The 56,954-nt window shown below is 62.1% G+C and carries 56 protein-coding genes (2 of these 56 running past the window's edge); 35 read left to right on the top strand and 21 right to left on the bottom strand.

Going from position 1 to position 56,954, the window contains the following annotated elements:
* Positions 1-811, top strand: partial view of an AEC family transporter gene (locus tag HP556_RS21600; RefSeq protein ID WP_120292075.1) — the 3' portion only. 116 nt of this gene lie to the left of the window's left edge; only the last 811 of its 927 coding nucleotides appear in the window; the start codon falls outside the window, past its left edge; it ends in the stop codon at positions 809-811.
* Here HP556_RS21600 and HP556_RS21595 read toward each other — a convergent pair whose 3' ends face one another.
* From HP556_RS21595 to HP556_RS21585, 3 genes are all read right to left on the bottom strand, one after another.
* Positions 812-1,606, bottom strand: coding sequence for a CPBP family intramembrane glutamic endopeptidase (locus HP556_RS21595; RefSeq protein WP_338117600.1), 795 nt, complete (start codon positions 1,604-1,606; stop codon positions 812-814).
* Positions 1,603-3,249: an isovaleryl-CoA dehydrogenase gene (locus HP556_RS21590; RefSeq protein WP_175368476.1), complete on the bottom strand. Its 1,647-nt coding sequence runs from the start codon at positions 3,247-3,249 to the stop codon at positions 1,603-1,605. The genes HP556_RS21595 and HP556_RS21590 overlap by 4 nt, the downstream gene beginning before the upstream one ends.
* Positions 3,250-3,316: 67 nt before the next feature.
* Positions 3,317-4,060, bottom strand: a complete 744-nt coding sequence (locus HP556_RS21585) for a M15 family metallopeptidase (RefSeq protein WP_175368525.1) — start codon at positions 4,058-4,060, stop codon at positions 3,317-3,319.
* 272 nt (positions 4,061-4,332) lie between these two features.
* On the opposite strand from HP556_RS21585, the gene HP556_RS21580 reads away from it, so the two are divergent.
* The 6 genes from HP556_RS21580 to HP556_RS21555 all read left to right on the top strand — a co-directional run bounded on the left by HP556_RS21580 (position 4,333) and on the right by HP556_RS21555 (position 10,220).
* Positions 4,333-4,950: a TetR/AcrR family transcriptional regulator gene (locus tag HP556_RS21580; RefSeq protein ID WP_175368475.1), complete on the top strand. Its 618-nt coding sequence runs from the start codon at positions 4,333-4,335 to the stop codon at positions 4,948-4,950.
* Positions 4,951-5,049: 99 nt separating this feature from the next.
* On the top strand, positions 5,050-6,189 hold the full coding sequence (locus HP556_RS21575) for an MFS transporter (RefSeq protein WP_246297856.1): 1,140 nt from the start codon (positions 5,050-5,052) through the stop codon (positions 6,187-6,189).
* 226 nt (positions 6,190-6,415) lie between these two features.
* Complete coding sequence (locus tag HP556_RS21570) at positions 6,416-7,369, top strand: aspartate carbamoyltransferase catalytic subunit (protein WP_089263769.1); 954 nt, start codon at positions 6,416-6,418, stop codon at positions 7,367-7,369.
* Positions 7,370-7,374: 5 nt separating this feature from the next.
* Positions 7,375-8,676 (top strand): dihydroorotase, encoded by a 1,302-nt coding sequence (locus tag HP556_RS21565; protein ID WP_175368524.1) that lies wholly within the window; start codon positions 7,375-7,377, stop codon positions 8,674-8,676.
* Positions 8,677-8,762: 86 nt separating this feature from the next.
* Positions 8,763-9,350, top strand: coding sequence for a glycerol-3-phosphate 1-O-acyltransferase PlsY (gene plsY / locus HP556_RS21560; RefSeq protein WP_175368473.1), 588 nt, complete (start codon positions 8,763-8,765; stop codon positions 9,348-9,350).
* Positions 9,351-9,440: 90 nt separating this feature from the next.
* On the top strand, positions 9,441-10,220 hold the full coding sequence (locus tag HP556_RS21555; RefSeq protein ID WP_338117599.1) for an alpha/beta fold hydrolase: 780 nt from the start codon (positions 9,441-9,443) through the stop codon (positions 10,218-10,220).
* Positions 10,221-10,261: 41 nt separating this feature from the next.
* On the opposite strand, the gene HP556_RS21550 is transcribed toward HP556_RS21555, so the two are convergent.
* Positions 10,262-10,726, bottom strand: a complete 465-nt coding sequence (locus HP556_RS21550; protein WP_246297845.1) for a hypothetical protein — start codon at positions 10,724-10,726, stop codon at positions 10,262-10,264.
* A 108-nt stretch (positions 10,727-10,834) separates the two neighbouring features.
* Between HP556_RS21550 and dprA the strand changes: the two genes are divergently transcribed.
* A complete protein-coding gene (gene dprA, locus HP556_RS21545) occupies positions 10,835-11,953 on the top strand; it encodes a DNA-processing protein DprA (protein ID WP_175368471.1) in 1,119 nt (372 codons plus the stop codon).
* Positions 11,954-11,957: 4 nt separating this feature from the next.
* Here the strand turns inward: dprA and HP556_RS21540 are convergent, their stop codons facing one another.
* Positions 11,958-12,338: a winged helix-turn-helix transcriptional regulator gene (locus HP556_RS21540; protein WP_338117598.1), complete on the bottom strand. Its 381-nt coding sequence runs from the start codon at positions 12,336-12,338 to the stop codon at positions 11,958-11,960.
* 97 nt (positions 12,339-12,435) lie between these two features.
* Here HP556_RS21540 and HP556_RS21535 point away from each other — a divergent pair, with 97 nt between their 5' ends.
* A complete protein-coding gene (locus HP556_RS21535) occupies positions 12,436-13,044 on the top strand; it encodes an FMN-dependent NADH-azoreductase (RefSeq protein ID WP_175368469.1) in 609 nt (202 codons plus the stop codon).
* 172 nt (positions 13,045-13,216) lie between these two features.
* On the opposite strand, the gene HP556_RS21530 is transcribed toward HP556_RS21535, so the two are convergent.
* Positions 13,217-13,990, bottom strand: coding sequence for a glucose 1-dehydrogenase (locus HP556_RS21530; protein ID WP_120292057.1), 774 nt, complete (start codon positions 13,988-13,990; stop codon positions 13,217-13,219).
* Positions 13,991-14,116: 126 nt separating this feature from the next.
* Between HP556_RS21530 and HP556_RS21525 the strand changes: the two genes are divergently transcribed.
* Positions 14,117-14,566: a winged helix-turn-helix transcriptional regulator gene (locus HP556_RS21525; protein ID WP_093761332.1), complete on the top strand. Its 450-nt coding sequence runs from the start codon at positions 14,117-14,119 to the stop codon at positions 14,564-14,566.
* Here the strand turns inward: HP556_RS21525 and HP556_RS21520 are convergent.
* On the bottom strand, positions 14,555-14,761 hold the full coding sequence (locus HP556_RS21520; protein ID WP_244528458.1) for a hypothetical protein: 207 nt from the start codon (positions 14,759-14,761) through the stop codon (positions 14,555-14,557). The genes HP556_RS21525 and HP556_RS21520 overlap by 12 nt on opposite strands.
* Before the next feature lie 232 nt (positions 14,762-14,993).
* Here HP556_RS21520 and topA point away from each other — a divergent pair, with 232 nt between their 5' ends.
* The 5 genes from topA to HP556_RS21495 all read left to right on the top strand — a co-directional run bounded on the left by topA (position 14,994) and on the right by HP556_RS21495 (position 21,706).
* Positions 14,994-17,738 carry a type I DNA topoisomerase gene (gene topA, locus HP556_RS21515; RefSeq protein WP_089263759.1) on the top strand — a complete coding sequence of 915 codons (2,745 nt, stop codon included), beginning with the start codon at positions 14,994-14,996 and terminating at the stop codon, positions 17,736-17,738.
* An 11-nt stretch (positions 17,739-17,749) separates the two neighbouring features.
* A complete protein-coding gene (gene rnr / locus HP556_RS21510; protein ID WP_175368468.1) occupies positions 17,750-20,143 on the top strand; it encodes a ribonuclease R in 2,394 nt (797 codons plus the stop codon).
* Positions 20,144-20,147: 4 nt separating this feature from the next.
* Positions 20,148-20,570 (top strand): DUF983 domain-containing protein, encoded by a 423-nt coding sequence (locus tag HP556_RS21505; protein WP_089263757.1) that lies wholly within the window; start codon positions 20,148-20,150, stop codon positions 20,568-20,570.
* A 54-nt stretch (positions 20,571-20,624) separates the two neighbouring features.
* Positions 20,625-21,362, top strand: a complete 738-nt coding sequence (locus HP556_RS21500) for an NUDIX hydrolase (protein ID WP_089263756.1) — start codon at positions 20,625-20,627, stop codon at positions 21,360-21,362.
* 116 nt (positions 21,363-21,478) lie between these two features.
* Positions 21,479-21,706, top strand: a complete 228-nt coding sequence (locus tag HP556_RS21495; protein WP_089263755.1) for a hypothetical protein — start codon at positions 21,479-21,481, stop codon at positions 21,704-21,706.
* A 51-nt stretch (positions 21,707-21,757) separates the two neighbouring features.
* On the opposite strand, the gene HP556_RS21490 is transcribed toward HP556_RS21495, so the two are convergent.
* Positions 21,758-22,495, bottom strand: coding sequence for an SDR family oxidoreductase (locus tag HP556_RS21490; RefSeq protein ID WP_089264610.1), 738 nt, complete (start codon positions 22,493-22,495; stop codon positions 21,758-21,760).
* Between the two features lie 117 nt (positions 22,496-22,612).
* On the opposite strand from HP556_RS21490, the gene HP556_RS21485 reads away from it, so the two are divergent.
* The 4 genes from HP556_RS21485 to HP556_RS21470 all read left to right on the top strand — a co-directional run bounded on the left by HP556_RS21485 (position 22,613) and on the right by HP556_RS21470 (position 26,412).
* Entirely contained in the window at positions 22,613-23,527 is a 915-nt protein-coding gene (locus HP556_RS21485; RefSeq protein WP_175368467.1) for a LysR family transcriptional regulator, read from the top strand.
* 211 nt (positions 23,528-23,738) lie between these two features.
* The gene (locus tag HP556_RS21480; protein WP_175368466.1) at positions 23,739-25,064 is read left to right on the top strand and encodes an LLM class flavin-dependent oxidoreductase; all 1,326 of its coding nucleotides are present in this window, start codon (positions 23,739-23,741) and stop codon (positions 25,062-25,064) included.
* Between the two features lie 126 nt (positions 25,065-25,190).
* A complete protein-coding gene (gene rpmG, locus HP556_RS21475; protein ID WP_175368465.1) occupies positions 25,191-25,358 on the top strand; it encodes a 50S ribosomal protein L33 in 168 nt (55 codons plus the stop codon).
* Between the two features lie 280 nt (positions 25,359-25,638).
* A complete protein-coding gene (locus tag HP556_RS21470) occupies positions 25,639-26,412 on the top strand; it encodes an MBT domain-containing protein (RefSeq protein ID WP_175368464.1) in 774 nt (257 codons plus the stop codon).
* Between the two features lie 7 nt (positions 26,413-26,419).
* Here HP556_RS21470 and HP556_RS21465 read toward each other — a convergent pair whose 3' ends face one another.
* Complete coding sequence (locus tag HP556_RS21465) at positions 26,420-27,793, bottom strand: PleD family two-component system response regulator (protein WP_089263751.1); 1,374 nt, start codon at positions 27,791-27,793, stop codon at positions 26,420-26,422.
* Positions 27,794-27,803: 10 nt separating this feature from the next.
* Complete coding sequence (locus tag HP556_RS21460) at positions 27,804-28,169, bottom strand: response regulator (RefSeq protein WP_068732379.1); 366 nt, start codon at positions 28,167-28,169, stop codon at positions 27,804-27,806.
* Between the two features lie 222 nt (positions 28,170-28,391).
* On the opposite strand from HP556_RS21460, the gene HP556_RS21455 reads away from it, so the two are divergent.
* The 6 genes from HP556_RS21455 to HP556_RS21430 all read left to right on the top strand — a co-directional run bounded on the left by HP556_RS21455 (position 28,392) and on the right by HP556_RS21430 (position 35,459).
* Complete coding sequence (locus HP556_RS21455) at positions 28,392-28,685, top strand: DUF3572 domain-containing protein (RefSeq protein ID WP_089263750.1); 294 nt, start codon at positions 28,392-28,394, stop codon at positions 28,683-28,685.
* A complete protein-coding gene (locus HP556_RS21450; protein ID WP_175368463.1) occupies positions 28,682-29,977 on the top strand; it encodes a DNA polymerase IV in 1,296 nt (431 codons plus the stop codon). The genes HP556_RS21455 and HP556_RS21450 overlap by 4 nt, the downstream gene beginning before the upstream one ends.
* A 71-nt stretch (positions 29,978-30,048) precedes the next feature.
* Positions 30,049-30,402, top strand: a complete 354-nt coding sequence (locus tag HP556_RS21445) for a hypothetical protein (RefSeq protein ID WP_175368462.1) — start codon at positions 30,049-30,051, stop codon at positions 30,400-30,402.
* 94 nt (positions 30,403-30,496) lie between these two features.
* Positions 30,497-30,904, top strand: a complete 408-nt coding sequence (locus tag HP556_RS21440; protein ID WP_175368461.1) for a FixH family protein — start codon at positions 30,497-30,499, stop codon at positions 30,902-30,904.
* Positions 30,901-32,307: an efflux RND transporter periplasmic adaptor subunit gene (locus HP556_RS21435; protein ID WP_175368460.1), complete on the top strand. Its 1,407-nt coding sequence runs from the start codon at positions 30,901-30,903 to the stop codon at positions 32,305-32,307. Before HP556_RS21440 ends, HP556_RS21435 begins: the two co-directional genes overlap by 4 nt.
* Positions 32,304-35,459 carry an efflux RND transporter permease subunit gene (locus tag HP556_RS21430; protein WP_175368459.1) on the top strand — a complete coding sequence of 1,052 codons (3,156 nt, stop codon included), beginning with the start codon at positions 32,304-32,306 and terminating at the stop codon, positions 35,457-35,459. Before HP556_RS21435 ends, HP556_RS21430 begins: the two co-directional genes overlap by 4 nt.
* A 28-nt stretch (positions 35,460-35,487) precedes the next feature.
* On the opposite strand, the gene HP556_RS21425 is transcribed toward HP556_RS21430, so the two are convergent.
* Complete coding sequence (locus HP556_RS21425) at positions 35,488-36,534, bottom strand: 2,5-dihydroxypyridine 5,6-dioxygenase NicX family protein (protein ID WP_175368458.1); 1,047 nt, start codon at positions 36,532-36,534, stop codon at positions 35,488-35,490.
* A 140-nt stretch (positions 36,535-36,674) separates the two neighbouring features.
* Between HP556_RS21425 and HP556_RS21420 the strand changes: the two genes are divergently transcribed.
* Positions 36,675-37,676: a flavin reductase gene (locus HP556_RS21420; protein WP_175368457.1), complete on the top strand. Its 1,002-nt coding sequence runs from the start codon at positions 36,675-36,677 to the stop codon at positions 37,674-37,676.
* A gap of 201 nt (positions 37,677-37,877) precedes the next feature.
* Here the strand turns inward: HP556_RS21420 and HP556_RS21415 are convergent, their stop codons facing one another.
* Positions 37,878-38,864 carry an ABC transporter substrate-binding protein gene (locus HP556_RS21415; protein WP_175368456.1) on the bottom strand — a complete coding sequence of 329 codons (987 nt, stop codon included), beginning with the start codon at positions 38,862-38,864 and terminating at the stop codon, positions 37,878-37,880.
* Between the two features lie 174 nt (positions 38,865-39,038).
* On the opposite strand from HP556_RS21415, the gene HP556_RS21410 reads away from it, so the two are divergent.
* On the top strand, positions 39,039-40,418 hold the full coding sequence (locus HP556_RS21410; RefSeq protein ID WP_068732361.1) for a malonyl-CoA decarboxylase: 1,380 nt from the start codon (positions 39,039-39,041) through the stop codon (positions 40,416-40,418).
* Between the two features lie 192 nt (positions 40,419-40,610).
* On the opposite strand, the gene HP556_RS21405 is transcribed toward HP556_RS21410, so the two are convergent.
* Positions 40,611-41,486: a cell envelope integrity EipB family protein gene (locus HP556_RS21405; RefSeq protein WP_175368455.1), complete on the bottom strand. Its 876-nt coding sequence runs from the start codon at positions 41,484-41,486 to the stop codon at positions 40,611-40,613.
* A 251-nt stretch (positions 41,487-41,737) separates the two neighbouring features.
* On the opposite strand from HP556_RS21405, the gene HP556_RS21400 reads away from it, so the two are divergent.
* From HP556_RS21400 to HP556_RS21385, 4 genes are all read left to right on the top strand, one after another.
* The gene (locus HP556_RS21400) at positions 41,738-42,205 is read left to right on the top strand and encodes a RidA family protein (RefSeq protein WP_120292021.1); all 468 of its coding nucleotides are present in this window, start codon (positions 41,738-41,740) and stop codon (positions 42,203-42,205) included.
* Positions 42,206-42,232: 27 nt separating this feature from the next.
* Positions 42,233-42,979 (top strand): glycerophosphodiester phosphodiesterase, encoded by a 747-nt coding sequence (locus HP556_RS21395; protein ID WP_175368454.1) that lies wholly within the window; start codon positions 42,233-42,235, stop codon positions 42,977-42,979.
* Positions 42,980-43,176: 197 nt separating this feature from the next.
* Positions 43,177-44,412, top strand: a complete 1,236-nt coding sequence (locus HP556_RS21390) for a GNAT family N-acetyltransferase (RefSeq protein WP_175368453.1) — start codon at positions 43,177-43,179, stop codon at positions 44,410-44,412.
* A gap of 71 nt (positions 44,413-44,483) precedes the next feature.
* On the top strand, positions 44,484-44,912 hold the full coding sequence (locus HP556_RS21385; RefSeq protein WP_089263737.1) for an HIT family protein: 429 nt from the start codon (positions 44,484-44,486) through the stop codon (positions 44,910-44,912).
* 227 nt (positions 44,913-45,139) lie between these two features.
* On the opposite strand, the gene tsaA is transcribed toward HP556_RS21385, so the two are convergent.
* The 5 genes from tsaA to HP556_RS21360 form a co-directional block, all read right to left on the bottom strand.
* A complete protein-coding gene (gene tsaA / locus HP556_RS21380; protein ID WP_175368452.1) occupies positions 45,140-45,631 on the bottom strand; it encodes a tRNA (N6-threonylcarbamoyladenosine(37)-N6)-methyltransferase TrmO in 492 nt (163 codons plus the stop codon).
* A 26-nt stretch (positions 45,632-45,657) separates the two neighbouring features.
* Positions 45,658-46,638: a Bug family tripartite tricarboxylate transporter substrate binding protein gene (locus HP556_RS21375; protein WP_175368451.1), complete on the bottom strand. Its 981-nt coding sequence runs from the start codon at positions 46,636-46,638 to the stop codon at positions 45,658-45,660.
* Between the two features lie 90 nt (positions 46,639-46,728).
* Entirely contained in the window at positions 46,729-47,073 is a 345-nt protein-coding gene (locus HP556_RS21370; RefSeq protein WP_068734408.1) for an AzlD domain-containing protein, read from the bottom strand.
* A complete protein-coding gene (locus HP556_RS21365; protein ID WP_170849813.1) occupies positions 47,070-47,804 on the bottom strand; it encodes an AzlC family ABC transporter permease in 735 nt (244 codons plus the stop codon). The genes HP556_RS21370 and HP556_RS21365 overlap by 4 nt, the downstream gene beginning before the upstream one ends.
* 91 nt (positions 47,805-47,895) lie before the next feature.
* Positions 47,896-48,744, bottom strand: a complete 849-nt coding sequence (locus HP556_RS21360; protein WP_246297853.1) for a lytic transglycosylase domain-containing protein — start codon at positions 48,742-48,744, stop codon at positions 47,896-47,898.
* A 213-nt stretch (positions 48,745-48,957) separates the two neighbouring features.
* On the opposite strand from HP556_RS21360, the gene HP556_RS21355 reads away from it, so the two are divergent.
* Positions 48,958-49,893 carry a glycine/sarcosine/betaine reductase selenoprotein B family protein gene (locus HP556_RS21355; RefSeq protein ID WP_175368449.1) on the top strand — a complete coding sequence of 312 codons (936 nt, stop codon included), beginning with the start codon at positions 48,958-48,960 and terminating at the stop codon, positions 49,891-49,893.
* Between the two features lie 134 nt (positions 49,894-50,027).
* Complete coding sequence (locus tag HP556_RS21350) at positions 50,028-50,378, top strand: PilZ domain-containing protein (protein WP_175368448.1); 351 nt, start codon at positions 50,028-50,030, stop codon at positions 50,376-50,378.
* Positions 50,379-50,591: 213 nt separating this feature from the next.
* Here the strand turns inward: HP556_RS21350 and clpA are convergent, their stop codons facing one another.
* Together clpA and clpS are read right to left on the bottom strand one after the other, a co-directional pair.
* On the bottom strand, positions 50,592-52,991 hold the full coding sequence (gene clpA / locus HP556_RS21345) for an ATP-dependent Clp protease ATP-binding subunit ClpA (protein ID WP_089263729.1): 2,400 nt from the start codon (positions 52,989-52,991) through the stop codon (positions 50,592-50,594).
* 252 nt (positions 52,992-53,243) lie between these two features.
* A complete protein-coding gene (gene clpS / locus HP556_RS21340; RefSeq protein WP_068734422.1) occupies positions 53,244-53,576 on the bottom strand; it encodes an ATP-dependent Clp protease adapter ClpS in 333 nt (110 codons plus the stop codon).
* 522 nt (positions 53,577-54,098) lie between these two features.
* Between clpS and HP556_RS21335 the strand changes: the two genes are divergently transcribed.
* The gene (locus tag HP556_RS21335; RefSeq protein WP_175368447.1) at positions 54,099-55,466 is read left to right on the top strand and encodes a TadE/TadG family type IV pilus assembly protein; all 1,368 of its coding nucleotides are present in this window, start codon (positions 54,099-54,101) and stop codon (positions 55,464-55,466) included.
* Between the two features lie 72 nt (positions 55,467-55,538).
* Here HP556_RS21335 and HP556_RS21330 read toward each other — a convergent pair whose 3' ends face one another.
* Positions 55,539-55,874, bottom strand: a complete 336-nt coding sequence (locus HP556_RS21330) for a phasin family protein (protein WP_068734393.1) — start codon at positions 55,872-55,874, stop codon at positions 55,539-55,541.
* Between the two features lie 398 nt (positions 55,875-56,272).
* Here HP556_RS21330 and HP556_RS21325 point away from each other — a divergent pair, with 398 nt between their 5' ends.
* Positions 56,273-56,954, top strand: the 5' end (the start) of a protein-coding gene (locus tag HP556_RS21325; RefSeq protein WP_175368446.1) for a D-alanyl-D-alanine carboxypeptidase. Its footprint extends 1,142 nt past the window's final position; the window shows 682 of its 1,824 coding nt (coding positions 1-682); the start codon lies at positions 56,273-56,275; its stop codon lies off the right edge, out of view.

Below are 56,954 nucleotides of genomic sequence, written 5' to 3'. Positions count from 1 at the left end.
CTATTACGTGCTGTTCCCCGCCCTGCTCATCGACACGCTGGCGCGCGCCAATCTGTCCTCGGTACCCATTGCAGGTGTCGGCGGTGCCTTGTTGCTCTCCGTCATCCTGATGTCCGCGCTATGTCTGGCGCTGCGTCCGTTGCTGGCGCGGGCCATCGGCCTCGATGGGCCGGCATTTACGTCGCTGTTTCAGGGCGCCACGCGTTGGCAGACCTTCGTGGCACTATCGGTCGCCGGCAATCTGTGGGGCGACCTCGGCATCACGCTGGCGTCCGTGGGTATGGTCGCGATGATCCCGCTGCTGAATATTCTAGCGGTCTGGGTGCTGGCGCATTATGCCTCGCCGCAGCGGCTGTCCTGGCCGGCGCTGCTGCTAACCATCGCCAAGAACCCGCTGATCTGGGCCTGCGTGATCGGCCTCGCGATCAACCTGGCCGGATTGCCCGTGCCGCGCCCCGCACACGAATTCCTCGATGCACTCGGGCGCTGCTCTCTGGCGATGGGCCTGCTCATTGTCGGCGCAGGTCTTCAACTCGAAGGCCTGCACCGACCCGGCATGGCTGCAGCACTGACGGTCGTCTTGAAACTCGCCGTGATGCCGCTGATCGCCATGGGCCTCGGCATCGCCTTCGGCCTGTCCGGCACCAACCTCGCGGTGGTCGTCTGCTGCGCGTCGGTGCCGTCGGCATCGAACGGCTATATTCTGGCGCGGCAGATGGGCGGCGACGCGCCCCTCCTGGCGCAGATCCTGACCATTCAAACCACGCTGGCGGTCCTGACCATGCCCATCTTCATTGCACTGGCGGAATAGCTACGGCGATATCACACCGTTCGCGATCAGCAGCGTCTGAACAGTCGCCGCCAGATTGTTGAGGCCATGCAGAAAGATCGTCAGCAATGTCGAGTGGCTGCGGTAACGCATATAGCCGAACAGCAGACCGATGGTGAAAATCTCGACGAAGAAGAACCAATCGTATTGCAGATGCATCGCCGTCCAGACCAGCGATGACGCAACGATGGCGCCAAACGGCCGCAAAAACGATTCCGACCAGCCGCGATAGAGGAAGCCTCGCGCGAAAAACTCTTCGGTCATCGGCGCCCCGACGCAGAACGCGATCACGAGCAACCACAGCGCGCCGTCGGCGCGGGCCGACTTCAACACTTCCAGCATGAAAGTCGGCGCGGAGTCGCGCCCCATGCCTTTTGCGACCAGCTCCCAGGCGCCGACCAGCACGATCAGCGCCACCGTGCCAATGACATAGTTTTTCCAGGACGTGCCGCGTAACCCCAGATAGTCGGCGAAGGATTGCCGCGCCATGCGCGTCGCCAGCCACAGCGCCAGACACACTGCCGGAAGCCCCATGAGAACGGACGCGGCGATGGTCGTACCGCTGCTCATCGCCTTGATCAGCAGCGTCGCATCGAGTGGCGCATGTTTGATCAGCAGGTAATAGGCGACGACGGTCAACTGGCCGACGAACATCGCGGCAAAAGCGAACAGACCCCAGAGGCAAGTGCCCCAGAATTTCCAGACCCGCGGCAGCTTTGTCGCGGGTGGCAGATCCGAGGGTGCGACGGGAGCGATCGGCGTCTCTAGTGCACTCACTGCGGCAACGCCCGCTCGAGCAGTCCCCGCCCCTGAGCTTCGGTCAATTCAGCGGTGCCGTAGATCGCGTTGCGCGCACCATCGAGGCGTGTCCGCGCAAACAGTTCGGCATGGGGCGGATGTACCATGTTCAGCGCGGCGCAGGCTGCCAGCAACGCCAGCGATTCCACTGCTTGCCGCGCTACACGCTCGCTATCGGGCCGCAGCAAGGTGCGAATGATAAAGGCCGCAGTGTCGGCCGCGCCGGGCAGTCCGCGCGTCTCCAGCATCAGATCCTGCAGCACCGCGGTCGATGCGTCGCCTTCGCGCGACAGCGCCCGCAGCACATCGAGGCACATTACATTGCCGGAGCCTTCCCAGATCGCATTGACCGGCGCCTCACGATAGTGCCGCGCCAGAATGCCCTCCTCGACATAGCCGTTGCCGCCCATGCATTCCATCGCCTCATAGAGGAAGCCCGGCGCCGATTTGCAGACCCAGTATTTCACCACCGGCGTCAGGAAACGCATATAGGCCGCCTCGGATGAATCTTCCGGCGCCAAATCGAAGGCGCGACACAGCCGCATCACCAGCGCCGTCGATGCCTCGACATGCAGGGCCATGTCGGCGAGCACACTTTGCATCATCGGCTGGTCGGCGAGGTGTTTCTGGAACACGCTGCGATGCCTGGCGTGATGCAGCGCATGGACCAGACCCGAGCGCATCAAACCGGCGGATGCTGTGGCGCAATCCTGCCGCGTCAGCTGCACCATCTGGATGATGGTGCGGATGCCCTTGCCCTCGTCGCCGACGCGCAGTGCATAGGCATCGTTGAACTCGACTTCCGACGACGCGTTGGAGCGATTGCCGAGCTTGTCCTTCAGGCGCTGGAAGTTCAGCGCATTGAGCGAACCATCCGGCCGGAACCGCGGCATGAAGAAACAGCTCAACCCGTCCTCGGCCTGCGCCAGCACCAGGAACGCGTCGCACATCGGCGCCGACATGAACCATTTATGGCCGCTGATGCGATATGCATCGCCGTCGCGCACCGCGCGCGTCATGTTGCTGCGCACATCGGTGCCACCCTGCCGCTCGGTCATGCCCATGCCCAGCGTCATGCCGCGCTTGGCCGACCAGGGCGCAAAGCTCGGATCGTAATCGCGGCTGGCGATCAAAGGCATGACTTGTGCAAGCACATCCGGCTGCAAAGCCAATGCCCCCACCGCAGCGCGCGTCATGGTGATCGGGCATAGATGCCCGGTCTCGACCTGCGCCGCCATGTAGAATTTTGCGGCGCGCGCCACTTCGGACGCGCCGCGTGCGGACTTGCCGTCACGCGTCCATGTCGAATTGTGAATTCCCGCTGCAATGCTCTGTGCCATCAGCTCGTGATAGGCCGGATGAAACTCGACCTCATCACGCCGGTTGCCGCGCGCATCGAAAGTCCGCAGCTTCGGCGTATTCTCGTTGGCCAGCCGCGCGCGTTGCGCCATCTCTGCCGATCCCCAGAGCTGACCGAATTCAGCGTGGTCGACATAGGCAAACGAGCCCTCGTTCATCGCAACCGCTTCCACGAGCGGCCGGTCCAGCTCGAACAGATTGACGTCCTCGAATGGTGGCGACTGGTTGAGCACCGCATGAATGGCAGAGGTAGCGTCGGTCATGAATCAGTTCCGGCTGGAGGCGGTATTGCGAATCATTTTACGCCGGATCGGGCGGGATTTCACGGGGCTATCTTGCCTGCCGTGCAATCGGGAAATCGTAGGCGCGCGCACCTGTGCCCGGCAGCGAGAAGTGCCACCATTCCTTGGAATAATTCACAAAGCCCTGCCTGCCCATCGCCGACGTCAGAAGATCCCGCCAGCGCCGCTGTGCGGGCAAGATCGCGCGCGATCCGGTATGGGCCTTGGCATCGGAGCAATCGTAACCCGTGCCCATGTCGACGCTGCCCTCGGGCGCGCGCTGTGCTTCCGGCGCGATGCAGCCTGCATAGGCCTTGTTCGGATCGAATGCGGGCGACGCAGGCGCACGCAGATCGACCAGCGTCAGATCGAGCGCCGCACCGGTGGAGTGGCCCGAGCGCTCGGCGATATACCCGAGCTTGAACAGATCCGCCTTGCTGAAGGATGGATTGTAACGCTTCTGCGCAGGCGTCTCGTTGCCATCGCGCGCCCACGCCACCATGTCGCGCGACGCCCGCACCGGCCGATAGCAATCCAGCATTTTCAGCGACAGGTTTTGCGCCATCAACTCGCGCTGCACCTTCTGCAGAGCGAGGCCGACCGGGCGCTTCACCACGCATTCCGCGCTATCATAGCCGCTGAGCTTGCGGCCGACGAAATTGTTGACGCCGGCATAGCGGATGTCCTGCCGGATCGAGGGATCGATATCGCGCAGAAACACGAAATCATCGGGCAACGTCTGTGATTGCGCGGGCGTAACGCCAAGCATGATCGCGGAAAGGCCCCATATCATCGCAACGGATCGTTTGAGACAATTGATCATCAGGGCTTCCGCCATCCAATCGGGGCGACTTGATGCAAAGGCGGCTGGGGCGAACGCGCCGATAAGTCGGGTCATAGTCGTTCGAGCTGACGGACCCGCCGCCAATGTTTGACCGAACAGGGCGCGCTCCGCGTCAGGAGACAGTCGTATCGGCGTGCTGACCGTTTGGAAAGGACCGAAAGCTTGGCGCTTTACCTGCTCAAAGCCCTTGATTTGAAAACGTTCATTTTCTATAAGGAGTGATGTCGAACGCCGTACCATCATCCGCTTCCCGGGGCCCCGGCCGACCGCGTGAGTTCGACGTAGACGAAGCTCTCGATAAAGCCGTTCGGGTGTTTTGTGAGCGTGGCTATCACGCCACGTCGATCGGCGATCTGACAGATGCAATGGAACTGACCCAAGGCAGCATCTACAAGGCGTTCAAAGACAAGCGCGCGGTTTTTATTGCCGCCTTCGATCGGAACAAGGCGGTTCGCAATGAAAAGCTAGCTCGCGCCATCAAAAATGGCGCAACGGGACTGGAGCGTATTCGTAATGCCCTGGCCTTCTACGTCGAATCGTCACACGGCGCGGAGGGGCTGCAGGGATGCCTTGTCGTCGGGAGCGCAACGGAACTTGCGATCTTCGACAAGGAGGTCGCCGAGCGTGTCACGGCATCCTTCAAGCGGAATGAGGCCATGATGGCCGAGTTGATTCAACAAGGGCAGGTTGACGGCTCCATTCCCACCGGGATCGACAGCAAGGCAACCGCCCGGCTGATGCTCTGCCTGCTTCAAGGCATGAGGGTCATCGGGAAGACCGGGCGAACCCGCGCGGAGATGGCAGCCGTAGTGGAGGTTGCCATGCGCACGCTCACCTGATTTTTTTGCCAAATTAGAAAACGAATGTTTCCTATTGTGAGGACGACCGTGACCACCATCACCGACCACCTGCCCGACAGGCGGATTGTTTCCACTGGAATGACTTTCCTCCTCGCCGCCGCCTGCGGGCTTATCGCGGCCAATGTTTATTATGCCCAGCCACTGGCCGGGCCGATCAGTGCCGCGCTCGGCCTCTCGCCGCAGGCGACGGGACTTATCGTCACCTTGACGCAGATCGGATACGGGGCGGGTCTGCTGCTGATCGTGCCGCTCGGCGATCTCATCGAGAACCGTCGTCTCACCCTCATTATGCTTGGCGTCGCCACCCTAGGGCTGCTGGGCGCGGCACTGTCACCTCACGCACTTCCGTTCCTGATCGCAGCCCTCTTCATCGGCCTCGGGTCGGTCGCGGTGCAGGTTCTCGTTCCCTATGCAGCTCATATGGCTCCTGAAGCGAGCCGGGGCCGCGTTGTCGGCAACGTCATGAGCGGGTTGATGCTTGGCATCATGCTGGCCCGCCCGGTGTCCAGTTTCATCGCTGAATTGTCGTCATGGCACGCCGTGTTCTTCCTGTCGGCGGGTGCGATGATTGTCCTCGCATTGGTTCTCAGCCACGCGCTGCCACGGCGTATGCCGACGTCGAAACTTCGTTACGGAGAACTGCTGGCCTCGATGGGGCATCTGGCGGTGACGACGCCGATCCTGCAAAGGCGTGCGCTCTATCACGCCTGCCTGTTCGGTGCGTTCAGTCTGTTCTGGACCACGACGCCGCTGTTGCTCGCGGGGCCGGAATTCCACCTGTCGCAAGGCGGGATCGCGCTTTTCGCGCTGGCGGGTGTTGCCGGTGCTGTCGCCGCCCCGATCGCGGGCCGGATTGCCGATCGCGGATGGAGTCGCCCTGCGACCGCTGTCGCCATGCTTGCGGTGGCCGGTGCTTTCCTGATGACGCACATCGCGCCTGAAGGTTCGACGCTGGCCCTCGGTCTTCTCGTCGCAGCAGCGATCCTCCTCGATTTCGGCGTCTCGGCTAATCTTACTCTCGGGCAGCGCGCGATCTTCTCACTTAGTGCGGAATTCCGCAGCCGTCTCAACGGGCTCTATATGGCGACGTTTTTTGTCGGCGGGGCGGTTGGCTCGGCGGCAGGCGGATGGGCCTACGCGCAGGGAGGATGGACACTCGCCTCATGGGTCGGTTTCGCGTTCCCCGTCGTGGCGGTCGTGTACTTCGCAACGGAATAGAACGATGCCGAGACTGCCCAGCCGCTGTCAGCTCTTTGGACGCGGCTTGTCGGCCTCGGCGTCGCCCCTCGCTGAAGGTGGTCCCAAAACGGTACGCCGTGGAGAGGATACCCGGCATTCGTCGGGCATGACGGCAAGAATGTGGTCGGACTGACCGGGGGATAACCGAAAAGCGGGCGAATCGCGCTTGCTCCGCTTTTGAACTCTGCCTATAGCTTTCGTTTTAATGACCCAAGCCACGAAATCCTCTTTCGTCCTCGGACACCGGCATTTGCTGGGCATCGAGGGCCTTTCCGCCGCGGATATCACCGGCCTCCTCGACCTGTCCGAGGAATATGTCGAGCTGAACCGCCAAGTCGACAAAAAGCGTTCCTCGCTGCGCGGTCGCACCCAGATCAATCTGTTTTTCGAGAATTCGACGCGCACCCAGTCGTCGTTCGAACTGGCCGGCAAGCGGCTCGGCGCCGACGTCATGAATATGTCGGTGTCGTCGTCCTCAATCAAAAAAGGCGAGACGCTGATCGACACCGCGATGACGCTGAACGCGATGCATCCGGACATTCTCGTGATGCGCCATCATGCCTCCGGCGCGGTCGAACTGCTGGCGCGCAAGGTCGACGGCTCCGTCATCAATGCCGGCGACGGCGCCCATGAACATCCGACGCAAGCCCTGCTCGACGCATTGACCATCCGTCGCAACAAGGGCCGCCTCGAAGGTCTCGTGATCGCGATCTGCGGCGACGTGCTGCATTCGCGGGTCGCGCGTTCCAACATTCTCTTGCTCAACACGATGGGCGCACGCGTCCGTGTGGTCGCGCCCTCCACGCTGCTGCCGCCGGGCATCGAGCGCATGGGTGTCGAGGTCGCGCGCGACATGCGCGAAGGCCTCAACGGCGCCGACATCGTCATGATGCTGCGGCTGCAGCGCGAGCGCATGAACGGCTCCTTCGTGCCGTCCTCTGCCGAATATTTCCAGTATTTCGGCCTTGACCAGAAGAAGCTCGCTTATGCCAAGCCTGACGCGCTGGTGATGCATCCTGGCCCGATGAACCGCGGCGTCGAGATCGACTCCCTCGTCGCGGACGGTGCACAATCGCTGATCCGTGAACAGGTCGAGATGGGCGTAGCGGTCCGCATGGCCGTGCTCGAAGCGCTCGCGCGCAACCTGCCGAACGCGTGATGCCCATGCTGACAGATCGCCGCCCTATCCTCCTCGCCAATGCGCACCTGATCGATCCATCCAGCGATCTCGACGGCGTCGGTGACGTCCTGATCGCCGACGGCGTTATCCGCGATGCCCGCCGTGGCATCGGCGCGGCCGGTGTGCCTGAAGGCACCGACATCATCAATTGCGTCGGCAAGGTCGTGGCCCCCGGCCTCGTCGACATGCGCGCTTTCGTCGGCGAACCCGGCGCCAGCCACCGCGAGACTTTCGCCTCCGCCAGCCGTGCAGCCGCAGCCGGCGGCATCACCACCATCATCTGCCAGCCGGACACCTCGCCGACCATCGACAATTCTGCCACCGTCGACTTCGTCCTGCGCCGCGCCCGCGACACCGCCATCGTCAACATCCATCCGATGGCCGCCCTGACCAAGGGCCTCGAAGGCCACGAGATGACCGAGATCGGGCTGCTGAAAGCGGCCGGCGCCGTCGCTTTCACAGATGCCGACAAGAGCATCACCAACGCGCAGATCATGCGCCGTGCGCTGACCTATGCGCGCGATTTCGACGCGCTGATCGTGCATTACACCGAGGATCCCGACCTCGTCGGCGAAGGCGTGATGAATGAAGGCGAGCGCGCGTCACGGCTCGGCCTGATGGGAATTCCCAATGCCGCCGAAGCCATCATGCTGGAGCGCGACATGCGCCTCGTCGCCCTCACCGGCGGGCGCTATCATGCGGCCTCACTGACCTGCATCGAATCCATCGAGATCCTGAAGCGCGCCCGCGACGCCGGCTTGCGTGTCAGCGCCTCGGCGTCGATCAATCACCTGACGCTGAACGAAAACGATATCGGGCCCTATCGCTCCTATCTCAAATTGTCGCCGCCGCTCCGCACCGAAGAGAACCGCCGCGCGCTGGTCGAGGCCGTCGCGTCAGGATTGATCGACGTCATCATGTCCGACCACAATCCGCAGGACGTCGAGACCAAGCGCCTGCCATTTGCAGAAGCCGCGCCGGGCGCCATCGGCCTCGAAACAATGCTGTCGGCGGGATTGCGGCTGATCCACAATGGCGAGCTCACCTTCACCCAGTTGATCCGTGCGATGTCGACACGCCCGGCCGAACTGCTCGGCCTGCCGGGCGGCACGCTGCGCGCCGGCGCTGTCGCCGACATCATTGTCATTGACGCCGATGTACCGTGGGTGCTGGATCCCGCGGACCTGAAATCGCAATGCAAGAATACTCCATTCGACGAAGCCCGCTTCACGGGGCGCGTCGCACGCACTATTGTCGGCGGACGCACCGTTTACGAGCACGTCTAACGCCATATGCGTGTCTTAGGACACCGAAAGCGCGGAGCGCGTCTGGGAGCACGAAAGTGCGAAGCGCGTCTTAGAATAGAGGTCCAATGATCGTTCTCTACATATTCGCCGCCGCGCTCGGTTATTTCCTCGGTTCCGTCCCGTTCGGACTGGTGCTGACCAAGCTCGCCGGCACGCAGGACATCCGCACCATCGGCTCGGGCAATATCGGCGCCACCAACGTGCTGCGCACCGGCCGCAAGGGCCTCGCAGCGGCGACGCTGCTGCTCGACGCCCTCAAGGGCACCGTCGCCGTGATCATCGCCGGCAGTGTCGGCGGTCCTGTCCCGGCCATGATCGCCGGTCTCTTCGCTTTCCTTGGGCACCTTTTCCCGGTCTGGCTCGGCTTCAAGGGCGGCAAGGGCGTCGCCGTCTATATCGGCATCATGTTCGGCCTGTACTGGCCGGCCGCCATCGTGTTCTGCCTCGCCTGGCTCGCCTGCGCTTTCACCTCGCGCTACTCGTCATTCTCGGCCCTGACCGCCAGCGCCATCACGCCGATCTTCCTGTGGTGGGCCAAGGCACCGCAACTCGCCGTGCTGGCCACCGCGCTGACGCTGCTGCTGTGGTTCATGCACCGCGAGAACATCAAGCGATTGCTGAACGGCACCGAAGGCAAGATCGGCGCGAAGTAGTAGTTGCAGCATTAAAACATCAGAATCCACGGCCAAGATCTCCCGGCGCGGCGACACTTCCCACCAAACAAGTCTGCAAAGGCTCCACGCGTGCTTCATCTGCACAGATCAAGCAGGCCGAACCTACCCGCTGTCGTATTCCTGCACGCAATCGGAACCAGCGGCTGGATGTGGCAGGAGCAGATCGAGCAGTTGACGGATTTCGATTGTCTCATCCCCGATCTGCCCGGCCATGGGCACAGCCATGACGTCAGGTGGCGCTCGTGCGAGCAGACCGCCGATCTCGTCGCGGAGATCATCCGCAAAAATGTACCGTCAGGGCGCGCGCATGTCGTCGGTCTCTCACTCGGTGCCTGTGTCGGGCTGACGCTTCTGGCGCGGCATCCCAGTGTCGTCGAGCGGGCCTTGTTGAGCGGGATCAACGTCTTGCCGCTCCCCAACAGATGGCTGATCGACGCCGCCGCCTATGCGATTGCGCCGCTGATCAAAACCCGGCTGTTTGCGCGCCTCAACGCGCGGGCACTGAACATTCCAGCGGATCGGTTCGAGGCCTATCGCCAATCGCTCCAGCCGTTGTCTATCCGAGACTTCATCGGAGCAAGCCACGACGCCAGCGCGTTTTCACTTCCCGCGAACGCGGCAGCAATTCAAACGCCGACGCTGCTCGTCGCAGGCGAACACGAACACCCCTTGATCCTCGCTTCAATGGCGCGGCTGCGTCAGGTGCTGCCGAACTCGCAGGCGCGGCTGGCCAAGGGCGTCGGCCATGCCTGGAATGGCGAACGACCTGACTTGTTCGCCGCCACCGTCAAGGCATGGTGCGCGCAGCGCGAACTTCCCGACGAACTAATGAATTTGACGATCCGGTAGCCGAAGAAACAAGCGGCATTCTGATCGCGCCGCACGGGACATTAAAACACCCGCGCGCCCTGCTTCGCGTCGAGATCGAACTCCCAGATCTCGACGCCGCGGCTGATCAGGTGGCCGTTGTTCTTGATATAGTGCGAGATCAGACTCACCTTCGAATGCGGGTGAAGATGTTTGAGCACGAACAGAATCTTCCGATAGTCGCGTGGCGCCGCACCGAACAGCAGCATGGCTTCGTTCATGCCGCGGATCTTGGCGCTCGGCCGATCGCCGGACACTGTCCAGGTGTAGGACTTGCACTCCACCAGGATGCGCGGGCTGGCGCTGCCGAGATCGAAGCGCTTGTTCTTCTGTAGCCGGTGGCCGACGGGTACGACGAAATTGCGCGCAAGCTGCACGCCCTCGGAATGAAAGAAGATCTGCGCCGCTTCCTCGAACTCACGCCCAACGGCGGCGTTGCTCGATGCGCCGATCCGCTGGAAGTTGTTCACGTCCCAAAGCATTGCCATCACTGAACACAAGCCATCAGGGCTCACCCCTACTCTCGCACCTTAAGTGCGAATGTCAATTGAATGCATCCTTAAGTTGATAGACACTCCCCACCGGGGGAGCATGGCTTGGACAGCATCTCACAGGGCAGCACACAGCTCACGGACGCCCAGCGGCTCGATTGGTTGCGGCTGATCCGCAGCGACAATGTGGGGCCGCGTACTTTTCGATCGCTGATCAACCATTTCGGCAGCGCACGCGCCGCGCTGGAGCGACTGCCCGATCTGGCGCGCCGCGGCGGCGCTGCCCGCGCCGGCCGGATCTGCAGCGCCGACGACGCACAGCGTGAACTCGACCTCGGACGCAAGATGGATGTCGCGCTTGTCGCGCCTGGTGAGCCCGGCTACCCGCCGCGATTGGCGGGGATCGACGATGCACCGCCGCTGCTCGGCATCCGCGGCAAAGTGGATGCGCTAATGCGGCCGATGATCGCCATCGTCGGCTCGCGCAATGCGTCCGGAGCAGGATTGAAATTCGCGGAGAGACTGGCGCGCGATCTCGGCGATGCCGGTTTCGTGATCGTGTCGGGCCTCGCACGCGGCATCGATCAGGCCGCGCATCGCGCCAGCATCACCAGCGGCACCGTCGCTGTGCTGGCTGGCGGTCATGACAAGATCTATCCGCCCGAACACGAGGACCTGCTGTTCGCCCTGGTGGACAACGGCGGCGCGATTTCGGAGATGCCGCTCGGCCATGTCCCCCGCGCCCGCGATTTCCCGCGTCGCAATCGCCTGATCTCGGGTGCAGCGCTCGGCGTCGTGGTGATCGAGGCGGCGCATCGTTCTGGCTCGCTGATCACGGCGCGGATGGCCGCCGAACAGGGCCGCGAAGTGTTTGCCGTGCCGGGCTCGCCGCTCGATCCCCGCGCCGCCGGCACCAACGACCTCATCAAGCAAGGCGCAGCGCTGGTGACCGAAGCGGCCGACGTGATCAATGCCGTCGCGCCGATCATGGAGCGGCCGATCGAATTGCCGAGCCGTGAACCTGATGACGTCACGTCATTCGATGAACCAGACAGCAGCGACCGCGCACGCGTGATCGCATTGCTCGGCCCAAGCCCGGTCGGCATCGACGATCTTATTCGCCTTGCCGGTACATCGGCTGCCACCGTACGCATCGTGCTGCTGGAGCTCGAGCTTGCCGGACGGCTGGAGCGTCATGGCGGAGGGTTGGTGTCGATGATCTGAGGACTCAGTCCTCCGAATTGCGCCCGTCGAAGTTTTTTCGTGCGGTGTCGATATCGGGCAGATGTTGCTGCGCCCATTCGCCGAGCTTTATGACCGGATCGCTCAGGCCTCGGCCGAGATCCGTGAGTTCATAGTCCACACGCGGGGGCACGGTCGGAAACACGGTACGCGTCACCAGACCGTCGCGTTCGAGCCCGCGCAGCGTGAGAGTCAGCATCCGCTGCGAGATGCCTCCGATCATGCGCTTCAATTCGTTGAAGCGCCGCGGGCCGCCCCTGAGCAGCATGATCACCAGCACGCTCCACTTGTCGCCGACCCGCGCCAGCACCGAGGCGACGCCGCGACAGTCGCTCTCCTGATGCGGAATCGCCGGCAAAGCAGGCACCTTTTTGTGCTCGGGTTTCAAAATTGTGCCTTCTTGTGCGGTTTCGGCCAGTCACTCATGTAGCGTCAGTTACAAACCTATACCATGAGGTGACCACATGAAACTGCTCCATATCGATTCCAGCGTTCTCGGCCCCCACTCCGTCAGCCGGCAGGTTTCCGCCGCTATTACCGACCGGCTGGCCAAGGCCAATCCCGGCCTTGAGACCATCTACCGCGATCTCACCACCACGCCGCTGGCGCATCTGTCCGGCTCCCATCTCGCCGTCGCGCAGGGCGCAGCGCCCGATGCGGCGCTTCAGCCCGATCTCGCCGCCGGTAGTGCCGTGCTGGAGGAGTTTCTTGCTGCCGATATCGTGGTGATCGGCGCACCAATGTACAACTTCACCATTCCGAGCCAGCTCAAGGCGTGGATTGATCGCATCCTCGTCGCCGGCAAGACATTCAAATACGGCGACAAGGGTGCCGAAGGCCTCGCGGGCAGCAAGCGCGTCATCGTCGCCATTTCACGCGGCGGCTTCTACGGCGCGGACATGCCGACGGCTGCCGGCGAACATCTCGAAACCTATCTGCGCTGGGTGTTCGGCTTCATCGGCGTCACCAATCTCGAATTCATCGCCGCCGACGGCATCATGATGGGACCGGAGCTACGCGAGAAAGCCGTTGCCGGTGCCTTGCAGGCAGCGACAGATCTCCACGCGGCTTAACTAACGCGTCGTTCCGGGGCGCGTTTTCAGCGCAGCTGAATGCGCGAACCTCAGCCACTCCAATTGGAGTGGCGAGGAACCTCGAAATGAGATTCACATATCGAGATCCCGGGTTCATGCCGTCCGCTGCGCGTTCGGCCTGCCCCGGGATGACGATGCGCGTTGCGATCATTCAGCTACGATAGGCCGGTGCACCTGCCGGGGCCGATGTCACGCCGCCATCGACGAAAATCTCGGCGCCCTGAATGTTCGATGCATCATCCGACGCGAGAAACAGCACGGTCTTCGCAACTTCTTCCGGCTTGCCGAAACGCCCGAGCGGAATGGTCTGCGACAGGCGCTTCTCGAATGCGTTGAAAGCTTCCGGCGTCGGCGCAACACGGTCCCAGATCGGCGTCGCGGTCGCGCCCGGCGAGACCACGTTTACGCGGATGTTGCGCGGCGACAGTTCGGACGCCATCACGCGGGCCATCGCGCGCACGCCGGCCTTGCTCGCGGCATAGGCAGCATAGCCGGGATTTCCGAGCACGGAGATCACCGAACCGTTGAGAATGATGGACGCGCCATCGTTGAGATGCGCGGCTGCCGCCTGCACGGTGAAGAACACGGCGGTGATGTTGGTCTTCAAGACGGACTCGAACACATCGAGCGCGGTGCCACCCACTGGCGTATGCGCGCTGATGCCTGCATTGGCGAATACGATGTCGAGCTTGCCGAATTTCTCGACAGCTTTGGCCACGGCATTCTCGGTGGCAGCAATGTCAGTCGCATCAGCCACGATGCCGATCGCATTCGGGCCGAGTTCGGCCACCGCCGCGTCGAGCCTCGCCTTGTCGCGACCAGTGATGGCCACCTTGGCGCCCTCAGCGACGAAGAGCTTCGCCGTGGTCAGTCCAATACCGCTATTGCCGCCCGTGATGAGCGCCGTCTTGTTCGCCAAACGCATGGTGATCTCCTGATGATCAAGTGGTTGCTTTTTAAAACTACATTGCCATTTAGGGCGGATGGTTTCATAATGCAACCACATGTCCGCTAATCACTGCATTTCTTTTTCCCGCCGCTGGAAAGTCGCATGGCCAAACGCACCAGTCTCAAGGACTCCACCTGCCCCGTCGCCCGCTCCATGGAGGTGATCGGCGACTGCTGGACGATGATGATCATCCGCGACGCCATGCTGGGCGCCCGGCGCTTCGGCGAATTCCAGAAGAGTCTCGGACTGGCGAAGAACATTCTCGCCGTCAGGCTGAAAGCCCTCGTGGAGGACGGCATCCTGAAACTGGAGCCGGCAGCCGACGGCAGCGCCTATCAGGACTATGTCCTGACCCCGAAAGGCCAGGCGGTCCACCCGATCATGGTGGCGCTGCGCCAGTGGGGCGAGGATTATGCGTTCAAGCCCGGCGAACCGACGACCATCATGGTCGATCGCAAGAGTGGCAAGCAGATCAAGAAGCTGGAACTGCATGCGGCCGACGGCAGGCTGCTCGGCTATGGCGACACCACGATTGTGCCCTCAACTGCCTGAGGGCTTGCGCAGTCCTTGCAGCCGCAGGATCTCCTCGGTTTCGAGATGCGCCATGTCGAGCAGGTAAGCGAGCATGTCGTGGCGATGGCGGCGCGCCATCCGCGACAGATCGCGGACCGCACTCTTTATATAAAGAGCCGCCTCCTCGGGCCCGCCATCGCCCTGCGCCTGATCGTCCGGAATGGGCGGTGTCATAGGCATTCCCTACCCGGGCAGTCCGGGCGAAATCAGCACCAACGAAGCATCAAATCATACCCCTAATGGTTGCATTTTACAACCCTTGGTAAGTGATTGGGAACCAACAGACGCGGCCATCAACAACTCACGATTTGACACGGGACCCCTTCGCACCCATGTTCGCCGCGAAACGGCTGGCGCGACTCTCGCAGACCCAAGCCGGATTCCCCCTGTAAGTTATTGGAATCACATGAATCTCGTCATTGTCGAGTCGCCTTCAAAGGCCAAGACGATCAACAAGTATCTGGGCAAGGACTATGAGGTCCTGGCGTCGTTCGGCCATGTCCGCGACCTTCCCGCCAAGAACGGATCGGTCGATCCCGACGCCAATTTCCAGATGATCTGGGAGATCGACCCCAAGGCCGCCAGCCGACTGAACGACATCGCCAAGGCCGTCAAAGGCGCCGACAAGCTCATTCTCGCGACCGACCCTGATCGCGAAGGTGAGGCCATCTCCTGGCACGTGCTCGAAGTCCTCAAGCAGAAGCGCGCGCTGAAAGACCAGAAGATCGAGCGCGTGGTGTTCAACGCGATCACCAAGCAGGCCGTCACCGACGCGATGAAGAACCCGCGCGAGATCGATGGCGCACTGGTCGACGCCTATATGGCGCGCCGTGCACTCGATTATCTGGTGGGCTTTACGCTTTCTCCTGTGCTGTGGCGCAAGCTGCCCGGCGCCCGCTCCGCCGGCCGCGTGCAATCGGTCGCGCTGCGCCTGGTCTGCGACCGCGAGCAGGAAATCGAGAAGTTCATCCCGCGCGAATACTGGTCGCTGGTGACCACGCTGGCGACGCCGCGCGGCGAGAGTTTCGAAGCCCGCTTGGTCGGCGCTGACGGCAAGAAGATCCAGCGTCTCGATATCGGCACCGGTGCGGAAGCCGAAGACTTCAAGAAGGCCATCGAAGCCGCCAACTTCACGGTCTCCACCGTCGATGCCAAGCCCGCCCGCCGCAATCCGCAGGCGCCGTTCACGACCTCCACGCTGCAGCAGGAAGCCAGCCGCAAGCTCGGCTTCGCGCCGGCGCACACCATGCGCATCGCGCAGCGTCTGTATGAAGGCATCGACATCGGCGGCGAAACCACCGGTCTCATCACCTATATGCGAACCGACGGCGTGCAGATCGACCCCTCCGCCATCACGCAGGCTCGCTCTGTCATCGGCGAAGACTACGGCAAGCAATATGTGCCGGACGCCGCGCGGCAGTATACGAGCAAGGCCAAGAACGCGCAGGAAGCGCACGAAGCGATCCGCCCGACCGATATGTCGCGTCGCCCGGCGAGCCTGCGCGGCCGTCTCGATAGCGATCAGTCGCGGCTCTATGAATTGATCTGGATGCGCACCATCGCCAGCCAGATGGAATCCGCCGAGATGGAGCGCACCACCGTCGATATCGCTGCCAAGGCAGGATCGCGCCTGCTCGAATTGCGCGCCACCGGTCAGGTCGTGAAGTTCGATGGTTTCCTTGCCGTCTATCAGGAAGGCAAGGACGACGACGCCGAGGATGAAGATTCACGCCGCCTGCCCGCCATGAGCGAAGGCGAAGCGCTGAAGAAAGAAAACCTCGCGGTTACCCAGCATTTCACCGAACCGCCGCCGCGCTTCTCGGAAGCCTCGCTGGTGAAGCGCATGGAAGAGCTCGGCATCGGCCGTCCCTCGACCTATGCATCGATCCTGCAGGTGCTGAAGGATCGCGGCTACGTTCGGCTTGAGAAGAAGCGCCTGTACGGCGAGGACAAGGGCCGCGTCGTCGTCGCCTTCCTCGAAAACTTCTTCGCCAAATATGTGGAATACGATTTCACCGCGGCGCTGGAAGAGAACCTCGACAGGATCTCCAACAACGAGATTTCCTGGCAGCAGGTGCTCAAGGATTTCTGGACCGACTTCATCGGCGCCGTGAACGAGATCAAGGATCTGCGCGTGGCGCAGGTGCTGGATGCGCTCGACGAGATGCTCGGCCCGCACATTTACGCGCCGCGCGAAGACGGCGGCGATCCGCGCCAGTGCCCGACCTGCGGCACCGGTCGTCTCAATCTGAAGGCCGGCAAGTTCGGCGCCTTCGTCGGCTGCACGAATTATCCGGAATGCCGCTACACGCGTCCGCTCGCAGCGGACTCGGGCGCCAATGCCGATCGCGTGCTCGGCCCCGATCCGGTGTCAGGTCTCGAAGTCGCGGTGAAGGCCGGACGCTTCGGGCCCTATATCCAGCTTGGCGACGCCAAGGATTACGAAGAAGGCGAGAAGCCGAAGCGCGCCGGCATTCCGAAGAACACGTCGCCCAGCGATGTCGAACTCGATCTGGCACTCAAGCTCCTGTCGCTGCCGCGCGAGATCGGCAAGCACCCGGAAACCGGTGAGCCGATCACCGCGGGCCTCGGCCGTTTCGGACCGTTCGTGAAGCATGAGAAAACCTATGCCAGCCTGGAAGCCGGCGACGAGGTGTTCGACATCGGCCTCAATCGCGCGGTCACGCTGATCGCCGAGAAGATCGCCAAGGGCCCGAGCGGTCGTCGCTTTGGCGCCGATCCCGGCAAGCCGCTCGGCGACCATCCGACCCTCGGCGGCGTTGCCGTGAAGGGTGGACGCTATGGCGCCTACGTCACCGCGGGCGGCGTCAATGCGACGATCCCGAGCGACAAGACCCAGGAGACGATCACGCTCGAAGAGGCCATCGCGCTGATCGACGAGCGTGTGGCCAAGGGCGGCATCAAGCCGAAGCGCGGCGCCAAGAAGGCACCGGCGAAGAAGGCCGTCGCCAAGAAGGCCGACGCGGCCGAGAAGAAGCCGGCGGCCAAGAAGGCCGTTGCGAAGAAAGCCGCGGCAAAGCCAAAGGCTGAAACGGCTGCCGCCAGCAAGGCGCGCGCGCCGGTGAAGGCGAAGACATCGCCTGCCAAGAAGAAGGCCGCGAAAACGGTCGCGAAGAAGAGCGCTGGCTAGAACGGACAATTGTGAACAAGAAACGCGACAGCAGCTTTCCAACCAGGGATGCCATCGTCGCGTTCGTTCGCGCGTATCCCGGCAAGATCGGCACCCGCGAGATCGCGCGTGAATTCGGACTGAAGAACGCCGCCCGTGTCGAGCTCAAGCGCATGCTGCGCGAACTCGCCGACGAAGGCGCCATCGCCAAAAAGGGCCGCAGCGTGCGCGAGCCCGCAGCGCTGCCACCGACAGTGCTGGTCGACATCACCTCCAGGGATGCCGATGGCGAGTTGATCGCCACGCCCGTCGAATGGGACGAGGCAGACGGCACGGTGCCAAAAATTCGCATTCACACGCCGCGCCGTCCCCTGCCCGGCACCGCCGCCGGCGTCGGTGACCGCGTGCTGCTGCGTATCGAGAAGATCGAGAACGAGGGCGAATTAGCCAGCTATCAGGGCCGCGTCGTACGCGTCCTCGAAGGTGCCCGCACGCGCCTGCTCGGCATCTATCGCGCGCTACCGAATGGCGGCGGACGATTGATCCCGGTCGACAAGAAGCAGGCCGGGCGCGAACTCAACATCGCCGCGTCAGACGCCAACGGCGCCGAGGATGGCGATCTCGTCAGCGTCGATCTCATTCGCACGCGTGGCTATGGCCTCGGCTCCGGCAAGGTCAAGGAACGGCTCGGTTCGCTCTCCTCCGAGAAAGCGGTCAGCCTGATCGCGATCCATTCCCACGATATCCCGCAAGCGTTCTCCCGCGATGCGCTGAAGGAAGCGGAAGCCGCGCAGCCTGCGACATTGCAGGGGCGTGAAGACTGGCGTGATGTGCCGCTGGTCACCATCGATCCGCCAGACGCCAAGGATCATGACGACGCCGTCTATGCCGAACTCGATCCCGATCCGCACAATGCAGGTGGATACATCGTCACCGTCGCCATCGCCGATGTCGCCTTCTATGTGCGTCCCGGCTCTGCGCTGGATCGCGACGCACTGATCCGCGGCAACTCCGTCTACTTCCCCGATCGCGTCGTACCGATGCTGCCGGAGCGCATCTCCAACGACCTGTGTTCGCTGGTGCCGGGCGAACCGCGCGGCGCCCTCGCCGTACGCATGGTGATCGGTGTCGATGGCCGCAAGAAGTCGCACACGTTCCATCGCATCCTGATGCGCTCGGCGGCCAAGCTGAATTACGCACAGGCGCAAGCCGCCATCGATGGCCATCCCGACGATACTACCGGCCCGCTGCTCGAACCAATCCTGAAGCCGCTTTACGCGGCCTATGCACAGGTGAAGCTCGCGCGCGACGAACGCGATCCGCTCGATCTCGACATCCCAGAGCGAAAAATCCTGCTGAAGAAGGACGGTACCGTCGATCGCGTCATCGTACCGGAGCGGCTCGACGCGCATAAGCTCATCGAAGAGTTCATGATCCTGGCCAACGTCGCCGCAGCCGAAACGCTTGAAAAGAAGGCTCTGCCGCTTATCTATCGGGTACATGATGAGCCTTCGGTGGAGAAGGTTCACAACCTGCAGGAATTCCTCAAGACCCTCGACATGCCGTTCGTCAAAGCGGGCGCGCTGCGGCCATCGGTATTCAACCGGGTGCTGTCGCAGGTCAAAGGTCAGGATTCCGAACCGCTGGTGAATGAAGTGGTTTTGCGCTCGCAAGCCCAGGCGGAATATGCCGCCGAGAATTACGGACATTTCGGTCTGAACCTGCGCCGCTACGCGCATTTTACCTCGCCTATCAGGCGATACGCAGATCTGATCGTGCATCGCGCACTGATCCGTGCGCTCGGGCTTGGCGAAGGCGCACTGCCCGAGACCGAAACCGTGGAAACGCTGAGCGAAATCTCGGCGCAGATTTCGGCCACCGAGCGCCGGGCCATGAAGGCCGAGCGCGAGACGTCCGACCGGCTGATTGCGCACTTCTTGGCCGACAAGATCGGCGCTACCTTCCGGGGCCGGATCTCCGGTGTCACCAGGGCTGGACTCTTTGTCCGATTGACCGAGACCGGCGCCGATGGCCTGATCCCGATCCGCACGTTGGGCACCGAATACTTCAACTATGACGAAGCTCGCCACGCCCTCGTCGGTACACGCAGTGGTGCCATGCATCGGTTGGGTGACGTCGTCGATGTCCGTCTGGTCGAGGCAGCCCCCGTTGCAGGTGCCTTGCGGTTCGAAATGCTCTCCGAGGGCAATACCGCCCCACGGAACCGCCGACGCGAACATGCCCGCAGCAATGACGCTGCAGACCGGCCGCGTCATCCGGGTGCCAAACCTTCTGGTGCGAAGTTCAAATCGTCGAAGAAGCTCAAGGCGCCCAAGAAAGCCAAACCCGGTCGCAATGCCCGGCAGGCTGCCAAAGCTGACAAGGCTCGCGCCGGTGGTAACCCCGGCAAGCCAAAAAAGGGGTAACGTCATGATGACATTGACCACACCGAAGATCTGGAGCGCGACGCTGGATTCCTCCGCCAAACGCAATGTGTGGACCGCGATGAAGCGCGGCTTCGCCTGTCGCTGCCCGAACTGCGGCGAAGGCAAGATGTTTCGCGCCTTCCTGAAAACCGCAGATCACTGCGACAAGTGCGGACAGGATTTCTCTGCACACCGCGCCGATGATCTTCCCGCCTATCTCGTGATCGTCATCGTCGGTCACATCGTCGTGCCGATCGCATTGTGGATCGAGACCAACTACTCGCCATCGGTCGCGCTGCAACTTGCGATCTACCTGCCGATCACGCTGATCGCGTCGCTGTTGTTGTTGCAGCCGGTTAAGGGCGCCGTGGTGGGATTGCAGTGGGCATTCCGCATGCATGGATTTGGCGACGGCCCGGCTGACTGATACATTCTCCGTCCCCTTGAACAGCACGTAATAAGAAGAATTTCAGGAGACGGAATGAGCGACGCAGTCGAGATCGGCAAGGAAGCCGACCACCATCCCTATAAGCGTCCGCGCGACGCTGCGACCCTGATGCTGGTCGATCGCTCCGGTCCGATTCCGAAAGTGCTTGTCGGCAAGCGTCACGACAAGGTCGTGTTCATGCCCGGCAAGTTCGTCTTCCCCGGCGGCAGCGTCGACACGACCGACAACAAGATTCCGGTGGCTGCACCTTTGCCGCCGGAGCTTGAAGCCAACCTGATGAAGGGCAGCCCGAAGACGCCGCCGTCGCGCGCGCGTTCGCTTGCTGTCGCCGCGATCCGCGAAGCCTGCGAAGAAACCGGCCTCTGCCTCGGCCGCAAGGTTGATGGCGCGACCAGGAAGCTCCCCGGCGTATGGGAAGCTTTTAGCGATGCAGGCCTCCTGCCCGATCCCTCGGGCCTGTTTCTGATTGCGCGCGCCATCACACCACCCGGCCGTATCAAGCGCTTCGATACACGTTTCTTCACAGCGGATGCATCGTCGATCGCGCATCGCGTCGAGGGCGTCGTGCATGCCGATGCCGAATTGGTGGAACTGGTCTGGGTCGAACTCGGCTCCGCACATCTCGCCGACGCGCACGCAATGACGAAGAACGTGCTCAATCAATTGCAGCAGCGTCTCGCCACCGGCCCGCTCCGTCACGACGCGCCACTGCCCTTCTTCCATTGGTACAGCGGCAAGATGCAACTCGACATGCTGCCCGGCGAAAGCTGAGTTAATCAAGTAAGAGGTCTCGCTTTTCGACCTATTCTAATTCTAACTGTTTCCGTAGTGGGATAACTGGTGTGGCGCGGTAAGCTACCGTTGCTTGCTCACAGGAATTCCCTGTTATGGGACAGATGAATTGGACGCCGCAGGTCGAGTCTTCGACATTTACGCGCGCGTCACTGGAATATCGTCGCAAGGCGTCGGCACTCAGCCAGCGCGCCAGCGTGGAAGCTGACCCACGCAAAGTTCGTGCATTGCTACAACTCGCCATCTCGTGGATTCAGGTTGCTGAAAACGAAGAGCTGATGGCGAGCGAGTATCGCGCCAGCGCGCACATGCACAGTTTCTGACACGAGAAGACGCCGCATCCGCGGCGCCTTCCTGCTCTGCCAGACCCATCGTCAGATCTGAGCGAGGCCACCGTCGACGAACAATTCTGCGCCGGCGACGAAGCTGGAGTCATCCGATGCCAGGAACAGCACCGCCTTCGCGACTTCGTCCGCGGTACCGAGACGGCCGAGCGGCACGATGGTCTTGAGGTAGCCCTTCACATCGTCATTGGCGAAGACATCGAGGCCGGGGGTCTGGATCGGTCCGGGGCTGACCACATTGACGCGAATTTTGCGCGCCTTCAGGTCCGAGGTCCAGCTGCGCGCAAAGGAACGGATTGCAGCTTTGGTCGCGTTGTAGACGCTGAAGGACTCCATGCCCTTCGATCCCGACACCGAGCCGGTGAGAACCACCGAGGCCCCGTCGGAGAGCAGCGGCAGTGCCTGCTGCACCGTGAACAAAACGCCCTTCACATTGATGTCGAACATCTTGTCATAGACGTCTTCGGTGATCTGGCCGAACGCGCTCAGTTCATAGCCGCCGGCATTGGCGAACAGCACGTCGATCTTGCCCTTGGCAGCCTTCACCGTATCGAACAGATGCGCGAGATCGGCGAGCTTGGCAGCGTCCGCCTGCACGCCGACGGCCTTCGGTCCGAGCTGCTTCACGGCGGCATCGAGTTCGGCCTGGCGGCGGCCGGTGATGAACACGGTGGCGCCTTCGTCGATAAAACGCTGCGCGGCGGCCAGACCGATGCCGGCGCTGCCACCGGTGACGACTGCGATTTTGCCTTCGAGTTTGCGGGTCATGATGCTCTCCATTTGATCTGGGGCGGCGCCATCACCGTCCGACATGGAGAACATCGTCCATTCGCCCGCTGGCGGTTACGGGCTTGTTCGGATATTATTTATCCGTATTCTGGATGAATGACCGATACCGTTGCCCTTTTCCAGGCTTTCATCCGCGTCGTCGAAGCGGGCTCATTCACCCGTGTGGCTGAGGAGCAGAATTCCAGCCAGCCGACCGTCAGCCGCCAGGTGGCAACGCTGGAAGACCATCTCGGCACCCGATTGTTCACCCGCACCACGCGCAGGCTAACGCTCACCGATGACGGCCGCAGTTTCTACGAGCGCGCCAAACTGGCGCTGGAAGCCGTTGCCGAGGCCGAGGGCGCCGTGGGACGCCGCCGGGCCAGACCATCAGGCACGTTGCAACTGGCCCTCCCGGTGGTGTTCGGGCGGCTGCGGGTGATCCCGCATCTCAAGGGCTTTCTGGCGCGCTACCCCGACGTCAGTGTCGACCTCGTGATGAGTGACGGCTTCAGCGATCTGGTCGAGGACGGCATCGATCTCGCGATCCGCTCCGGCGTCGTGACCGACCCAAACCTGATCGCCAGGAAGATCGGCGTGACACGCCGTATCCTGGTGGCATCGCCGTCCTATCTGCGCGGCAAGACGCTGCCTACGCATCCGAACGATCTCATCGGGCATGATTGCATCCCCTATACGCGCTTCACCGGCGGCGTGACCTGGCGCTTCGAAAGTCCGGACGGCCCGATCGCCATCGAAGCCACGGGACCGGTGCGCACGCAGAGTTCGGAAGGTATTCGCGAAGCCGTGATGTCCGGCCTCGGTATCGGCTTCGTGCCGATCTGGCATTTCAGGGATGAGATCGAGACCGGTCGTCTCATTGTGTTGCTCGAAGCCTTCGAACCGAAACCGGTGCCGATCAGCGCGGTCTATCCCTCGCGCCGCTTCGTGCCGCAGAAGACCCGCGCCATGATCGACTACCTGGAAACGCAATTCGCGATGGACCCAACGCTGAATCCGAAGCGGGTGTGAGCTCCGTCCTCATGGTGAGGAGGCGCTACTTCAGCGCCGTCTCGAACCATGAGCGCCGGCCTCCATCCTTCGAGACGCGGCGAAGACGCCGCTCCTCAGGATGAGGTTCTGCATATAATCCACAAATCGCAATAATCTTCTCGTGAGCAGCATCTACCTGCGCGCGTCGGCGTCCCTATCTGTTCCCGACCAGCATCACAGGGAATTCCAGATGGCGAAGCGTCAGTTGAAGCTCGGGGCCTTCATGCGCCCGATCAGCATCCATACCGGCGCATGGCGCTATCCCGGCGCTCAGCCTGACGCCAACTTCAACTTTCCCTTCCTCAAACAGATGATCCGCAAGCTCGAGGCCGGCAAGTTCGACGCCTTCTTCATGGCCGATCATCTCGCAGTGCTGAACATGCCGGTCGAGGCGCTGAAGCGCAGCCACACGGTGACATCGTTCGAGCCGTTCACGCTGCTGTCAGCGCTGGCCGCCGTCACCGAGAATATCGGCCTCGTCGCCACCGGCTCCACCACCTTTGACGCGCCCTATCACGTCGCCCGCCGCTTCGCGTCGCTCGATCACATCTCGGGCGGCCGCGCCGGCTGGAATATCGTGACCACGTCGAACCCCGATGCCGCGCTGAACTTTGGCCTGGACGATCACATGGAGCATGCCGAGCGCTACAAGCGTGCGCGCGAGTTCTACGACGTCGTTACCGGGCTGTGGGATTCCTTTGCCGATGATGCCTTCGTCCGCAATGTCGAGACCGGCATCTTCATGGATCCCGAGAAGATGCATGTGCTCGATCACAAGGGCCCGTATCTCTCGGTCCGCGGCCCGCTGAATATCGCCCGGCCCGTGCAGGGGTGGCCGGTGATCGTGCAGGCCGGCGCATCCGAAGACGGTAAGCAGCTTGCCGCCGAAACCGCAGAAGCAGTGTTCACCGGCGGCGGCGCCATCGGCGATGCGCAGAAGCTCTATGCGGACATCAAGGGCCGCATGGAGAAGCTCGGCCGCAATCGCGATCATCTCAAGATACTACCCGGCGCCTTCGTGGTGGTGGGCGACAGTGTCGAGGAAGCCAAGGAAAAACGCGCACTGCTCGACAGCAAGGTGCATTACGCCAACGCCATCGCCTCGCTCTCGATCAATCTCGGCACCGACGCCTCCGTCTTCGATCCCGACGGCCCGCTGCCCGAGATTCCCGAAACCAATGCCAGCAAGAGCGGCCGCGAGCGCGTCATCTCCCTCGCCCGGCGCGAGAACCTGACCGTGCGCCAGCTTGCCCAGCGCCTCGGCGGCTATGGCGGCTCGGCCTTCGTGGGCACGCCCCAGACCATCGCCGACCAGATGCAGGAGTGGCTGGAAACCGAAGCCTCGGACGGCTTCAACATCATGTTCCCCTACCTGCCGGAGGGGCTGAACGACTTCGTCGACAGGGTGATCCCGGAACTCCAAAAGCGCGGGATTTTCCGCACGGAGTATGAAGGCCGGACGCTCCGTGAGAATTTGGGGCTACCGCGGCCCAAAAACCGCTTCTTTCCAGGTTAAGACCCGCAAATCCTCGGATTTACCGCCCCGGAAAACCTTGACTTTGGGGCGTTCGGGGCTAGGTTGCGCCCCAACACGGCCAGTTCTCTGGCTGTCACCCGATTCCCGACATTCAGAGGTTCTGCCATGGCCAAAGCGGTCACCATCAAGGTCAAGCTCGTTTCCACCGCGGACACCGGCTTCTACTACACCGCCAAGAAGAATTCGCGCACCATGACCGACAAGATGGTCAAGAAGAAGTACGACCCGGTCGCGCGCAAGCACGTTGAATTCAGGGAAGCCAAGATCAAGTAAGCGCTGAACACAGCTGCTGACGGATTTTGAACGGGGCCCTTTCGGGTCCCGTTTTCTTTTAACCTCTCCTCGCTCCCGGCGAAGCGAAGCTTCGCTAGGCGGGGCGAGGTTAAGTAGGAAGCCCGGCCCAATCGTTTCAATTTTAGCGATCCGCGCAGCGCCACGTTTACCCTGCCACAACTATGGCGGGCATGAAGCCTGTGAGTGAAAAGGTATTCACGTCATTTCGTGCGACAAGTCGGTATCATTCGACGCAATTGATTTGCATCGGGAGCATCCCTTGTCTTTCCGCGATTCAGACACGACGGCTGGCCAGTTCACGTCTGCGGTGTCTCTGGCAGGCGTCTTCGTCCGCTACGCATTCTATTTTTTCGGAATGGTCGTGTTCGGGCTCATCGCCTTCGGGGTGATCTGGCTCTGGGGCAATCGCGTCCAGGTGGTCCAGGACAAGCCAGCTTTCAGGATCACTGACGGCAGCTTCACACGGTTACCCGTCAGCTCCGACATCATCACCAGCGGACTGCTTGGCCGTGTTGAGGTCATGCAATACGGGGCACTGGATCATCGCGGGATCGATCTCACCGTGGCGATCGCATTCCCGCCCCCGGGCGGCCTCCAGGCGCGACCGACTTTCGAACCGCGCGAAACAAAGCTTTTGCGCAACATGCGCTTCCAGACGCTCTCCACGCACTTCGATCTGGAAACGCGCTACGGCCCTGTCCATGCCGTCGAAACGCGCGTCGAGACCGATGGCCGCTGGAAACAGTGCCTTGCCTTCAGCTCGCGCTTCGATACCAGAGCAGTATTCCTGAGCGGCTGGACCTGCGACGCCACCGGCACCAAGCCGGGCGCGGATGCCCTCGCCTGCGCACTCGACAAACTTGTGATCGATAAGGAATTGCCGACGAAAGAAGCCGACGCCTATCTGCGCGCACGCATGACGCGCCCGGCTTATTGTGCGGCCCGGCAGGTCACGCAGACTTTCGATACAGGATCGCGCCCCATCTCGCCGCCGTCGCGATGGTCGCAACCGTCAGCACGAACGCGTCTCTGATAGTAACTTAAGCGGCCGCAGCAACCACGCGGTTGCGACCGTCGTGCTTGGCGCGATACAGCGCCACGTCGGCACGCTTGAGCACGTCGGCGACGGGCTCGCCTTTCTTCTCCAGCGTCGACAACCCGATCGAGATCGTGACCTCGATGCGCTTGTTGCCCTTGTCGATGGAGAACGGCTCGCCGGCGATCGAGCGGCGCAGACGCTCGGCCACCATGCTGGCGACGTGCATGTCTGTCTCGGGCATGACGATGACGAATTCCTCGCCGCCGTAGCGACAGGCCAGATCGATGCCGCGGATCGACTTGCGAATGCGAACGGCGAATTCGCGCAACACGTCGTCACCGCAATCATGGCCATGATTGTCATTGATCGACTTGAAGAAGTCGATGTCGAGCATCATCAGCGCCAGCGGCTTGCCGCGGGTGGCCGCCTGCTCTGCCAGCGTTTCCAGATGGCTTTCCATGTAGCGGCGGTTGTGCAGTCCGGTCAGACCGTCGGTGATCGCAGCTTCGATGGAGTGCTGAACGTTGTCGCGCAGATGATCGGTATAACGGCGACGGCGGACCTGCGTGCGGGCGCGGGCCAGCAGCTCGTTCTTGTCCACCGGGCGCATCAGGTAGTCGTTGACGCCGATCTCGAGACCGCGCAGCAGCCGCGGATTGTTATCGGCATCGGCAATGGCGAGAATCGGAATCTGCCGCGTGCGCTCCAGCGAACGCGCCTGGCTGCACAGCCGCAATCCGTCGTAATTCTCGAGGCTCAGCGAGACAATGAGCAGATCGTAATTGCCCTCGGCGGCATGAAACAGCGCCTCAGTCGGATTGGGTTCGACATCGACGGTGTGTTCGGCCGACAGGACGGGCGCCAGCCGCTCATAGGATGACGGACGATCGTCGACCAGCAGGATGCGTCCACCCACACCCAGATCAGACACGGCGCTGCGCTCAGGCGCCTGCACGCCGATTTCCAGCGAGGTGATGGCGCGCATGCGCAGTTCGTCGGTCATCATCTTCAGACGCGTCAGCGAGCGCACGCGCGCCACCAGCACGGCATCGGCGACGGGCTTGGTGAGGAAGTCATCGGCGCCGGCTTCCAGGCCGCGCACGCGATCCGACGGCGAATCCAGCGCGGTGACCATGACCACCGGAATGAAATGCGTCTTCGGATTGGCTTTCAGGCGACGGCAGACCTCGAAGCCATCCATGTCGGGCATCATGACGTCGAGCAGGATCAGATCGCATTCGGAACGCGCGCAGACTTCCAGCGCCTGTGCGCCGTTGGACGCGGTGATGACGTCGAAATACTCCGCCGAGAGACGGGCTTCCAGAAGCTTCACGTTGGCGGGGATGTCATCGACGACAAGAATACGCGCTGACATAGGGAACTCCCTAACCGATGAACCGACGCACGGTTTCGATAAATTTTCCGACCGAAATGGGCTTTGACAAATAGGCTTCGCAGCCGCCTTCGCGGATACGTTCTTCGTCGCCCTTCATGGCGAAGGCTGTGACGGCGACGACGGGGATCATGCTGATCGCAGGATCCTTCTTGATCCAGCCGGTGACTTCGAGACCGGAGACCTGCGGTAGCTGAATATCCATGAGGATGAGATCGGGGCGGAGCGAGCGGACAAGATCGAGCGCTTCATAACCATTGCTCGTGCCGACAGTCTGATAGCCATGGGCTTCCAGCAGGTCACGGAAGAGCTTCATGTTGAGCTCGTTGTCCTCCACGATCAGGACGGTTTTTGCCATCCCGCCCTCCAATCCAGAACCCGAGCGTTCTTGTTTCGCGGAGCATGATTGCCCTGCGTCACCGGCCAATGTGATGTTCGAAGCGAACTTCCAAATTCACTTCGGCCACCCCGCCGAAGTGCCCGTGTACCGCGCGTATCCCTGCAACTGGAATCGCCCCGGTGACTCGGGCATGATGACTTAAAATAGAGACGATAAGTTACGGAAAGGCAAACACGCGTGATGAAAAAACCCCAGCGCCACCCCAGCGAAGTTGCTGAAATCGTTGCGATTCAGGCGCTGTCCTTCGTTGCCGGGGAACCTGAGCGGCTGGGCCTGTTCCTGTCCGAGAGTGGAATCGGTCCGGAGACCCTCCGCTCGGCTGCAAAGGATCCACAGTTCCTCGTCAGCGTGCTCGATTTCGTGCTGCGCGACGACGAGACCGTGAAGGCGTTTTCGGCGTCGTCGCAACTGGATCCCACCACCATCGCCGCCGCGCGGCAGGCGCTCGATCCCCGCGGGCAGGACTTTACGTGAGCTCCTCTCCGGCAGAGCTGAGCGGACCGCGCTGCTTCTGCCGGGATTGCCTCGTCGATCTGGATGCACGCGTCAAGCGCTGCACGTCATGCGGGTCGCCGCGCCTGGTGCGACACCACGCGCTGCCGTCGCTGACGCTGGCGCATATCGACTGCGATGCGTTCTACGCCACCGTCGAGAAGCGCGACAATCCCGACATCGTCGATCGGCCCGTGATCATCGGCGGCGGCAAGCGCGGCGTGGTGTCCGCCGCCTGCTACATCGCGCGCACCTATGGCGTGCGCTCGGCTATGCCGATGTTCAAGGCGCTCGATCTCTGTCCCGACGCCGTCGTGGTGCGGCCCGACATGGCGAAATATGTCCGCGTCGGCCGCGAGGTGCGCCATGCCATGCAAGCGCTGACGCCGCTGGTCGAACCATTGTCGATCGACGAAGCCTTTCTCGATCTCTCAGGCACGCAGCGCGTCCACGGCATGATCCCGGCCAAGGTGCTGGCGAAATTCGCTGCCGATATCGAGCGCACTGTCGGCATCACGGTCTCGGTCGGTCTGTCGGTGAACAAATTCCTCGCCAAGATTGCCAGCGATCTCGACAAGCCCCGCGGCTTCGCCACGCTCGATCAGGAAGACGCTGTGGCCATGCTCGCGGATCGGCCCGTCAGCTTCATCTACGGCGTCGGCCCGGCGACCGCGGAGAAACTCTCGCAGCGCGGCTTTCGCAAGATCAGCGATCTACAGCGCGCCGATGAGACCGACCTGATGAAACAGTTCGGCGGCGAAGGCCGCAGGCTGTGGCGCCTCGCCCGCGGCATCGACGATCGCCTTGTCGTCGCCGATCGCGGCGCCAAAACGATTTCCAACGAAACGACGTTCAACGAGGACATCCGCGACTACGCCACGCTGGAAAAGATTCTGTGGCGACTGTCGGAGAAGGTTTCATCGCGTCTCAAGAGCAGCGAATTGTCCGGCACCACAGTCACACTGAAACTCAAGACCGCGGATTTTCGCCAGCGCACCCGCTCGCAGTCGATCCAGTCGCCGACGCAGATGGCCGCGCGCATCTTCGATATCAGCCGCGAGATGCTGGCAAAGGAAATCGACGGCACCGCCTTCCGCCTGATCGGCACTGGTGTCAGCGCGCTCAAGCCCGGCAACGAGGCCGGCGACGACAACATGCTCGACCGCCGCTCATCGCATGCCGAACGCGCGATGGACGATCTCCGTAAGAAGTTCGGCAGTGCCGCGGTGATCCGCGGCATTGCCTATGACGGGCCGGAGAAGCCAAGGACATAATCCCCATAGGGATTGCGAACTTGTGATGTGTCCGGGCTTCCCACGCTGTGGTGGCCGTGAGATGGTCAAATATGGATCTTCGTCGGCTCCTGAAACTCTTTCTGGCGATCTTCGTGACCATCGGCCTGTCGGTGGCGCCAATGGTGACTCCGGCGGCTGCCAACGGGCCGTCGGCCACGATGACCGACATGTCGGCGATGTCTGGAGACATGCCCTGCTGCCCATCCGAACAGAAGAGTAAGGATTGCCAGGACTGTCCACTTCTCGCGATTTGCGCGTTGAAGACCGCCCAGGCGGGGCCTTCCCTGGCGCCACCCATGACGGTTCGCCACGCCGTCCGAACCTACCACTCGGTGCTAAATGACGCGCTGACCGATGGCGTCAACCGTCCCCCTCCGGAACACCCTCCTCGCACTTCGATCTGAGCGGCGCTGAGCGCCGTCGCTGCCGTGTGCCTCCAGGCGCGCGGATGACGCATGCCGTTCGCGGCACATCAGATTCAATCGAGGATACCAAACCATGAAAACGTCTAACTCCCCGCGCGCCTTCCGGGCTGCGTTGCTCGCTGTCGCTTTGGGCAGCGCAAGCACGGCTGCACTGGCTGACATCAAGGACTACACGTTCGAGCTCGTCGATCAGTCCGTTCAGGCCGGCCCCGACAAGATCATCACCGTCCGCTTGATGAACACCAAGACCGGCAAGCCCGTGCCGGACGCCGTCATTTTTGCAACCCGTCTCGACATGGCTCCTGACGGCATGCAGGAGATGGCCACCAAGGTCACGCCAGTATCGGGGGCCGAGCCCGGCACGTACAAGTTCAAGGCCACTTTCGGAATGGCCGGTCGCTGGCAGCTTTCTCTGGGCGCCAAGGTGCAGGGAGAAACAGGCTCCGTCGAGAACAAGCTCGTCATCACGGCGCAGAAATGAACCGCGCCGTTTTAGCTGGTACGGCCGCCGCGTTCATCGCGGCGGCCGGAGGCGGATTCATCATCGCGCAGCGACCGTTGACGCACGCCCTCGCCGTAGTCACCCCCGCCGATGCGCAGGAAGCCGGCGCGCCGATCTACTATCAGGATCCGGACGGGAAGCCCGCATACTCGTCAACGACGAAGAAAACGCCGGACGGCCGCAACTACCGCGCCGTTCCGGCAAACGCTGACATCAACTTCGAGGACATCGTAGCCGAGCCGATGCCGGGTCCGAACTTGGTGAGTACAGAGCGTAGGATCAAGTATTACCGCAATCCAATGGGCCTGCCGGACACGTCGCTGACACCGAAGAAGGACTCCATGGGGATGGATTACATCCCGGTGTTCGACGGCGACGATTCCGACGATGGATCAGTCAAGCTTTCTCCGGGCAAGATACAGCGCACAGGCGTGAAGTCCGAGCCAGCCGCCAAGCGCGTGATCCGGACGACGATCCGCGCACCCGGCACGATCCAGCTCGACGAGCGGCGCATCTCCGTGATCTCGATGCGTGCGGAAAGCTGGGTGCAGAAGGTTGCCGATGTCACCACCGGCACGAAGGTCCGCAGCGGGCAGCCCTTGATGGATATCTACAGCCCCGCGATCTCGTCCGCTGCGGCGGAATACGTCGCCACCATCACGTCGAAGACGACGGGCGGCGATGGACTGTATGGGCGTGGGTCGCGTCAACGGATCATGAATCTCGACGTTCCGGACACGGTGATTGCCGAGATCGAGAAGAGCCGCATCGTCCCGATCTCCATCGCCTGGGCCGCACCGCGGGACGGCATCGTTCTCGAGCGCAACGCCATCGAAGGGATGCGGGCGCAACCCGGCGACATCCTCTTTCGTATCGCCGACACGTCGCTGGTCTGGGCGATGGTCGATGTCGCGGAGCGCGATCTTGGAGCCATCGCCGTCGGACAGCCGGTGAACGTCCGGACGCGTAGCCTCTCCGGCAGGCCGTTTGCCGGCAAGATCAACGTGATCTACCCGCAGGTCAATCGCGAGACCCGGACGACACGCGTCCGTATCGAACTCACAAACGCCGATCTCGCTCTGCTACCGGACATGTATATCGACGCTTCGATCGAGACCGGAGGTGCGGATCCGGTCGTGTCCGTCCCCGAGAGCGCTGTGATCGACACCGGCACCCGGCAATCGGTGTTCATCGACAAAGGACAGGGGCGCTTCGAACCGCGCAGCGTCGGACTCGGCCGTCGCGGCGGCGGCTATGTCGAAATCCGCGAGGGAATCGCAGACGGCGAACCAGTCGTCATTTCGGCCAATTTCCTGATCGATGCAGAAAGCAATCTGAAGGCCGCGTTGAAGGGCTTTTCCGACGCGAGGAGCCCACAATGATCGCCCGCATCATCGCATGGTCGGCGCGTAATCTGCTGCTGGTGTTGTTCGGCACAGGATTCGCCGCAGCCGCGGGCATCTACGCGCTGGCGCATCTGCCGCTCGACGCCATCCCGGATCTCTCCGACACGCAGGTTATCGTCTATACCGAGTACCCCGGCCAGGCGCCGCAGGTGATCGAGGATCAGGTCACCTATCCATTGACGACGGCAATGCTCACGGTGCCGAAGTCGAAAGTGGTGCGCGGGTTCTCGTTCTTCGGCGTGTCGTTCGTCTATGTCATCTTCGAAGACGGGACCGACATCTACTGGGCCCGGTCGCGCGTTCTCGAATTCCTGAACGGAGCCACATCCCGCCTGCCCGCCGGCGTCACGCCGACGATGGGCCCCGATGCCACCGGCGTCGGCTGGGTCTACCAATACGCGATCATGTCCAAGGAATTGAACCTTGCCGACACACGGGCGATCCAGGACTGGAATCTGAAGTTTGCGCTCGCCAAAGCCGAAGGCGTCGCTGAAGTCGCCAGCGTCGGTGGCTTCGTCAAGCAATATAACGTCGTGCTCGATCCGCTTCGGATGCGCGACCTCGGCATCACCATGCAGAAGATGCGCGACGCTATTCGCGCCAGCAACGCCGATGTCGGCGGTCGCACGGTGGAGCTGTCCGAATTCGAATATGTCATCCGCGGCAAGGGCTATCTGAAGTCGATCAACGACCTCGGCAATGTCGTGCTCAAGACCAACAACGGCACGCCCGTCCTGCTGCGCGACGTCGCGCGCGTCGAACTGGGCCCCGACGAGCGGCGCGGCATCACCGAACTCAATGGTGAAGGCGAAGTCGCCAGCGGCATCGTGCTGCAGCGTTTCGGCGTCAATGCGCTCGACGTCATCGAGAACGTCAAGAAGCGCTTCAAGGAGATCGCCAGCAGTCTGCCGAATTCCGTCGAAATCGTTCCGGTTTACGACCGCTCGAACCTGATCAACGCCGCCATCGCCACGCTCAAGCACACGTTGCTGGAGGAAAGCGTTGTCGTCGCACTCGTCTGCATTTTGTTCTTGCTGCATGTTCGCAGTGCGCTGGTCGCGATCCTGATGCTGCCGGTCGGCGTGCTGATGGCGTTCGGCGCCATGAAGCTACTCGGTCTTGGCTCCAACATCATGAGTCTCGGCGGCATCGCGATCGCCATAGGCGCCATGGTCGATGCCGCCATCGTCATGATCGAGAACGCCCACAAACATCTCGAACGCGCGGATCCCGGCAAGTCGCGCGTCGAGGTCCTGATCGAGGCAGCCTCCGAAGTCGGCCCGGCACTGTTCTTCAGCCTGTTGATCATCACCGTGTCGTTCATGCCGATCTTCACGCTGGAATCCCAGGAAGGACGGCTGTTCAGTCCTCTGGCGTTCACCAAGACGTTTTCGATGGCAGCCGCCGCCATCCTGTCGGTGACGCTGGTCCCGGCCCTGATGATCATCTTCGTTCGCGGCCGGATCGTTCCGGAACACAAGAATCCGATCAACCGCTTTCTGATCTGGGTCTACCGGCCTGTCATCACCGTTGTGATGCGCGCGAAGACTCTGGTCGTCCTGCTCGCAGTCGCCGTTCTCGCGGCGAGCGTCTGGCCGGCTCGTCAGCTCGGGACCGAGTTCATGCCCAGTCTGAACGAGGGCACGCTCATGTATATGCCGACGACGCTGCCGGGCATCTCCGTCACCAAGGCCGGAGAACTGCTGCAGATGCAGGACAGGATCATTCGGTCTTTTCCGGAGGTGGCTTCGGTCTATGGCAAGGCGGGGCGCGCTGCCACGGCGACCGATCCGGCGCCCTCCGAAATGTTCGAGACAATCATTAACCTCAAGCCGAAGGAAGAGTGGCGATCCGGTCTCACGGTCGATGGACTGATCGCCGAGATGGACAAGGCGCTGCAGTTTCCGGGCGTGTCGAATGCCTGGACCATGCCGATCAAGGCCCGCATCGACATGCTGTCGACAGGCATCCGCACGCCCATCGGCGTGAAGGTGATCGGCACCGACCTCGTCGAGATCGATCGGCTTGCCAGGCAGATCGAGCAGGTGCTCAAGGCGGTGCCGGGCACATCGTCGGCCTATGCCGAGCGCGGCATCGGCGGCTACTACCTCGATGTGACACCGGATCGAGAGGCATTGGCGCGCTACGGCATCATGATCCAGGACGTCCAGGACGTGATCGGAACCGCGCTCGGCGGCCAGACGGTAACGACGACCGTGGAAGGCCGGCAACGCTTCACTGTCAACATGCGGTACCCCCGCGACCTCAGAGACAGCCCGCAGGCCATCGCCAGCGACGTGCTGGTGCCGATGCCCGGAGGTGGCGCGGTCCCGCTCGGCGAAGTGGCCAGGATTGCGCTGGCGAGAGGGCCGACGTCGATCCGGACGGAGAACGGACAGTTGGCCACCTACATCTATGTCGACATCCGCGACCGCGACCTCGGCGGCTACGTGGCCGACGCACAGCGCGCGGTCCAGGCGAGCATTCAATTTCCGCCTGGCTACTACGTGATGTGGAGCGGCCAGTACGAATATCTCGAACGTGCGACGGCGCGCCTGAAGATCGTCGTGCCGGTGACGCTGTTGATCATCTTCCTGCTGCTTTACCTGAACTTCCGGTCGATCACCGAAACGATGATCGTCATGCTGTCGCTGCCGTTCGCGCTGGTCGGCGGCCTGTGGCTGATGTGGTGGCTCGACTTCAACCTGTCGGTTGCAGTCGTCGTCGGCTTCATTGCGCTGGCCGGCGTTGCCGCCGAGACCGGCGTGGTGATGCTGATCTACTTGAATCAGGCATTGACCGCGATCCAGGCGCGACGGGACATTGAAGGACGATTTCTGACGCGCAACGACCTGTACGACGCCATCATGGAGGGAGCTGTCGAACGCGTCCGCCCCAAGATGATGACGGTGGTCGCCATCATGGCGGGCCTGCTGCCGATCATGTGGAGCACCGGCACGGGCTCGGAAATCATGCAGCGCATCGCGGTGCCGATGATCGGCGGCATGATCTCGTCGACACTGCTAACCCTGATCGTGATCCCCGCGATCTATGCAATTGTTAAGGGCTATCGGCTGCCTCAGGCCGGCTTGATCTCGGCAGAAGAGATCGTGCCCGTGACCAGATAGCCCGGAGCTTGGAGGGACGTGTTCGGACTCAGCCGAACACGTCCTGCACGACGCCGTCCTTGATCACATCCACGCCGTCGAGCGTGATCGTGGTCTTGAAGATCGGCAGATCGAAATGCCCCGCGGTGTAACGGCCCGCGAATTCATTGGCACCGGTCGAGAACAGGAAGTTGCCGGCCACCGCGCGGATTTCCGTGCCGTTGGTATCGCGCTGGTCATACATCTGCAGCGCCTCGTAACGCGCATTGGGATTCATGCCCCAGCCCACATGCGACACGGCATAGGCTTCGCGGTCGCCCCACGCCGCGAGATAGCGCTTCATCATCTCGGCGTCAGCGCCCTCGCCCGTCAGCCCGGTGAGATAGTCGTCCTTGAACAGCATCCGCACCGGCGACGTCAGATAGCGCTTGAAGGTCAGGTTGATATCGCCTGCATCCATCACCACCGTGCCATTGATGGTCTTGCTCTTCGGGAAGCTCACCACGATGCCGCCCGGCCAATGTGCCAGCGTGCCCGGCTTGTCGGTCCAGCCCCAGACGCCGACGGTGGCTGCGCCTTCCATGTTGACGTCCAGATCGGTGCCCGCCTTCGAGGTCACCTTCATGTGCTTCGTGCCGCGCAGCATCTTCGCCGCCGCGCGCACGCGCTTTTCGAGCGCCGAGTCCGGCACCATGCGCTCAAGCGCTTCCGGATGCTCGTTGGAAATCACGAGAATGCGCGCGCCGGCCTTCAGGATCTCCGGTGTTTCCTTGGCATGCATCAGGCCTTCGATGGTGCAGTCGACCACGAAGCCGGCCTGCTGCAGCGCTGATACAACCGGCCCGAGTTGCTGGATCGCTTCGGACGCGCCGGTGGAGCGGATCGGCACGACCTGCTTGTTGCGCGGCGTCGGCACCACAACGTGGAACGGCCGCGCGCCCATGCGGAGCAATGCCAATTCGGCAATGTGCACATTCAGCGCGCGCGATTGCGTCTCGGAGAGGATGGCGGCAGTGTCGCCGGGCTTGACCGCGCAGCGTTCGAAGATCTCGCAGAATGCGTCGATCCATTTCGCCTCGATGCGATCCGCCAGCATGCCGTTTCTCCGTGTTTTAAAGCGATTATGGTTGGATGATAGGCGCGGTCATGTTATATGAAAAGGAATATTTTTAATCTTGAAGGACAATCCGGCGCTGTATTTTGGGCAGTCGCTGATGTTGCGGAGCGGCGAATTCCATGGCGTTTGACAAGACGGCGCAGGACAAGGTCGCGGATAGCAAGCTCCCGGACAAGGCGCAGGCGGTCAACCCCGCCACCTTCCGTCAGGCGCTGGGCCAGTTTCCGACCGGCGTCACCGTGGTCACCGCCACCAATGGCGATCATCCCGTCGGCATGACCGCCAATTCGTTTTCATCGGTCTCGCTCGACCCGCCGCTGGTGCTGTGGAGCGTCGCCAAATCTTCGCCTAGCCACGATCCCTTCGTCGAAGCCGACGCTTTCGCTATCCATTTTCTCGGTGCCGATCATGGCGAGCTCGCGATGCGTTTCGGCCGTCGCGGCTCCGACAAGTTTGCTGATATCGCCCATGCGCCGGGCATCAGCGGCGCACCGCTGATCGAAGGCCTCGCACCGATCTTCGAATGCAAGACCTGGGCGCGCTATCCCGGCGGCGACCACACGATCCTGGTCGGTGAAGTCGTGCACTTCGTCGAGCGCAATCACGATCCCCTCGTGTTCCACTCCGGACAACTCCGCCGCATCGACAAGGCACAGCCACGTGCGCCTGCCCTAGCCAGCAACAGTTTTGCACGCAGCTACCTGTCTTATCTGCTGGCGCGCGCCAGCTTCAATGTCTCCAGCTCGTTTCACGCGCGTCTGAAGGAATGGGACCTCACCGTGCCGGAATGGCGCGTCCTGGCCTGCCTTGCCGATGTCGAAGGGCTCTCGGTTGGCGAGCTCGCCGCAATGGCTTTGATGAAGCAACCCGGCCTGACGAAAGTGCTCGACCGCATGGAGCGCGACGATCTGCTGAAGCGCAAGAGCACCTCGAACGATCGGCGCCGCGTCACGCTCTACCTGACCGCGAAAGGCCGCGCGCGCGTCAAGCCCGTGCAGAAGGCGGCGCTCGAACATGAGACAGAGCTGCTGAGCCGCTTCAGCGACGACGAGCGCGCAACGATCAAATACACGCTGGATCTCCTGATCGACAGCGGCATGTCGGACGCGACGAGCGAATAGCAACAATCACTGCTTGTCTCCTCCGTCATTGCGAGGAGCCCTTGCGACGAAGCAATCCAGTCTCTCTTCAAATAAAGAACTGGATTGCCGCGTCGCTTCGCTCCTCGCAATGACGGCGGAAAGGCTCGAGCAAACGAAAATGCCCGGCACAAGGCCGGGCATGACGGAGAGAGTGTCATTGTTTGTAGGTGAGCGACGCCGTTACTTGATCGGCGCGACGACCTTGCCCTTCAGCTCGGAGACGCCGAGCTTCTTCGGCAGCATTCCGGATTCGACATAGGTGTCGAGCATCTTCTGGATCGCGTCAAAATTCGGCGCGGCGCCCGGATCCCTGGCGAAATCGTTGTCCTTGAGCAGATAGGTTTCCAGCACCGGGATCGGCGCCTTCATCACTTCGTTGACAACCTTCAGGGTTTCGTCGCGATTGGCCAGCGCCTTCTGCATGCCCAGCGTCAGATCGCGCACATACATCCTGGCCAGCTCCGGATTCTTCTCGATGAAGTCGGCGCGGCAGGCTTCGAGAATGTGCACGATGCCGTCCTGCTGCTGCGATAGCGAGAACAGCTTGCGGGTGCCGCCCTTGGCTTCCATGCGCGCGGCGAAAGGCTGGTTCATCACGGCGGAATCGACGCGGCCCGAACGCAGCGCTTCTTCCGAGAGCGCGAAGCCGACTTCAACCAGCTTGACGTCCTTGGCGGGATCGAGACCGGCCTGCTTCAGCAGGATCGCCATCGGGCCATAGATGCCGGAGCCCAGCGTATTGATCGACATCGTCTTCCCCTTGAGGTCGGCGATGGTCTTGATCGGCGAGTCGTCCTTTACCGCCCAATAGACCGAAAAGCTGCCCGGCTTTTCGAACACGTGCTGCGCAACGATCGAAGCCTTGAGGTTGCCGCTCTGCACGCCCTGCGCCAGTGCCAGCACCGATTGCGTCGCGCAATCCAGCGCGCCGGCCGCGAGTGCCTGCGTCATCGGCGCGGTGCCCTGAAACTGCACCCACTCGATATTGTATTTCTTGCCGAGATCCGCAAATTCCTGCGGACGCTTCATCATCCAGTATTTGGATTCTTCGGCCGGGATGGTCCAGCCAACCTTGATGGTTTGTTGGGCAAATGCCGAGCCACTGCTCAGCAACGCTCCGAGTGCCAGAGCCGCCACAACACCACGCTTCGATGCGATCCGCTTCATCCTGAATTCCTCTGTTTTCAGCGATCCGGCCGCAGTCAGAAACGAATGCAATTCTCTTGCCGAAGCGCTCCCCACTCACAATTGTTTCATGCTTCAAATGATCGCGCAATATGCCTCGCTATGGGCTATATTGAAGCAGACTGGTTGAACTGCCAGCCCGGGAATTGATTCACCATGAGCAATGACTCCTTCTTCTCCGACCTCCTCGCATCCATCTCGGAACGCGGACGCACTCTGCTGCGGCTCGGTCCCGCATCTGTCGATCCTAAACAGAACGCATCGGATTTGATCGAACTCTGTACGGAGCTGTTGTCAGGACGCGGCGAAGCGTCCGGCACGGTCCTCGCGCGCGGCGTGCTCGATCGCTACAAGAGTCTCGACGAGGCCGGCCGCCTCACCTTCTTCGAGAACCTCGCACAGAATTACGGTCCCGATCGTGACAAGCTTGAAAAGGCCATCGAAGCATGGCGTGCCAAGCCGACCGGTGACGTCTCTGGCGAATTGCATTTCGCATCCGAGCCGCAGCGACAGGAACTGTTTCGCCGGCTGAACCGCGCGCCGAACGCGACCAGCGAACTCGTGAAGATGCGTGAAGATCTTCTCGATCTGAAGAATGGTAACAAAGACCTCAACGCCGTCGATCGCGACGTCGTTCATCTCTTGGCATCGTGGTTCAACAGGGGATTTCTGGTGCTGCGCAAGATCGACTGGTCCACGCCCGCCAATGTGCTCGAAAAAGTCATCAAATATGAAGCGGTGCATGAGATTCACGACTGGGACGATCTGCGCCGCCGGATCGATCCCGTCGATCGCCGCTGCTACGCGTTCTTCCACCCTGCGCTTGTCGATGAACCGCTGATCTTCGTCGAGGTCGCCCTCACCGAAACCATTCCGGGCGCCATCGCGCCGCTGCTCGCCGTCGATCGCCAGCCAGTGCCGATTGAGCGCGCGCGCACCGCGGTGTTCTATTCGATCTCCAACTGCCAGCGCGGTCTCGGCGGCATTTCGTTCGGCAACTTCCTGATCAAGCAGGTGGTCGAGGAACTGCGCCGCGAATTGCCGAAGCTCGACACTTTCGTGACACTGTCGCCGGTGCCGGGTTTCATGAAGTGGCTCAAGAAGGCCGATGACCTCAACCTGTCCAATGAAGATCAAGCGCTGGTCGACATGCTCGCCGATCCGCTATGGGTCAACGACACAGCGCTGACGGCGCAGCTCAAACCGGTGATGGAGCAGCTCGCCGCGCACTACTTCCTGAAAGCCAAGAGCCCGCGCGGCGGCCCGATCGATTCCGTCGCCCGCTTCCATCTCGGCAACGGCGCTCGGCTCGAGCGCATCGACTGGCTCGGCGACACGTCAGCCAAGGGCCTGCGTGAATCCGCCAGCCTGATGGTGAACTATCTGTATCGTCTCGACGATATCGAGAAGAACCACGAAGCCTATGCCGACCATTACGAGATCGCGGCATCGAGCGCGGTGAAGAAGTTGCTGAAGAGCGAAAGCGGCGGTGGGCTGCGTTTGCTGGACAGCATGCGGCTGTCGCGGGCGGAGTGAGATAGGCTTTTAGGTTTATGGCTGTCGTCCCCGCGAAGGCGGGGACCCATAGACTCCGAGTTCAAAACTTGAGCGCTGGAGATGCTGACAGAGTTCTAACTTTGTCGACTGTGGTTATGGATCCCCGCCCCTCGTGCGCCGAAGGCGCACTAGGCGGGGATGACAGTCGAGAGATGGGGCGAACAGCTCCCCTCACTTACAAGGCTTGCTGTCCTTCACATTGAACTTGCTCATGGCGCCGCCGATGACGAAGTCATTGTAGTCCAGCATCAGCGACCGCGAGACGCCGTTCTCATAGAGTTCGAACGACATCGCATAGACCGGTGTCTGCTCGCCGCCGTCGGAGGATTTGGCCGATTTGTCGTAATAGCTGACGGTGACCGGCCAGCGGGTCAGCTTTTTCATGCCGTCATCGCCCGTCGAAGGATCTGGCTCGTTGACCTTGCGATCCCCCGGGATCGCCTGCCCGATCACCGTGAGCGTGCTGTAGACTTTCTCGCCGGTATCCGACCCGTCATAGACATTCAGTTCCAGCACCGACTTGCCTTCGCGTGCGGCGGCGATGATGCGGTGGATCTGCTCGGTCGGAAATACGGTGGAGCCCTCCAGCGTGAAGGTCTTGGCCACCGGCTGCTTGAGCTTAACGGTGACGTGATCGCCCTCCCGCTCCGCCATGCCATCGACGGCGCTGGCATCGCCATCATTCATGCGGGTGTCGATCTTGAAGCGATAGCTCTTGCCATCGCCGGCTTCCCAGCTGGTAGAGCGCAGATCGCTCAGCGTGGTCTTGTCCTCGCCGCTGTTCAGCTCCGAAACCTGACGGAAATCCGACGTGTAGCCTTCGCAGGCACTGCCGGTAAAATTATAGAGGATGCGGCCGCTGGCGCTGTTGACGCTGGCATTGCCGCGCGACTTCAACAGCTTCAGCTCATACAGCGCCTGATGCGCCACGAACGGCGTGCCCGCAGCAGGCGGAGCCGCGAATGCCGACACCGGCGCCGCAAAGGCCGCCATGGTCAGTGCCAGCGAGGCAGCCTGGAATCGCGAAACGGAGGAAATGCGGCGCATGGGTTTTCCCTGGATTCTGGAACTACAACAATAGAGAGCGTCCTATTGCGTCGCAACTACGGCCGCGCCGGATTCGCACTGCGCAAATGCCACATTCTGCAGCAAATCTTGCCAGAACCGCACTATTGCGGGGCGGCCCGGCGTCGCCGGATCGTCACTTGCGCGGCGACGCGGTATGGGTGAAACAGACGGTGCCTGAACCCTTTGGGGAGTTTTGTTCGGGCACTTCATCAATCATTTGGGGAATCATAATGGCAGGCACTGTCGAGCAGAAACTTGCGGATCTGGGGGTCAAGCTTCACGAGCCCATCAGCCCCGTGGCGAATTATGTCGGCTTCGTCCGCACGGGTAATCTGCTGTTCGTCTCCGGTCAGATCTGCAAGGACGCGAACGGCCAGCTGATCGCCAAGGGCAAGCTCGGCGCCAGCGTGACCATCGAACAGGGCGTCAATGCCGCCCGCGTTTGCGCGATCAACCTGCTCGCTCAGGTCAAGGCTGCCCTCGGCGATCTCGACAAGGTTGCACGCGTCGTCCGCCTCGGCGGCTTCGTCAATTCGACGCCGGATTTCATCGACGCACCGACCGTCATCAACGGCGCCTCGGATCTGATGGTCGCAGCCTTCGGCGACAAGGGCCGCCATTCCCGCGCCGCTGTCGGTGTCGCCTCGCTGCCCGCCGATTGCGCGGTCGAGGTCGATGCAGTGTTCGAAGTCATCTGATCCAGGACGCATTCAAGGACAATCCCGATGCGCGCACCTGACTGGCTCATCGCCCGGCCGGTCGCGCATCGTGGCCTGCACGACCCTGCCCGCGGCATTGTCGAGAACATGCCCGGCGCCATGCACGCCGCCATATCAGGCAATTTCAGCATCGAGACCGATGTGCAGCTCACCGCCGACGGCGAGGCGATGGTGCATCATGACGATGAACTCGGCCGCCTGACCGAGGGCTCCGGCCCCTTGCGCGCGAAGACCTCCACCGAACTCAAGAAAATTGCCTTCAAGGACACGCCGGAGCGCATGATGACGCTCGGCGATCTGCTCGCTCTGATCGATGGCCGCGTCGGGCTCGTGATCGAGATCAAGAGCCATTTCGACGGCGACCGCAAACTGGTCACCCGCGTCGCCGAGATTCTCAAAACCTATCGCGGGCCGGTTGCCTGGATGTCGTTCGATCCCGATCAGGTTCTCGCGATGCGCGAGATCGCCCCCGAGATTCCGCGCGGCATCACCGCCCAGCGCACCTATGACGACGGCGAGTGGCTGACACTGACGCCAGCCCAGCGCGACGGCATGCGCCATCTCCGCCACGCCTTCCGCACCCGCCCGCATTTCGTCTCCTATTGGGTCAAGGAACTGCCGGCCCCAGCGCCCTGGATCGCCCGCAACCTGTTCGGCTGCGCGCTCCTGACCTGGACCGTGCGCACGCCGAAACAGCGTGCCGTCACCGCCCGCCATGCCGACCAGATGACCTTCGAGGGCTTTGTGCCGTAAATTGAAAAGAACGCCGTCATGGCCGGGCTTGTCCCGGCCATCCACGCCTCTCTTGCTTACGGCGCTTGTGACCAAGACGTGGATGCCCGGGACAAACCCGGGCATGACGGAGTGGGTCTTGAAGTGTCCGGCGCGATGCACAATCTTAGGAGCGGTCACCGCGACGGTTGATCGCATATGACCGGTTCAAGTGATTGATGACGTCATCGGAAATTACGCTCGAAGCAGTGGCGTCCATCAGCCAGATTCCGGCCACGGACTGGGATGCCTGCGCCACCGGTCATGCCGATCTCGGTGGCATTGAGAGCCTCGATACGCTGGCCCCGGCGGCCAATGGTTGCGCCTCGAAGCCCACTTACAACCCGTTCGTGTCCCACGCCTTTTTCACGGCTGTCGAAAAATCGAACTCGGCCTGCGCCCGCACCGGCTGGGGACCGCGACATCTGATCGCCAAGAGCGAGGGCCGCATCGTCGGTGTCGTGCCCTGCTATCTGAAGTCGCACTCGCAGGGCGAATACGTTTTCGACCGCGGCTGGGCCGATGCCTATGAGCGCGCCGGCGGGCAATATTACCCGAAGCTGCAGGCCTCGGTTCCGTTCACGCCCGCCACCGGCCCGCGCCTGTTGATCCGCGACGGCGTCGATGTGGAACGCGTCGGCGCGGCGCTGGCCGGCGGCCTCGTCGGTCTCTGCGAGGCCACCGATGCATCGTCCGTCCATATCACTTTCGCGCGCGAGAGCGAATGGCAATTTCTCGCCGCACGCGGCTTCCTGCAGCGGACCGACCAGCAGTTTCATTTCCGCAATGACGGCTACGGCACCTTCGACGATTTCCTGGCGACGCTGAATTCGCGCCATCGCAAGGCGATCAAGCGCGAGCGCCGCGATGCGCTGGCCAATGGCATCACCATCCATCCCCTCACCGGCAGCGAGATCACCGAGGATGCGTGGGACGCGTTCTTCGCCTTCTATATGGAGACCGGCTCGCGCAAATGGGGACGCCCCTATCTCACGCGTGAGTTCTATGCGCTGATCGCCGAGAGCATGAGCAATGACGTCGCGCTGATCATGGCCAGGCGCGATGGCAAGTGGATCGCCGGCGCCATCAATTTCATTGGTTCGAACACGCTGTTCGGCCGCCACTGGGGCGCCATCGAGCATCACCCGTTCCTGCATTTCGAGGTCTGCTACTATCAGGCCATCGACTTCGCCATCCGCCGCGGGTTGAAGACCGTGGAGGCTGGCGCCCAGGGCGAACACAAGATCGCACGGGGCTATCTGCCGCAAACCACCTATTCGGCGCATTACATCGCCGATCGCGGACTGCGTCAGGCCGTCGGCGAATATCTCAAGCGCGAGCGCGAATATGTCGCGGAGGCTGTCCGCGAATTGACCGAAGCCGGCCCCTTCAGGAAGGGCGACGAGCAGGATTAAGCCGTCTTGACCGGCTCCCCTCTGGCGGCGACAGTCGCCCAAATTTGCGCCGAAATTCTCCGGAGGATTCCATGACCGCGTATGACCCGAACAACATCTTCGCCAAGATCCTGCGCGGCGAATTCCCCTGCTACAAGGTCTATGAGAACGACCACGTGCTGGCGTTCCTCGACATCATGCCGCGCTCCCCCGGCCATACGCTGGTGATCCCCAAGGCGCCTGCGCGCAATATCTTCGACATCACGCCGGACGATTACGCCCATGTGATCCGCGCCGCCCACAAGATCGCCGCTGCCTGCAAACAGGCCTTCAAGGCCGACGGCATGACTGTCGCACAATATTCCGAGGCCGCCGGCGGCCAGGTGGTGTTTCACCTGCACATGCATGTGATGCCCCGCCACGACAATGTCGGCCTGCTGCCGCCGGCATCGCGCAAGGAAGACCCGAAAGTGCTGGAAGACAACGCGACGAAACTGATCGCGGCACTGGCAGCGCTGTAGGCTACGCACCGGCCGTGCGCTCCCTCTCCCCGCTCTGCGCGGGGAGAGGGGTGGGGTGAGGGGCAAGGCACACAGCCAATCGCAATGGTGATCTATCGGATCGCTGCCTGCGGCTTCAAATTACCGACCCGAGAGCGTTTACTCGCGTCAACGTCGTGCACAGCCCCTCACCCGCCGCGAAGACGCGGCGACCTCTCCCCGCAAAGAGCGGGGAGAGGTTAAGTCCCCTACTCCGTCTGAAAGTCCCCCGGCTGCGGCGGCGCCAGCGGTGTGAACTCGCAGCGATCAGGCTTCACATCCAGCAACGGCGTCTCATCCAGACAATCCAGCCCGCGCACCAGCACGGTCGATCCTTCGATCCCCACCAGCCTCACCATGGATGTGCCCAGCGGGTTTGGCCGCACCGGCGTGCGCAGCGAGAAGATGCCGCGCGCATTGCCGTCATTCTTGGGGCTCTGCAGTACGAGGTCGCGGCGCGACAGATGCAGCCAGTAGATCACTTCGAGATGCTTGTAGAGGTCGAGGTCCTTCAGCCCCGGCACCCACGGCTCGAAGATCTCGAGCCGGCACACCGGGCCGTCATGGCGGCCCTGCCGCGGCGTTTCCAGCCGCGACGTCCAGGGCGTGCGGATGCGCCCGATATAGACGAGGCCCGCATGGTTCGGCTTCGGTGCATCGACGGCGAGTTCGCCGGCGCGGATTTCACTTTCACGAACCATTGGTCACCGTTTTTGCATCCTGTCGATCAATCCAGCGAGATATTCTGCGCCTTGATCACCTTCGACCACCGTGCCCGGTCTTCGTCAACGAATTCGTTGATCTCCCTGACCGTCTTCGGCCGCAGTACGGGGAAGCCGATTTTTTCCAGCGATGCGCGGAACGTAGTGTCGTTCAGGGCGCGGTCCATGCTGGCCATTACGGTCTTGACGACATCGTCCGGCAGTTTCGATGATCCCGCCAGACCGAACCAGACGCCGACCTGATAGTCCGGATATCCGCTCTCGATGACGGTGGGCACGTCAGGCAGATCGGGACTGCGCTCCTTGGAGCTGACACCGAGCGGCCGCAACAACCCGGCCTTCACGGGCGGGAGCGCCGTGGAGAGCGTATCGAACATCACCTGGATATTACCGGAGAGGAGATCGGTCAGCGCCGGCCCGGCGCCCTTGTAAGGCACATGGGTCATCTCGACGCCGGCGATCTGCTTGAACATCTCGCCAGCCAGGTGAATCGTGCCACCGGTGCCGGCCGAGCCGAAATTCAGCTTGCCCGGATTGGCCTTCGCGTAGGCCACGAATTCCTTCACCGTCTTGGCCGGCACGGACGGATGCACTTCCATCACGACGGGCAGATCGGTCACCACCGTCAGCATCCGCAGATCTTTCTGCGGATCGTAGGACAGCTTTTTGTAGAGCAGCGGATTGAGCACCATGATGGACGCGGCCGTGACAAACAGCGTGTAGCCATCGGGCTCTGCACGCGTCACCATTTCGGCGGCGATGGCGCCCTGCGCGCCCGGCTTGTTCTCGACGATCGTCGCTTGCTTGAGGTCGCGGCCGAGATAATCCGCCACGAGACGCGCGAGCACGTCGGTCGGCCCGCCGGCTGCATAGGGCACCACGAGCTTGATCGTGCGCGTCGGATATTCCGCCGCACGGGCGAGCGGCGCGGCAAAACCCAGCGCAGCGATGACGGTTATCAAGGCAGAACTTGCGCGCAATCTCATATCGTCTCCCAACCCCTATTTTTAAGTTGAGCGGAGACTATCGCGTTCACGCAGTCATACAAGGCCGATACAGCCTAACGCTGTCGTCTATCAACCGAGGATGTATTTGCCGGTGACCATCACGAGCTCGCCGCATGCGACGCCGAGAAAGATCGAGCGCCTGAAAGCGACGAAGACGACGAGACCGACAGCGACCGCACCATAGCGCAGCGGCGGCGGAATACTCGCGAGTGCGCCGGGCGGCACGACCAGAATTTGCGCGATGACGCCGGCGAGGATCGCGGTGGCCACCGCCCTCACCCAGACCAATATCTCGGACTCTTCATCGACACCACCGCCGAGCCACAGGCCAAGCATGCGCCAGACTTCATTGGGCAGGAAACCCGCCAGCAGCAGTACGAGCAACGCATGCCAGTCGCCGATGAAGTCGCTCACCGCCGCCTCCAGCGATGCACGCCATAGGCGATCGTCCCGGCCGAGACGCCGGAGATCAGAATATCGACGCCGGTGTTGAAGAGCGACACGACAGGAAACAGCGCGAGACCGAGCACGAGCGCCACGATATCGGCGAGCTGCTTGCAGTTGCGCGCCGTCGACAGCAGAAACGCCAGCGGCGTCAGCAACAGGATCGCCGCGCCGAACAGCGGCGGCAGATTCGCCGCGAGGTGATAGCCGATGAAGGTCGCGGTCAGCGACGACAACACAAGTCCGAGGCCGAGGCCGTTGACGAAGGCGATGCGTCGCTCACGCGGGACCAGCGGCATCAACCGGAAACACTCGACCCAGAGCGTCACTGCGATGAAGTGCGATGGCAGGATCAGTTGTCGCTTTTTGGTATCCGGCATGCGCAGCATCGGCAGCACCGACACCACCATTGGAAACAGACGGATCGCACTTACGGTCACCGCGAGCGCCGCCTGGATCACTGTGGCGCCGGAGCCGAGCGCGACGAGAAGAATAATCTGTGCGGGACCGGCCCAGACGAACAACGTACTTGCCAACGCCCAGAACAGGCTGAAATGCGTGTCATGGGCCAGCGCGCCGATGCCGATATAGGTTGCGAACAAGACCAGCGTCAGGATGGTCGTGGTGATCGACCGCATGCCGTAAAGGAAGGCCGCCGCACTGCCCTGCCATCTCGGTGAATCCAGTGCAGGAAGCGACACGTGTGTTTGTTTCTTCTTGGTTGATCCGGCCTGTCATAGGCTGCCGAAAGCCGCCGGCGTCAAGAGGCGCCAATGCATAGGGTGCCAGCAGTCACGCTCTGCCGTTGCGCAGCACCAGGCAGCCTTGCCCGGCCCGGCGGATCTTGCCGCAGAGATCGTTGGCCTCGTCACGCGTGTCGGTCCCGATCCTCACCTGGTAGAAGGTTCGCGTGCCGCGGCTTCGGAACAGCGAACTCAGCAGGTTGGGATCGCGTTCGCCGACCACCGTGCGCAAGCGCAGCATCACGCGTGCATAGGACATCAAGGCACGATCACGATTGAAGCCTGCCGCCAGTTGCACACCCCATGGCCGTGCTTCGCCGAGCTTCACGCGCGCTTCCAGTTGCGTGACGAAGGGATTGGGCGCGCGCTGCAGTAGTGCCATCAGCTCGCGGCAGTTCGACGTCGCGGCACGCGGCGGCGTCTTGCCGTTGCGGCCCGCAGCCTGCCAGTCCTCCACCGTCGCGCCGGTGATCGCGGAGACATAGTTGCGGGTCTCGCCGGGCATGTATCCCTTGCCGTCGAGCCAGTCCTGTACGCGGCGCGGTCCTGCATTATAGGCCGCAGCCGCGAGGCCGAGATTGCCGAACTGGTTGCGCAGCTCGCTGAGAAACTCTGCCGATTTCGGCAGCGCCTGCACCGGATCGAACGGATCGAGCAGACGCCGCTCATTGGCCGTGCCCGGCATGAATTGCGCGATGCCCTGTGCGCGCTGGCCATTGCGCGTCACGGGACCCACGGCATCGGGCTGAAACCGGCTCTCCTGCCAGATCACGCGGGCAAAGAATTCCAGCGGCAGGTCGTTGGCCCGCGCTGCGGACTCGATCATCAGACACATCGACTCGCGGGCGCCGCTGTCCCGCGCCAGATTGGGCTTCTCCGGAGCCGTCATTGACAGCATCCGGTCTGCACCCGGCTTCGCCAATTCGCTGACCGGAAGCTCCTCGGCGCGCACGCCTGCGACCGGCGCAAGCAACAGCGCCGCGAGGCAAATTATCCGGCCGATGATGCTTCCGAACGCCATGCCTGATCCCGCGCGGATTCCCCGCGCCTTGACAGCGGGACCCCAGCAGCTAGCTATGAATGAAAGACGGCAAAAGCGGGAGTGCAAACAATGGCCGAGGCGCGCGACGACACATCCGGCTTTGCCAGCGACGACGATGTTCCGATCCAGTATATGGCCCGCACCCGCGCCTATTATCAGGCGATCGGCTACGACGTTCCCTATCGCTGGGCCCATCACGTCGACGCGCCGTTCCAGCCGCTGAAGAAGCCGCTGGCGCAGTCACGCGTCGCCATCGTCACCACCGCAGCCCCCTTCGATCCCGCCAAGGGCGATCAGGGTCCAGGCGCGCTCTATAACGGCGGCGCCAAGTTCTATCAGGTCTATGACGGCGATACGTCGGTCGATCATGACCTGCGCATCTCGCACATCGCCTATGATCGCGTGCACACGAGGGCGGACGACAGCGGCACCTGGTTTCCACTGCCCGCGCTGCGTGAACTCGCCGCATCCGGCCGCATCGGCAGTGTCGCGCCGCGGTTCTATGGCGCACCGACCAATCGCAGCCATCGCGTGACCCTTGAGACCGACGCGCCGGAGATCGTCAAGCGCGCCAAAGCCGATGGTGTCGATGTCGCCGTCCTGGTGCCGAATTGCCCGGTCTGCCACCAGACCATCAGTCTCGTCGCCCGCGAGCTGGAGGCCAATGGCATTGCCACCGTGGTAACGGGCTGCGCCAAGGACATTGTCGAACACGCTGCCGTGCCCCGTTTTCTGTTCAGCGACTTCCCCCTAGGCAATTCCGCCGGCAAGCCGCATGACAAGGCCTCGCAGGCGCAAACCCTGGAATTGGCCCTGCGCCTGCTGGAATCCGCCGTGGGTCCGCAGACCACCCTGCAGTCGCCGCAGCGCTGGGCCAGGGATGCCGTCTGGAAGCGCGACTACAACAATGTCGCTCTGCTCAGCGCCGAGGAACTGGCGCGCCGCCGGGCCGAATTCGACAAGCAGAAAGACATTGCCCGGGGACTGCGCGAAACGACGGCCTGAGGCCGATCACCCCGTCTTTCGGCGATCGCCCTTAACTTTGGTTTACGTTAAATCCGCTCAATCCGCGCGAGAGCCTTCCCCGCCGGATGGAACTGCGTACAGTCCCCGCCTGTAACCTCAGGGGGCCTCAGGACATGGACGAGCGGCGCAAGAACGTCAGAGACAAGGTGATCTACGGTGCCGTCGCGTCCAAGGACCAGAAGGCCAAGGAATGTGTCGTGCGCGACATTTCCGAAGACGGCGCCCGCATCGAATTTGGCAGCGGCGCGCGGCTGCCGAAGGATGAGCTGACACTCAACATCGCGCGAAAGGGCCGTTCGTTCCTCGCCAGGATCGTCTGGTGGCGCGACAACATCGTGGGCGTCGCCTTCACCGATCCGCCGGTAGAGGGCAAGGAAAGCTCCGACATCGAAGAGCGCCTGCGCAAGAGCGAGAAGAAAAAGCGCGAATTGCAAAAGCAGATTCAGAAACTGCTGGGGCAGTAAGGCGTTTGGCCAAATAACAAAACCGCAAACTCAGCCCTCATCCTGAGGAGCGCGCTTGCGCGCGTCTCGAAGGATGGGTGCATATGCATTCATGGTTCGAGACGGCGCCGAAGAGGCGCCTCCTCACCATGAGGACAGAGAGCGTATCCCCCAAAACAAAAACGGCCGGTGATCTCTCACCGGCCGCTTTCATTTGTTCAATCGCCCGATGGCTTACGCCTTCTCCAGCGGTCCCTTGGCCGAACCCGAGCCCTTGCCCGACTTCGGCTTCTTCGCCGCGCCGCGCTTGGCCGGCAGCTTCTCCGGCTTCGGCGTCACGGGACCATCGACGAATTCGAAGCCGATGCTTTCCTGCTCGACACCGAGCACCGCCTCGTCCTTCTTCAGGATGACGCGGACATGGCCGCCATTCTTGAGCTTGCCGAACAGCAGTTCGTCGGCCAGCGGCTTCTTGATGTGCTCCTGGATCACGCGGCCCATCGGGCGCGCACCCATCTGCTCGTCATAGCCGTGCTGGATCAGCCAGGCCTTGGCGGGATCGGACAGTTCGATGGTGACGTCGCGGTCTGCGAGCTGGGCTTCCAGCTGCAGCACGAACTTCTCCACCACCATGCCGATCACATCCGAATTCAGATGTGCGAAGGACACGACTGCATCGAGGCGGTTGCGGAATTCCGGCGCGAACTGCCGGTTGATCGCCTCCTGATCCTCGCCTTCCCGCTTGCCGCGGGTGAAGCCGAAGGCCGCACGCGCCATGTCGGCGGCGCCGGCATTGGTCGTCATGATCAGGATCACGTTGCGGAACGAGACCTGCTTGCCGTTATGGTCGGTCAGCCGGCCGTGATCCATCACCTGCAGCAGCACATTGTACAGATCCGGATGCGCCTTCTCGATTTCGTCGAGCAGCACCACGCAATGCGGATGCTGGTCCACGCCATCGGTCAGCAGACCACCCTGATCGAAGCCGACATAGCCGGGAGGCGCGCCGATCAGGCGCGACACGGTGTGCCGCTCCATATATTCGGACATGTCGAACCGAATAAGCTCGACACCCAGCGACGACGCCAGCTGCTTCGCCACTTCGGTCTTGCCGACGCCGGTCGGGCCCGAGAACAGATACGAGCCAATCGGCTTCTCCGGCTCGCGCAAGCCGGCACGGGCCAGCTTGATCGATGCCGCCAAGGCTTCGATCGCCTTGTCCTGACCGAACACGACGCGCTTCAAAGTCGACTCAAGATGCCGCAGCACCTCGGCATCGTCCTTCGACACGCTCTTGGGCGGGATTCGCGCCATGGTCGCGATCGTGGTCTCGATTTCCTTGATGCCGATTGTCTTCTTGCGCTTGCTCTCGGCCACCAGCATCTGCGCCGCACCCGACTCGTCGATCACGTCGATCGCCTTGTCCGGCAGCTTGCGGTCGTGGATGTAGCGCGACGACAGCTGCACCGCGGCCTCGATGGCCTCGTTGGTGTATTTGAGCTTGTGATAGTCCTCGAAATACGGCTTGAGGCCCTTCAGGATCGAGATCGCGTCTTCCACGGTCGGTTCGTTGACGTCGATCTTCTGGAACCGGCGCACCAGAGCGCGGTCCTTCTCGAAGTGCTGGCGATATTCCTTGTAGGTGGTCGAGCCCATGCAACGGATCGCACCCGAAGCCAGCGCGGGCTTGAGCAGATTCGAGGCATCCATCGCGCCGCCCGAGGTGGCGCCGGCGCCGATCACCGTATGGATTTCGTCGATGAACAGGATCGCATTCGGATGCGCTTCGAGTTCCTTGAGCACCTGCTTCAGGCGCTCCTCGAAGTCGCCGCGATAGCGCGTGCCGGCCAGCAACGTACCCATGTCCAGCGAGAAGACGGTGGCCGCGGACAGCACTTCCGGCACATCGCTATCGACGATGCGCTTGGCCAGACCTTCGGCAATCGCCGTCTTGCCGACGCCGGCTTCGCCGACGAACAGCGGATTGTTCTTCTGCCGACGGCACAGGACCTGGATCGCGCGGTTGATCTCGGCCGTACGCCCGATCACCGGATCGATCTTGCCGTCACGCGCCTTCTTGTTGAGGTTGACGCAATAGGTATCGAGCGCCTCGCCCTTCTTCTTGGCGTCGTCGCCGTTCTTGGTCTCGGTCTCTTCGTCAACGCCGCGCACCGGCCGCGCCTCGGAAACGCCCGGCCGTTTGGCAATGCCGTGGCTGATGTAATTCACTGCGTCATAGCGCGTCATGTCCTGCTCCTGCAGGAAATACGCGGCATGACTTTCGCGTTCGGCGAAGATCGCGATCAGCACATTGGCGCCGGTCACTTCTTCGCGACCCGACGACTGCACATGAATGACGGCGCGCTGGATCACGCGCTGGAAACCGGCGGTCGGCTTGGCGTCATCTGCGCCATCCGTCACCAGGTTTTCGAATTCGGTTTCGAGATAATTGACCAGACTGCCGCGCAACTTGTCGAGATCGACGCTGCACGCCCGCATCACTGCCGCTGCGTCGCTGTCATCCACCAGCGACAGCAGGAGATGCTCCAGCGTCGCATATTGGTGGTGCCGCTCGTTCGCAATCGAGAGCGCCCGATGCAGCGATTGTTCAAGGCTTTGAGAAAAAGTTGGCATTCCGCGTCCTCGTTGGCCCCCACCATCATGATCGTCGTTGCCGGGTCAGGCAACAAGAACCTTTCTCACATATAGTGATGTCTGATCGTGGTGAAAGGCTGGTTCCCGCTGCTTGTTGTGACGCGTCCGCAGAGCACGTCTGTTCATTCCAGCGCATTGTCACATGCGCTGTTGACGCAGCCGAACGACCGCGTTCGACTCACATCAGTTCAATGCAAGACCCGTTCCCAGTTTCCGGGAATTCACGCGAGGCTACTTCTTTTCCATCACGCATTGCAAAGGGTGCTGGTGCTTGCGCGCAAAATCCATCACCTGCGTCACTTTGGTTTCGGCGATCTCATAGGTGAAAACGCCGCATTCCCCGATCCCGTGATGATGAACGTGGAGCATGATCTGCGTCGCCGCCTCGGCGTCCTTCTGGAAGAACTTTTCCAGCACATGCACGACGAATTCCATCGGCGTGTAATCGTCGTTGAGGATCAGCACGCGATACAGGTTGGGACGCTTGGTCTTGGGTTTGACCTTGGTGATGACCGAGGTGGCCGGCCCACCGGGCGCATTGGACCGGTTGTCGTCCTCTGCCATGCCACGCGGCCGCCGGCGGCGATCGTCGAGGGTGCCGGCCACAGGCATCAGGATGCCGTCAGGCATGAATTTCGAAGGTTTCTGGAACATAGCGCCTGTATAAAAGTCCCTAGCCGATATTGGCCAGCCCCGAATTGACAGCGTCCCCAGCCACGACGTGCTGCCGGACGCCTCGGGCACAGAGGCGCCCCGGGTCGCCGCATGGGTGCGACGCTGTCCGTTACAGGACCGATGGAGCCAATATGGGTTCCTGTGGCCGTTCTCGCAAGCACACTGCAAGCACCTGGAATGGCTCGCCGCGCCCCCGCCTGATGGCCCCCGGTCCGGTCAGGGTTAACCGATCGTGCTCGATTTGACCGGACAAGCAAACGAGCCATTTAACCGTCGTTCACGATAATACCGGGCGCTGACGCAGCGGCACGCCAATAGTTGGCCTTTTACCGATTTTCTGAGGACGCCTTTACCACCTGTTCAGCCGCCGCCCCCGAAATGACCTCCAGAAACTCACCATTGGCGGTCACGATGTTTATTCAATCGATTTCAAGCCAGGCGAAGCGCATCGCATCCCGATTTGCACGCCACGATGGCGGCAATATCGCGATGACCTTCGCCGTCGCTCTGGTGCCCCTGCTCGGCTTCGTGGGCGCCGCCGTCGACTACTCCCGGGCCAACGCTGCCCGCTCGGCGATGCAAGCGGCGCTCGACTCTGCAGCCTTGATGGTTTCGAAGGACCTGTCCGCCAATCCGACCATGTCGGCGACCGATGTCACCGACAAGGCGAAGGCCTATTTCAACGCGCTGTACAACAACACGAATGCCGGCCAGATCACGGTGACGGCGAGCTACACGACCAACACCAAGGACGGCTCCACGGTCACGGTCAACGGCTCCGGCGCCGTCGCAACCGATTTCATGAAGATGGTCGGCCTCCCGCAACTAGGGATCGGCAGCGGCTCGACCACGACCTGGGGCTCGACGCGCATGCGCGTCGCCATGGCGCTCGACGTCACCGGGTCGATGGGTATGGGGACCGGCAAATTGAAGGCGATGCAGGACGCAGCAACGGGTCTCATCAAGACGCTGAGCGCCAACTCGCGCATGACCGAGGACACTTATATCTCGATCATTCCGTTTGCGCAGATGGTCAATGTCGGCGCGTCGAACAAGAACGCGACCTGGCTCAAATGGGACGAATATGGATCCTGCAGCTATCCGTACTACGACACCAAAGCCGAGTGCCAAGCGGCTGGCCAAACCTGGAACGCGAGCTCCAACAAGAACGCCTGGAATGGCTGCGTCACTGACCGTGATCAGCCTTACGACACCACCAACGAAGCCCCGTCGGGCACAGCACGTTATCCGGCCTACCAGTACAATGCATGCCCCTCAGCCATTCTTGGGATGACATCGGCTTATGGTCCTGCCAACGTTAAGACGCTGACAGACAAGATCGATGCCCTGTCGGCGAATGGCGGCACCAACCAGCCGATCGGCATGGCCTGGGCCTGGCGCACCTTGCAGATCGGTAGCGATCCATTCCCGGCACCGGCCAAGGATTCGAACTACAAATACACAGATGCACTTATCATCTTGTCGGACGGCATGAATACCAAGGACCGATGGTACGGTGACGGCGCCAATTGGTCGACACTGGTTGACGATCGACAGAAGTTACTGTGTGCCAATATCAAAAAGCTGAACCCGGTGACCAACAAGCAGGACACCGTGATCTATACGATCCAGGTCAACACGGGCGGCGATCCGGAGTCCGCAGTTTTGAAATCCTGCGCCGATCCCGGCAATTTCTTTCCTACAAGCACCAACGCCGGCATCGCCGACGCCTTCAAGGCAATCGGCAACTCGCTCAACGCATTGCGCGTATCAAAGTAAAGCGGCGGCGACACCTTCAAACAAAAACGCCCGGCCATCAGGCCGGGCGTTTTGATTTGAAGACCGTATCGCTTAGCGCGCCGGGGTCATCTTGGCGACGAAGCCTTCGAACGGCTTGTAGGCCTGCTTGGCGAGATCGACATAGAGTTCGCTGATCTTGTGCGATTCAGCGACGAAGGATTCATAGGCCGACTTGGCGTATTCGGTCTGCACTTCGAGCACCTTGTCGAGCGACTGCACGCCGGACAGTTTGGTCACGAAGGCATTGCCATCCTCGAACGACTTCTTGGTGTAGTCGCCAACCGCGACAGCGATAGCCTGTGCACCGTTCTGAAGCGTGGCCGCCGATGCGACTGCACTCTCGAACTGCTCCTTGCCGTACTGCTGGATGTCTTCGACCTTGATCACTGCAAATCCTTTCCCGGATTGGACGGGTCAGCCGCGGCCGGGTGGACCCCGGTCTGATCTGACCTGCCCATCTATCGTGCGGTGCACAATGTCGTCAAGAATCCTGTGCGATGCACAATTTTTACCATTGGCAGTAAATGCACGGGTAACTGGCAAGGGTTGCTTAACCTTTTGGAAACTCGCCGGACCTACCCTGATTTCTTGCATTGGTGCGTTGGGGCCAAAAAGCCCAAAAACTGCATGAGTACATACTCTTAGCCAGAATGGCCGCGTATGCTTCTGCCATCCCGCCGAGAGAACCGCTCAGGCTGACGCTTAAAACTGAGACACATCCCCGGTTGTTGGGCATAATTTAGCCTCACGATCCGGGGAATGAGACTGATCTGACGGGGAAGTCCATGCTTCGCACAACGTTTGCTTCGTCGCGCACCTTGCGGGTGTGCGCTCTTGGGCTGGCAACTCTCAGCATCGCGGTCATCTTTACGACTGACAGTGCGGATGCCCGCCGCCGACATAAATCGCGAAGCCACGTCGCGCGCGTCTCCAGCTACAATCCCGCTTTCTCGTCGATCATCGTCGATGGCAATTCCGGTGCGGTTCTCTCGTCCAACAATCCCGACGGTTCGCGCCATCCGGCGTCGCTGACCAAGATCATGACGCTGTACATGCTGTTCGAGAAGCTGGAATCCGGCAAGCTCACGCTGGACAGCGAAATGGACGTCTCCCAGCACGCCTCCGTGCAGGCTCCGACCAAACTGGGCCTGCGCCCTGGTCAGACGCTGCGCGTGGAGGACGCGATCAAGGCCCTGGTGACCCGCTCCGCCAACGACGCCGCCGTTGTCATCGCCGAGGCCATTGCCGGCGACGAAGACGATTTCGCCAAGCTGATGACCAAGAAGGCCCGCGCGCTCGGCATGAGCCGCACGGTGTATCGCAATGCCTCCGGCCTCCCTGACGATGCGCAGGTGACCACCGCACGCGACCAGTCGGTGCTTGGCCGCGCTATCCAGGATCGCTTCCCGCGTTACTACCGCTACTTTGCCACCGCCTCCTTCAATTATCGCGGCCGCAACATCCGCA

Source organism: Tardiphaga robiniae (assembly GCF_013359755.1).
In the GTDB taxonomy this organism is placed as follows: Bacteria; Pseudomonadota; Alphaproteobacteria; order Rhizobiales; family Xanthobacteraceae; genus Tardiphaga; species Tardiphaga robiniae.
This window is presented reverse-complemented; position numbering and strand designations above follow the sequence as displayed.

Bases quoted from the DNA above. Each gene is read 5' to 3' on its own strand.
- HP556_RS21385 (WP_089263737.1), top strand. From the start codon at position 44,484: ATGACCGCGTATGACCCGAACAACATCTTCGCCAAGATCCTGCGCGGC.
- HP556_RS21495 (WP_089263755.1), top strand. From the start codon at position 21,479: ATGGGACAGATGAATTGGACGCCGCAGGTCGAGTCTTCGACATTTACG.
- HP556_RS21585 (WP_175368525.1), bottom strand. From the start codon at position 4,060: ATGATATGGGGCCTTTCCGCGATCATGCTTGGCGTTACGCCCGCGCAA.
- HP556_RS21410 (WP_068732361.1), top strand. From the start codon at position 39,039: ATGAGCAATGACTCCTTCTTCTCCGACCTCCTCGCATCCATCTCGGAA.
- HP556_RS21575 (WP_246297856.1), top strand. From the start codon at position 5,050: ATGACTTTCCTCCTCGCCGCCGCCTGCGGGCTTATCGCGGCCAATGTT.
- HP556_RS21550 (WP_246297845.1), bottom strand. From the start codon at position 10,726: ATGGCAATGCTTTGGGACGTGAACAACTTCCAGCGGATCGGCGCATCG.
- clpA (WP_089263729.1), bottom strand. From the start codon at position 52,991: ATGCCAACTTTTTCTCAAAGCCTTGAACAATCGCTGCATCGGGCGCTC.
- HP556_RS21465 (WP_089263751.1), bottom strand. From the start codon at position 27,793: ATGTCAGCGCGTATTCTTGTCGTCGATGACATCCCCGCCAACGTGAAG.
- HP556_RS21360 (WP_246297853.1), bottom strand. From the start codon at position 48,744: ATGCTGTCAATGACGGCTCCGGAGAAGCCCAATCTGGCGCGGGACAGC.
- HP556_RS21430 (WP_175368459.1), top strand. From the start codon at position 32,304: ATGATCGCCCGCATCATCGCATGGTCGGCGCGTAATCTGCTGCTGGTG.
- HP556_RS21570 (WP_089263769.1), top strand. From the start codon at position 6,416: ATGACCCAAGCCACGAAATCCTCTTTCGTCCTCGGACACCGGCATTTG.
- HP556_RS21415 (WP_175368456.1), bottom strand. From the start codon at position 38,864: ATGAAGCGGATCGCATCGAAGCGTGGTGTTGTGGCGGCTCTGGCACTC.
- HP556_RS21445 (WP_175368462.1), top strand. From the start codon at position 30,049: ATGGATCTTCGTCGGCTCCTGAAACTCTTTCTGGCGATCTTCGTGACC.
- HP556_RS21405 (WP_175368455.1), bottom strand. From the start codon at position 41,486: ATGCGCCGCATTTCCTCCGTTTCGCGATTCCAGGCTGCCTCGCTGGCA.
- HP556_RS21440 (WP_175368461.1), top strand. From the start codon at position 30,497: ATGAAAACGTCTAACTCCCCGCGCGCCTTCCGGGCTGCGTTGCTCGCT.
- HP556_RS21435 (WP_175368460.1), top strand. From the start codon at position 30,901: ATGAACCGCGCCGTTTTAGCTGGTACGGCCGCCGCGTTCATCGCGGCG.
- HP556_RS21580 (WP_175368475.1), top strand. From the start codon at position 4,333: ATGTCGAACGCCGTACCATCATCCGCTTCCCGGGGCCCCGGCCGACCG.
- HP556_RS21530 (WP_120292057.1), bottom strand. From the start codon at position 13,990: ATGCGTTTGGCGAACAAGACGGCGCTCATCACGGGCGGCAATAGCGGT.
- HP556_RS21335 (WP_175368447.1), top strand. From the start codon at position 54,099: ATGTTTATTCAATCGATTTCAAGCCAGGCGAAGCGCATCGCATCCCGA.
- rpmG (WP_175368465.1), top strand. From the start codon at position 25,191: ATGGCCAAAGCGGTCACCATCAAGGTCAAGCTCGTTTCCACCGCGGAC.
- HP556_RS21520 (WP_244528458.1), bottom strand. From the start codon at position 14,761: ATGACACCGCCCATTCCGGACGATCAGGCGCAGGGCGATGGCGGGCCC.
- HP556_RS21375 (WP_175368451.1), bottom strand. From the start codon at position 46,638: ATGAGATTGCGCGCAAGTTCTGCCTTGATAACCGTCATCGCTGCGCTG.
- HP556_RS21400 (WP_120292021.1), top strand. From the start codon at position 41,738: ATGGCAGGCACTGTCGAGCAGAAACTTGCGGATCTGGGGGTCAAGCTT.
- HP556_RS21395 (WP_175368454.1), top strand. From the start codon at position 42,233: ATGCGCGCACCTGACTGGCTCATCGCCCGGCCGGTCGCGCATCGTGGC.
- HP556_RS21355 (WP_175368449.1), top strand. From the start codon at position 48,958: ATGGCCGAGGCGCGCGACGACACATCCGGCTTTGCCAGCGACGACGAT.
- HP556_RS21485 (WP_175368467.1), top strand. From the start codon at position 22,613: ATGACCGATACCGTTGCCCTTTTCCAGGCTTTCATCCGCGTCGTCGAA.
- clpS (WP_068734422.1), bottom strand. From the start codon at position 53,576: ATGGCAGAGGACGACAACCGGTCCAATGCGCCCGGTGGGCCGGCCACC.
- tsaA (WP_175368452.1), bottom strand. From the start codon at position 45,631: ATGGTTCGTGAAAGTGAAATCCGCGCCGGCGAACTCGCCGTCGATGCA.
- HP556_RS21500 (WP_089263756.1), top strand. From the start codon at position 20,625: ATGAGCGACGCAGTCGAGATCGGCAAGGAAGCCGACCACCATCCCTAT.
- HP556_RS21390 (WP_175368453.1), top strand. From the start codon at position 43,177: ATGACGTCATCGGAAATTACGCTCGAAGCAGTGGCGTCCATCAGCCAG.
- HP556_RS21565 (WP_175368524.1), top strand. From the start codon at position 7,375: ATGCTGACAGATCGCCGCCCTATCCTCCTCGCCAATGCGCACCTGATC.
- HP556_RS21425 (WP_175368458.1), bottom strand. From the start codon at position 36,534: ATGCTGGCGGATCGCATCGAGGCGAAATGGATCGACGCATTCTGCGAG.
- HP556_RS21480 (WP_175368466.1), top strand. From the start codon at position 23,739: ATGGCGAAGCGTCAGTTGAAGCTCGGGGCCTTCATGCGCCCGATCAGC.
- HP556_RS21525 (WP_093761332.1), top strand. From the start codon at position 14,117: ATGGCCAAACGCACCAGTCTCAAGGACTCCACCTGCCCCGTCGCCCGC.
- HP556_RS21490 (WP_089264610.1), bottom strand. From the start codon at position 22,495: ATGACCCGCAAACTCGAAGGCAAAATCGCAGTCGTCACCGGTGGCAGC.
- HP556_RS21460 (WP_068732379.1), bottom strand. From the start codon at position 28,169: ATGGCAAAAACCGTCCTGATCGTGGAGGACAACGAGCTCAACATGAAG.
- HP556_RS21420 (WP_175368457.1), top strand. From the start codon at position 36,675: ATGGCGTTTGACAAGACGGCGCAGGACAAGGTCGCGGATAGCAAGCTC.
- topA (WP_089263759.1), top strand. From the start codon at position 14,994: ATGAATCTCGTCATTGTCGAGTCGCCTTCAAAGGCCAAGACGATCAAC.
- HP556_RS21535 (WP_175368469.1), top strand. From the start codon at position 12,436: ATGAAACTGCTCCATATCGATTCCAGCGTTCTCGGCCCCCACTCCGTC.
- HP556_RS21505 (WP_089263757.1), top strand. From the start codon at position 20,148: ATGATGACATTGACCACACCGAAGATCTGGAGCGCGACGCTGGATTCC.
- HP556_RS21455 (WP_089263750.1), top strand. From the start codon at position 28,392: ATGAAAAAACCCCAGCGCCACCCCAGCGAAGTTGCTGAAATCGTTGCG.
- HP556_RS21350 (WP_175368448.1), top strand. From the start codon at position 50,028: ATGGACGAGCGGCGCAAGAACGTCAGAGACAAGGTGATCTACGGTGCC.
- plsY (WP_175368473.1), top strand. From the start codon at position 8,763: ATGATCGTTCTCTACATATTCGCCGCCGCGCTCGGTTATTTCCTCGGT.
- HP556_RS21590 (WP_175368476.1), bottom strand. From the start codon at position 3,249: ATGACCGACGCTACCTCTGCCATTCATGCGGTGCTCAACCAGTCGCCA.